Origin of the sequence: Mesorhizobium sp. M1365 (genome assembly GCF_040317865.1) — a bacterium.
Taxonomy (GTDB): domain Bacteria; phylum Pseudomonadota; class Alphaproteobacteria; order Rhizobiales; family Rhizobiaceae; genus Mesorhizobium.
The window spans coordinates 112,816-169,231 of the sequence record NZ_JAMYLG010000004.1 but is presented as its reverse complement, the minus strand read 5'-3'; the positions used below and the strand labels follow the sequence as shown (position 1 = coordinate 169,231).

At 62.8% G+C, this 56,416-nt stretch carries 54 protein-coding genes and 1 pseudogene (2 of these 55 running past the window's edge); 18 read left to right on the top strand and 37 right to left on the bottom strand.

Going from position 1 to position 56,416, the window contains the following annotated elements:
• The 6 genes in view from NKH04_RS06925 to NKH04_RS06900 are tightly spaced (at most 32 nt apart) and all read right to left on the bottom strand, a layout consistent with a single transcriptional unit that may run on beyond the window.
• Window positions 1-758, bottom strand: partial view of an acetamidase/formamidase family protein gene (locus NKH04_RS06925; protein ID WP_353044125.1) — the 5' portion only. The gene continues 187 nt to the left of window position 1, outside the view; the window shows 758 of its 945 coding nt (coding positions 1-758); its start codon is at window positions 756-758; the stop codon falls past the left edge of the window.
• The gene (locus NKH04_RS06920; RefSeq protein ID WP_353044124.1) at window positions 748-2,391 is read right to left on the bottom strand and encodes an ABC transporter substrate-binding protein; all 1,644 of its coding nucleotides are present in this window, start codon (window positions 2,389-2,391) and stop codon (window positions 748-750) included. Before NKH04_RS06920 ends, NKH04_RS06925 begins: the two co-directional genes overlap by 11 nt.
• A gap of 32 nt (window positions 2,392-2,423) precedes the next feature.
• A complete protein-coding gene (locus NKH04_RS06915) occupies window positions 2,424-3,344 on the bottom strand; it encodes an ABC transporter permease (RefSeq protein ID WP_353044123.1) in 921 nt (306 codons plus the stop codon).
• On the bottom strand, window positions 3,341-4,207 hold the full coding sequence (locus tag NKH04_RS06910; protein WP_353017517.1) for an ABC transporter permease: 867 nt from the start codon (window positions 4,205-4,207) through the stop codon (window positions 3,341-3,343). The genes NKH04_RS06915 and NKH04_RS06910 overlap by 4 nt, the downstream gene beginning before the upstream one ends.
• Before the next feature lie 19 nt (window positions 4,208-4,226).
• Entirely contained in the window at window positions 4,227-4,829 is a 603-nt protein-coding gene (locus NKH04_RS06905) for an ANTAR domain-containing response regulator (RefSeq protein WP_352455770.1), read from the bottom strand.
• On the bottom strand, window positions 4,826-5,953 hold the full coding sequence (locus NKH04_RS06900; protein ID WP_353044122.1) for a transporter substrate-binding protein: 1,128 nt from the start codon (window positions 5,951-5,953) through the stop codon (window positions 4,826-4,828). The genes NKH04_RS06905 and NKH04_RS06900 overlap by 4 nt, the downstream gene beginning before the upstream one ends.
• A gap of 509 nt (window positions 5,954-6,462) precedes the next feature.
• Between NKH04_RS06900 and NKH04_RS06895 the strand changes: the two genes are divergently transcribed.
• From NKH04_RS06895 to NKH04_RS06885, 3 genes and pseudogenes are all read left to right on the top strand, one after another.
• Entirely contained in the window at window positions 6,463-7,578 is a 1,116-nt protein-coding gene (locus tag NKH04_RS06895; protein WP_352470632.1) for a hypothetical protein, read from the top strand.
• 378 nt (window positions 7,579-7,956) lie between these two features.
• Window positions 7,957-9,051, top strand: a complete 1,095-nt coding sequence (locus NKH04_RS06890; protein WP_353044121.1) for a branched-chain amino acid ABC transporter substrate-binding protein — start codon at window positions 7,957-7,959, stop codon at window positions 9,049-9,051.
• An 81-nt stretch (window positions 9,052-9,132) separates the two neighbouring features.
• Window positions 9,133-11,597, top strand: a pseudogene (locus NKH04_RS06885) (adenylate/guanylate cyclase domain-containing protein).
• 280 nt (window positions 11,598-11,877) lie between these two features.
• On the opposite strand, the gene nadE reads toward NKH04_RS06885, so the two are convergent.
• From nadE to NKH04_RS06845, 8 genes are all read right to left on the bottom strand, one after another.
• The gene (gene nadE, locus NKH04_RS06880; protein ID WP_353044120.1) at window positions 11,878-12,885 is read right to left on the bottom strand and encodes an NAD(+) synthase; all 1,008 of its coding nucleotides are present in this window, start codon (window positions 12,883-12,885) and stop codon (window positions 11,878-11,880) included.
• On the bottom strand, window positions 12,882-14,444 hold the full coding sequence (locus tag NKH04_RS06875) for a class I adenylate-forming enzyme family protein (RefSeq protein WP_353044119.1): 1,563 nt from the start codon (window positions 14,442-14,444) through the stop codon (window positions 12,882-12,884). The genes nadE and NKH04_RS06875 overlap by 4 nt, the downstream gene beginning before the upstream one ends.
• Window positions 14,445-14,466: 22 nt before the next feature.
• On the bottom strand, window positions 14,467-14,730 hold the full coding sequence (locus NKH04_RS06870; RefSeq protein WP_352470706.1) for an acyl carrier protein: 264 nt from the start codon (window positions 14,728-14,730) through the stop codon (window positions 14,467-14,469).
• Window positions 14,731-14,749: 19 nt separating this feature from the next.
• Window positions 14,750-16,687, bottom strand: a complete 1,938-nt coding sequence (asnB, locus tag NKH04_RS06865) for an asparagine synthase (glutamine-hydrolyzing) (protein WP_353044118.1) — start codon at window positions 16,685-16,687, stop codon at window positions 14,750-14,752.
• Between the two features lie 184 nt (window positions 16,688-16,871).
• On the bottom strand, window positions 16,872-17,843 hold the full coding sequence (locus tag NKH04_RS06860) for an NAD-dependent epimerase/dehydratase family protein (RefSeq protein WP_353044117.1): 972 nt from the start codon (window positions 17,841-17,843) through the stop codon (window positions 16,872-16,874).
• Between the two features lie 109 nt (window positions 17,844-17,952).
• Window positions 17,953-21,411 (bottom strand): chromosome segregation protein SMC, encoded by a 3,459-nt coding sequence (gene smc / locus NKH04_RS06855; RefSeq protein ID WP_353044116.1) that lies wholly within the window; start codon window positions 21,409-21,411, stop codon window positions 17,953-17,955.
• A gap of 117 nt (window positions 21,412-21,528) precedes the next feature.
• Window positions 21,529-22,254: a DsbA family protein gene (locus tag NKH04_RS06850; protein ID WP_023674158.1), complete on the bottom strand. Its 726-nt coding sequence runs from the start codon at window positions 22,252-22,254 to the stop codon at window positions 21,529-21,531.
• 129 nt (window positions 22,255-22,383) lie between these two features.
• Window positions 22,384-22,884 carry a DUF721 domain-containing protein gene (locus NKH04_RS06845; protein WP_353044115.1) on the bottom strand — a complete coding sequence of 167 codons (501 nt, stop codon included), beginning with the start codon at window positions 22,882-22,884 and terminating at the stop codon, window positions 22,384-22,386.
• A 49-nt stretch (window positions 22,885-22,933) separates the two neighbouring features.
• Here NKH04_RS06845 and mutY point away from each other — a divergent pair, with 49 nt between their 5' ends.
• Window positions 22,934-24,046 carry an A/G-specific adenine glycosylase gene (mutY, locus tag NKH04_RS06840; protein ID WP_353044114.1) on the top strand — a complete coding sequence of 371 codons (1,113 nt, stop codon included), beginning with the start codon at window positions 22,934-22,936 and terminating at the stop codon, window positions 24,044-24,046.
• Between the two features lie 11 nt (window positions 24,047-24,057).
• The gene (locus NKH04_RS06835; protein ID WP_352470642.1) at window positions 24,058-24,669 is read left to right on the top strand and encodes an HAD family hydrolase; all 612 of its coding nucleotides are present in this window, start codon (window positions 24,058-24,060) and stop codon (window positions 24,667-24,669) included.
• A 65-nt stretch (window positions 24,670-24,734) separates the two neighbouring features.
• Here the strand turns inward: NKH04_RS06835 and NKH04_RS06830 are convergent, their stop codons facing one another.
• Complete coding sequence (locus NKH04_RS06830; RefSeq protein ID WP_352470643.1) at window positions 24,735-25,868, bottom strand: site-specific DNA-methyltransferase; 1,134 nt, start codon at window positions 25,866-25,868, stop codon at window positions 24,735-24,737.
• Between the two features lie 180 nt (window positions 25,869-26,048).
• Here NKH04_RS06830 and NKH04_RS06825 point away from each other — a divergent pair, with 180 nt between their 5' ends.
• The gene (locus NKH04_RS06825) at window positions 26,049-26,738 is read left to right on the top strand and encodes an HAD family hydrolase (protein WP_254818468.1); all 690 of its coding nucleotides are present in this window, start codon (window positions 26,049-26,051) and stop codon (window positions 26,736-26,738) included.
• Between the two features lie 38 nt (window positions 26,739-26,776).
• Here NKH04_RS06825 and NKH04_RS06820 read toward each other — a convergent pair whose 3' ends face one another.
• Entirely contained in the window at window positions 26,777-27,475 is a 699-nt protein-coding gene (locus NKH04_RS06820) for a hypothetical protein (RefSeq protein ID WP_353044113.1), read from the bottom strand.
• A gap of 128 nt (window positions 27,476-27,603) precedes the next feature.
• Here NKH04_RS06820 and thrC point away from each other — a divergent pair, with 128 nt between their 5' ends.
• From thrC to NKH04_RS06800, 4 genes are read left to right on the top strand one after another with little or no spacing between them, the layout of a single operon-like run.
• Window positions 27,604-29,001 (top strand): threonine synthase, encoded by a 1,398-nt coding sequence (gene thrC / locus NKH04_RS06815; protein WP_352540097.1) that lies wholly within the window; start codon window positions 27,604-27,606, stop codon window positions 28,999-29,001.
• Between the two features lie 14 nt (window positions 29,002-29,015).
• Window positions 29,016-30,308 (top strand): M16 family metallopeptidase, encoded by a 1,293-nt coding sequence (locus tag NKH04_RS06810; protein WP_352470646.1) that lies wholly within the window; start codon window positions 29,016-29,018, stop codon window positions 30,306-30,308.
• Between the two features lie 15 nt (window positions 30,309-30,323).
• Window positions 30,324-30,920 carry a GNAT family N-acetyltransferase gene (locus tag NKH04_RS06805; RefSeq protein ID WP_023716936.1) on the top strand — a complete coding sequence of 199 codons (597 nt, stop codon included), beginning with the start codon at window positions 30,324-30,326 and terminating at the stop codon, window positions 30,918-30,920.
• A gap of 2 nt (window positions 30,921-30,922) precedes the next feature.
• Window positions 30,923-33,811, top strand: a complete 2,889-nt coding sequence (locus tag NKH04_RS06800) for an EAL domain-containing protein (protein WP_353044112.1) — start codon at window positions 30,923-30,925, stop codon at window positions 33,809-33,811.
• 23 nt (window positions 33,812-33,834) lie between these two features.
• On the opposite strand, the gene NKH04_RS06795 is transcribed toward NKH04_RS06800, so the two are convergent.
• Window positions 33,835-34,443: a YqgE/AlgH family protein gene (locus tag NKH04_RS06795; RefSeq protein WP_031211061.1), complete on the bottom strand. Its 609-nt coding sequence runs from the start codon at window positions 34,441-34,443 to the stop codon at window positions 33,835-33,837.
• Between the two features lie 147 nt (window positions 34,444-34,590).
• Here NKH04_RS06795 and NKH04_RS06790 point away from each other — a divergent pair, with 147 nt between their 5' ends.
• From NKH04_RS06790 to NKH04_RS06780, 3 genes are all read left to right on the top strand, one after another.
• Window positions 34,591-35,397 (top strand): protein-disulfide reductase DsbD domain-containing protein, encoded by an 807-nt coding sequence (locus NKH04_RS06790; protein WP_352456894.1) that lies wholly within the window; start codon window positions 34,591-34,593, stop codon window positions 35,395-35,397.
• Between the two features lie 82 nt (window positions 35,398-35,479).
• A complete protein-coding gene (locus NKH04_RS06785) occupies window positions 35,480-35,980 on the top strand; it encodes a peroxiredoxin (RefSeq protein ID WP_352470649.1) in 501 nt (166 codons plus the stop codon).
• Window positions 35,981-36,128: 148 nt separating this feature from the next.
• Window positions 36,129-36,608 carry a DUF2938 domain-containing protein gene (locus tag NKH04_RS06780; protein ID WP_353044111.1) on the top strand — a complete coding sequence of 160 codons (480 nt, stop codon included), beginning with the start codon at window positions 36,129-36,131 and terminating at the stop codon, window positions 36,606-36,608.
• A gap of 18 nt (window positions 36,609-36,626) precedes the next feature.
• Here the strand turns inward: NKH04_RS06780 and rnhA are convergent, their stop codons facing one another.
• The 11 genes from rnhA to coxB all read right to left on the bottom strand — a co-directional run bounded on the left by rnhA (window position 36,627) and on the right by coxB (window position 45,740).
• On the bottom strand, window positions 36,627-37,166 hold the full coding sequence (rnhA, locus tag NKH04_RS06775) for a ribonuclease HI (RefSeq protein ID WP_352501954.1): 540 nt from the start codon (window positions 37,164-37,166) through the stop codon (window positions 36,627-36,629).
• On the bottom strand, window positions 37,163-38,125 hold the full coding sequence (locus tag NKH04_RS06770) for a homoserine kinase (RefSeq protein ID WP_352456890.1): 963 nt from the start codon (window positions 38,123-38,125) through the stop codon (window positions 37,163-37,165). Before NKH04_RS06770 ends, rnhA begins: the two co-directional genes overlap by 4 nt.
• 5 nt (window positions 38,126-38,130) lie before the next feature.
• Window positions 38,131-39,135 (bottom strand): 4-hydroxy-3-methylbut-2-enyl diphosphate reductase, encoded by a 1,005-nt coding sequence (gene ispH, locus NKH04_RS06765; RefSeq protein ID WP_254818458.1) that lies wholly within the window; start codon window positions 39,133-39,135, stop codon window positions 38,131-38,133.
• 107 nt (window positions 39,136-39,242) lie between these two features.
• Complete coding sequence (locus NKH04_RS06760; protein ID WP_353044110.1) at window positions 39,243-39,998, bottom strand: SURF1 family protein; 756 nt, start codon at window positions 39,996-39,998, stop codon at window positions 39,243-39,245.
• Window positions 39,995-40,381: a DUF983 domain-containing protein gene (locus tag NKH04_RS06755; RefSeq protein ID WP_352449882.1), complete on the bottom strand. Its 387-nt coding sequence runs from the start codon at window positions 40,379-40,381 to the stop codon at window positions 39,995-39,997. Before NKH04_RS06755 ends, NKH04_RS06760 begins: the two co-directional genes overlap by 4 nt.
• A gap of 82 nt (window positions 40,382-40,463) precedes the next feature.
• Entirely contained in the window at window positions 40,464-41,345 is an 882-nt protein-coding gene (locus NKH04_RS06750) for a cytochrome c oxidase subunit 3 (protein ID WP_353044109.1), read from the bottom strand.
• Between the two features lies 1 nt (window position 41,346).
• Entirely contained in the window at window positions 41,347-41,979 is a 633-nt protein-coding gene (locus tag NKH04_RS06745; protein ID WP_352593359.1) for a cytochrome c oxidase assembly protein, read from the bottom strand.
• 7 nt (window positions 41,980-41,986) lie between these two features.
• A complete protein-coding gene (locus NKH04_RS06740; protein ID WP_023674135.1) occupies window positions 41,987-42,154 on the bottom strand; it encodes a cytochrome c oxidase system small membrane protein in 168 nt (55 codons plus the stop codon).
• Window positions 42,151-43,095: a heme o synthase gene (locus NKH04_RS06735; RefSeq protein ID WP_352470654.1), complete on the bottom strand. Its 945-nt coding sequence runs from the start codon at window positions 43,093-43,095 to the stop codon at window positions 42,151-42,153. Before NKH04_RS06735 ends, NKH04_RS06740 begins: the two co-directional genes overlap by 4 nt.
• Window positions 43,096-43,170: 75 nt before the next feature.
• A complete protein-coding gene (ctaD, locus tag NKH04_RS06730) occupies window positions 43,171-44,823 on the bottom strand; it encodes a cytochrome c oxidase subunit I (protein WP_352470655.1) in 1,653 nt (550 codons plus the stop codon).
• 38 nt (window positions 44,824-44,861) lie between these two features.
• Complete coding sequence (gene coxB / locus NKH04_RS06725; protein WP_031211057.1) at window positions 44,862-45,740, bottom strand: cytochrome c oxidase subunit II; 879 nt, start codon at window positions 45,738-45,740, stop codon at window positions 44,862-44,864.
• Between the two features lie 371 nt (window positions 45,741-46,111).
• Between coxB and NKH04_RS06720 the strand changes: the two genes are divergently transcribed.
• The 4 genes from NKH04_RS06720 to NKH04_RS06705 all read left to right on the top strand — a co-directional run bounded on the left by NKH04_RS06720 (window position 46,112) and on the right by NKH04_RS06705 (window position 48,979).
• Complete coding sequence (locus NKH04_RS06720) at window positions 46,112-46,636, top strand: invasion associated locus B family protein (protein WP_352449887.1); 525 nt, start codon at window positions 46,112-46,114, stop codon at window positions 46,634-46,636.
• Window positions 46,637-46,763: 127 nt separating this feature from the next.
• The gene (gene tldD, locus NKH04_RS06715) at window positions 46,764-48,176 is read left to right on the top strand and encodes a metalloprotease TldD (protein WP_352501957.1); all 1,413 of its coding nucleotides are present in this window, start codon (window positions 46,764-46,766) and stop codon (window positions 48,174-48,176) included.
• 151 nt (window positions 48,177-48,327) lie between these two features.
• On the top strand, window positions 48,328-48,603 hold the full coding sequence (locus tag NKH04_RS06710) for an AbrB/MazE/SpoVT family DNA-binding domain-containing protein (protein ID WP_352449889.1): 276 nt from the start codon (window positions 48,328-48,330) through the stop codon (window positions 48,601-48,603).
• Window positions 48,590-48,979 carry a type II toxin-antitoxin system VapC family toxin gene (locus NKH04_RS06705; RefSeq protein ID WP_353044108.1) on the top strand — a complete coding sequence of 130 codons (390 nt, stop codon included), beginning with the start codon at window positions 48,590-48,592 and terminating at the stop codon, window positions 48,977-48,979. Before NKH04_RS06710 ends, NKH04_RS06705 begins: the two co-directional genes overlap by 14 nt.
• A gap of 54 nt (window positions 48,980-49,033) precedes the next feature.
• Here NKH04_RS06705 and NKH04_RS06700 read toward each other — a convergent pair whose 3' ends face one another.
• The 3 genes from NKH04_RS06700 to NKH04_RS06690 form a co-directional block, all read right to left on the bottom strand.
• Entirely contained in the window at window positions 49,034-49,405 is a 372-nt protein-coding gene (locus NKH04_RS06700; RefSeq protein WP_353044107.1) for an antitoxin Xre/MbcA/ParS toxin-binding domain-containing protein, read from the bottom strand.
• 75 nt (window positions 49,406-49,480) lie between these two features.
• Window positions 49,481-50,722 carry a class I SAM-dependent RNA methyltransferase gene (locus tag NKH04_RS06695; RefSeq protein ID WP_353044106.1) on the bottom strand — a complete coding sequence of 414 codons (1,242 nt, stop codon included), beginning with the start codon at window positions 50,720-50,722 and terminating at the stop codon, window positions 49,481-49,483.
• The gene (locus NKH04_RS06690; protein WP_353044105.1) at window positions 50,719-51,498 is read right to left on the bottom strand and encodes a TlyA family RNA methyltransferase; all 780 of its coding nucleotides are present in this window, start codon (window positions 51,496-51,498) and stop codon (window positions 50,719-50,721) included. Before NKH04_RS06690 ends, NKH04_RS06695 begins: the two co-directional genes overlap by 4 nt.
• A 162-nt stretch (window positions 51,499-51,660) precedes the next feature.
• On the opposite strand from NKH04_RS06690, the gene NKH04_RS06685 reads away from it, so the two are divergent.
• Complete coding sequence (locus NKH04_RS06685; protein ID WP_352449893.1) at window positions 51,661-52,062, top strand: GFA family protein; 402 nt, start codon at window positions 51,661-51,663, stop codon at window positions 52,060-52,062.
• Window positions 52,063-52,089: 27 nt separating this feature from the next.
• On the opposite strand, the gene NKH04_RS06680 is transcribed toward NKH04_RS06685, so the two are convergent.
• The 6 genes from NKH04_RS06680 to NKH04_RS06655 all read right to left on the bottom strand — a co-directional run.
• Window positions 52,090-52,383 (bottom strand): hypothetical protein, encoded by a 294-nt coding sequence (locus NKH04_RS06680; RefSeq protein ID WP_353044104.1) that lies wholly within the window; start codon window positions 52,381-52,383, stop codon window positions 52,090-52,092.
• Window positions 52,384-52,594: 211 nt separating this feature from the next.
• Window positions 52,595-54,508 (bottom strand): 1-deoxy-D-xylulose-5-phosphate synthase, encoded by a 1,914-nt coding sequence (gene dxs, locus NKH04_RS06675; RefSeq protein WP_023674120.1) that lies wholly within the window; start codon window positions 54,506-54,508, stop codon window positions 52,595-52,597.
• 81 nt (window positions 54,509-54,589) lie between these two features.
• The gene (locus NKH04_RS06670) at window positions 54,590-55,510 is read right to left on the bottom strand and encodes a pirin family protein (RefSeq protein ID WP_352743590.1); all 921 of its coding nucleotides are present in this window, start codon (window positions 55,508-55,510) and stop codon (window positions 54,590-54,592) included.
• A 9-nt stretch (window positions 55,511-55,519) separates the two neighbouring features.
• Window positions 55,520-55,786: a DUF2277 domain-containing protein gene (locus NKH04_RS06665; protein ID WP_023716908.1), complete on the bottom strand. Its 267-nt coding sequence runs from the start codon at window positions 55,784-55,786 to the stop codon at window positions 55,520-55,522.
• Between the two features lie 109 nt (window positions 55,787-55,895).
• Window positions 55,896-56,147 carry an exodeoxyribonuclease VII small subunit gene (locus tag NKH04_RS06660; RefSeq protein ID WP_031211056.1) on the bottom strand — a complete coding sequence of 84 codons (252 nt, stop codon included), beginning with the start codon at window positions 56,145-56,147 and terminating at the stop codon, window positions 55,896-55,898.
• Window positions 56,148-56,150: 3 nt separating this feature from the next.
• Window positions 56,151-56,416 carry the final stretch of a histone deacetylase family protein gene (locus NKH04_RS06655; RefSeq protein ID WP_023674116.1) on the bottom strand. Its footprint extends 661 nt past the window's final position, so the window shows 266 of its 927 coding nt (coding positions 662-927); the start codon falls outside the window, past its right edge; its stop codon occupies window positions 56,151-56,153.

The following is a 56,416-nucleotide window of genomic DNA, read 5'->3' as shown; positions in this document are numbered from 1 at the left end:
GGCCCGATACCGGTTGTCACCTCGTAGCCCTTGGTGTCGAGATGCCGCGACACCGGACCGGGCGTTGTGAAACGCGGCGTCCGCAGCCGGGCATCCTTGACCAGATCGAGCGTCAGCACGGCGTTCATGGGGCTCTCGATCGCCGTGCCGCAGACCTCGCCATCGCCTTGCGCGGCGTGCGTGTCGCCGACCGAGAACAACGCGCCCGCGACCTCTACGGGCAGGTAGAGCACCGTGCCGGCGGCGAGATCGCGGATATCCAGGTTGCCGCCCACGCGCCGCGGCGGAACCACCGAATGCAGACCCGGCTCAGCCGGGGCATTGCCGATGGTGCCGGCGAAGGGCTTGAGCGGCACCCGGCCGCTCTTGCCGAACAGCGCCGGTTCGAGCGAGGCGGCGTCGTACTTCCAGATATTCAGTGCCGGTTGGGAGAAGTCATTCGCCAGCAGACCGAATCCCGGGATGTTCGCCGTCCAACCGAAGCCTGATGGCTTGAACGCCTCGATGGTGATTTTCAGGGCATCGCCCGGTTCTGCCCCGTCGACATAGATTGGCCCAGTGACCGGGTTCACCTTGGCAAAGTCGAGCAAAGCAACGTCGTCGATGGTGCTCTCCATCGTCAGCTGCCCGCCGGACGAGTCCAAGCACTGGAACTCGATCGTCGCCCCTGGCGCCACCCGTTCGGCCGGGACAAAGGAATTGTCCCAGCCGAAATGATGGTGGCGCCCGTGGATGGTGTAGTCGCAGTTATTGCACATCGGTCACATACACATTGTCGTAGTTGATCGGGATGTGGACCGGGTCGACATAGAGGTTGTCGGCGCCACCCATGCGGGTTGATTTCATGGTGAAACGCTGCTCGTTGAAGACCGGTGCCCAGGGCGCGTCTTCCATGATCTTGCCGTAGATCTCGCTCCACATCTTGGCGCGTTCGCCAGCCCTGGCCGGGTCGACGATGGAGTCGGCTTCGGCCGCCTTGGCGTCGAGCGCCTTGTTGCAATACCACGACCAGTTCCAGCCGCCCGGGACGGCACCAGCACAGCCGAGGATCGGGCCGTAGAAGTTCGACGGATCGGGGAAGTCGGCGATCCAGGCCATGCCGCCGGACCAGATCATCGGCGCACCGGCCTTGTCGCCGCCGGCGGCGATGACGTTGGCCTGCGCGAGCGACTGGATGCTGGCCTTGATGCCGACCGCCGCCAGATCCTGCTGAATGGCCTGCGCGATGCGCGGGTTGGGATCGGTGTTCATGGCAAACAGCTGCGTGTCAAATCCGTCGGGATGCCCGGCCTCGGCAAGCAAGGCCTTAGCCTTGGCCACGTCATAGGGATAGCCCTTGAATTCCTTGTCATAGCCAGGCATCGACGGCGGCAACGGCTGATTGGCCGGCACCGCACGGTTGTTGATCAGCTGGACGATGCGGTCCTTGTTGATCGCCATGTTGACCGCCTGCCGCACCTTCACGTTGTCGAAGGGCGCCATGGTGGTATTCATGGTGATATAGCCGGTGTGTAACTGGCCGCCCTCGACAACACGGGCCTTCTGCTCGGGATCGGCCATCACCTCCTGGAATTTCGCCGGCGGAATGCCGTCGCCGGGGACGTCGATCTCGCCTTTCTGGAGCCGCAGCAGCGCCACGATCGGCTCCTGGCCGATCTCAAAGGTGATCTTGTCGAGATGCGGCAGACCCTTGTGCCAGTAATCCGGGTTGCGCTCGAAGACCACGCGCTGGCCGAGCGTCCATTCGGCGAGCTTGAAGGCGCCCGTTCCGACCGGATGTTTGCCGAAGTCTGCGCCGTATTTTTCGACTTCTTCCTTCGGCACCACATGCGAGAAGTTGATCGCCATGACATGCAGGAAGGTGGCGTCGGGCCGGGTCAGCTCGAACTTGATCGTGTAGGGATCGACGACGGTTATGCCCGCCAGGCTTTCCGCCTTGCCGGCAGCGACGTTGTCATAGCCTTTGATCGAGCCGAAGAAGCCGGCACCCGGGCTCTGTGTCTTTGGATTGGTGACCCGGTCGAGCGAATATTTCACGTCGTCGGCGGTCATCTCGCGGCCATTGTGGAACTTCACTCCGTGGCGCAGCTTGAAGGTGAAGGTCTTGCCGTCGGGCGCAATCTCGTAGCTCTCGGCAAGGTCGGGCCGCAGGTTGGTGGTGCCCGGCTCGTAGTCCATCAGCCCGTCGAACAGGCTCTTGATCATCGACCAGTTCTGCCAGTCATAGCCGATGGCCGGATCGAGCGTGGCGACGTCGTCCTTGTAGGTGATGGTGATCGCGCCGCCCTGCTTGGCATTCGGATCGACGGCGTCTTCGGCACGTACGCTTGTCATGCCAAGCACCAGCGCAAGCGCCGATGCCGCCACGGTCGATATTAGATATTTTCTCATGTCATGTTCCCTTTCTCTGGTTTTCTTGGTTTTCATCTGAGCTTGATGCGTGGATCGATGAACGGTGCGACAGTGTCGGCCAGGAGATTGCCGAGCACGATGGCAAAGGCCGAAACCAGGGTGACCCCCATGATGATCGGAATGTCGATGCGCTGAATGGCCTGCCAGGCTAGCTGGCCGATGCCTGGCCAGCCGAACACGCTTTCGACAACCACGATGCCGCCCATGAAGATGCCGATATCGATGCCGATCATGGCGATGACCGGCAGGATGGCGTTGGGCAGCGCGTGCCGGAGGATAATGGCGCTGCGTGCAAGACCCTTGGCACGCGCGGTACGCACGTAGTCCTGGCGCAGCACGTCGATCATCGACGAGCGCATCATGCGGGCGTACCAGCCGGCGCCGAGAATTCCCATGGTCAGCGACGGTAGCACCAGATGACGCCAGGTGCCGTAACCGCCGATCGGGAACCAGCCGAGCCGCACCGCGAACACATAAAGCAGCAGCAGGCCGACGACGAATTGCGGCGCCGAGACGCCAACGAAGGAGGCGACCATCAGCGACTGGTCGGTGGCGGTGCCACGCTTGACGGCGGCGATGAGGCCCATCGTCAGCCCGATCACGACTTCGCAGGCAATGGCGCCGACCATCAGCAGCAGGCTTGCCGGCAGCCGCGAGACGATAAGCTCCGTGACCTCCGAGCGCTGAACGTAGGAGCGCCCCAGATCGCCGCTGAGAAGGCTGGTCAGATAGTGCCAATACTGGACGACGAAGGGCTGGTCGAGGCCGAGCTGCCGGCGGATGTTTTCGACCGTCTCGGGTGTGGCGCTGCGGCCGGCGATCTGGCGGACGGGATCGGCGGGCAGCAGGTAGAGCAGCGCAAAGGTGATCAGAGAGACGCCGAGCAAGATGAGCACCGACTGGACAACGCGGCGGCCGAGATAGGCGATCATGCCCGCCCCCTTTGCGTCGGATCGAGGATGTCGCGCAGTGCGTCACCGATCAGGTTGAAGGCCAGCGCCAGTGCCAGGATCGCCGCACCGGGAAAGAAGACCAGCCAGGGCGCGGCCTGGAAATAGGTCTGGTTCTCGAAGATGATGTTGCCCCATGACGCGGTCGGCGGTTGCACGCCGATGCCGAGATAGCTGAGCGTCGCTTCGAGCAGCACCGTGGTCGAAATACCGAGCGTGCCCCAGACGATGATCGTCGGCAAAAGATGTGGCAGGATATGGCGGAACAGGATGCGTGGGGCGCTTGCGCCGATGGTGCGCTCGGCATCGATGAACTCGCGTTCGGAGAGCGAACTTGTCTCGGTGTAGATGACGCGGGCGGTCTGCACCCAGTTCACCAATGCGATCACCATGGCGACGATCCACAGGCTCGGCTGGAGCACCGCCGCCAGGCAGATGGCGAGCAGCAGCGCCGGGAAAGCCATCATCAAATCGGTGAAGCGCATAAGCGCGCTGCCGATCCAGCCGCGGAAATAGCCGGCGGTGATGCCGACCAGCGTGCCGATCAGAAGCGCCACGCCATTGGCGACGATGCCGATGATCAGCGACGTGCGCGCGCCGAATAGGAGACGGGTCAGCAGGTCGCGGCCAAGCAGGTCGGTGCCTAGCCAGAATTGGCCCCCCGGCGGCAGTGGCGCGCCTTCAAGCGTGAGCCCGTCGAACATCTGCTCGTTCGGATCGTAGCCTGTCAGCCACGGTGCAAGAATGGCGCCGGCCAAGACAACGGCAATAATCCCGAGGCCGAGCAAAGCGAGAGGCCGTTTTAGCAGACGTCGCCAGACGCCGGCGCGAGGCTTGGCTGGCATACGCCCGGCGGCCGAAAGCTCAGGCGCGATCGGATTGGTCATCGTCGCCTTCTTCTTGTGTCATCGCCACGATCCTGCGCGCGGCTTCCTCGACACTGATTTGCCAGCTCATCGCCAGCGAGCGGAGCTGCGCATAGGCACGGCCGTCCTCGGCGCCCTTCGACAAGACCTCTACCGCGCGTACGATGGTCTGGCGCTCCGCGACCCGCTGACGAAGCGAGGCAATCTCGCTGGCCAGAAGCTTGCGCGCCTCGAAACTCTGCCTTGCGATCAAAAGTGCGCTGTAAACGCCGGCATTGCCGACCGGTTTCAGCAACTGCGCATCGGCCTTGTGCGACAATGCCCATTCGACGCGCCCCGGCGCCTCGGAGCCGATCAGTGCTATCAGCGGCATCGGCGCCTCGCCCGGCTTCCACGGAAATTGCTCGTCAAAGCCGAGATCGACGTCGAAGAAGACGAAGTCCGCCGCCAAGGCTTCGGCCGGCAGTTCCGGCCAGAAGCCAATCGCCTCAAGGCCGATGGCCGACAATTGCCTTGTGATCGCCTGCACGGTCGGATGTGGACGATGCAGGACAAAAGCCCTGGCTCCTCCAAGATTCGGGATACGCGCCATCTTGCTCACGACACCACCCGCAGGCGTGGCCGCCCGAACGTCTCCGTCCGGTCATAGCGGGAAAGGTAGGGATCCGGTGCCACGCCCTTCGTCAGCGTGACCGTTTTGAACGATGTTCCATCGATACGTCCGATTAGCACCGGCAAGGTAGCATGCTGGGTTTGCGGGTCGATGGCGATGTCGCCCAGTGGCGTTCGAAATGATGTTTCGGAAAAGACCTTGGGAAGGTCCGTCCATTGTGCACCGGGGTTAAGGGTGAGGATCTCGGCGAGCATGCGCACCGAGGCATAAGCCGCCGCCTCGAAGGATGAGGCCGGCATGACGGGAGGCACTGGAACCGCACCGCGATCCGCCCCCGAGATGTCGTGAAAATAGGGCCCAACGGAAAGGTGGCCATCGCCTGCCCCGTTGAGCGCCGGCAATTCGCATTCCGTGAGATTGCAGGACAGGATCGGGCAACGCTCCGGCCTGAAATGCGGGTCGCGCCGGCCAAGCTCCGCATAGGCAGCGATGAAGGCATAAGAAGAAGGGCCGATGAGATTGTTCAGAATGAAATCAGGTCTCGTCGCCTGTATCTCCGCGATCAGCCGCGCAACATCGACCTCGCCGAGCGGCAGATAGCGTTCGCCCAGCACCTTGCCGCCAGCGTCCGCAATCAGGTCGCGCGCCACGCGGTTGGTCTCCCAGCCCCAGATGTAGTTGGAACCGAGCAGGAAGCCGTCGGCGCCGAAACGAGGCACGACATAGGCAAGCAGCGGTACGAGATGCTGATTGGGGCAGGCGTGTGTGTAGACGACATGCTCGTTGGCTTCGAAGCCCTCGTACGGGCAGACGTACCACAGCGTGCCGCCTGCCCTTTCCAGGATTGGAATGACCTCCTTGCGGCTCCACGAGGTGACGCAGCCAATGATGTGACGCGCGCCGCTGTTGGCGAGAATGTCCGCGCAGCCGCTTGCATAGCGATCGATGTTGCCCTGCGGGTCGCGCTCGATCGGGATGAATTCGAATGGGGTAGCGAGATCGGCGTTGACGTCGGCGATGGCGTTCATCGCACCCGCACGGCAGGATTCGGACACCAGCCGGTAGTTGCCGGACCGCGAATAGAGAATGCCGATCTCGATATGCCGTTTCAAGCAATGCCTCAAAAATGACAATGCCCCGCAGCCACCGCCGCAGGGCGAGGCATACGAGGCATTCTTGCCGCCCGGCGGTCGGAGCCGGTATTTGTCCTCACCGTATTACGCCCGCGCTCCCAGTCAAGAGCCGCCACGCGAAACTTTGGTTCGGCGCGCAGCACGCAACTCATGCCGCTGGTCGTGTAGAGTCCGCCAGGAACCAAAATTGCTGATGTCCAGGTATGGGGCCGGACAAAACCCGGTTCGCTACCATTCAAAGCAACGACTTTAATATCGGTTTACCTGAATCTGCTAGCAGCAATGACGCCGGTTTTCGTCGGTCAAGCAAAGGGTTCCACCTTGCCGCAGCAATTCAGCACTCCGTTCGGTCACCGGGGCGATGCCAACTGGCCGAGGTTGCACGGCTTCATGGGCGTCGAGTTGGAACGCGCGCCCGATGTTCTCGTGCCTCGCGTCGCCTTGGCCCGGAAGCTCGGTGGATGGGACTTTGGTGGCGGGAGCCGGGCTTGAGCGTCATTCGCGCCTTGCAAGGCGCCGACCTCCCGGCAGTTGCGAACATGTTTCAGCGCGTGCTGTTGAAGGAGAGGACCGAAGCGCCGGCCTCTCTCGTGGAATACATGCAACGGTTTTATCTGGATGCGCCCGGTTGCGCAGACAACCTCCGGTCGCTTGTCCATGTCAACGACGCCGGTCGCGTCTCCGGATTTGTCGGCGTCCACGTCCTGCCGATGACGTTCAACGGCCGGCAACTACGCGCGGCCATCTGTAGCTCGCTCATGGTCGAGGACCATGAGCACGATCCGCTGGCCGGCGCCCGCTTGCTGAAAGCTTACCTGGATGGTCCGCAGGACATCTCCTTCAGCGAGACGGCCAACGATATTTCCGTGAAATTGTGGACCCGGCTGCGCGGCGTGGTCCTGCCGCAATACAGCCTTGACTGGGTCCGTGTGATGCGCCCCGCGGCCTTCATGCTCAGCCTTTCCGCCAATCGCATGGCGCTTGCGCGAATGCTCAATCCGCTGGCGCGTGCAGTCGACCGATTTTACTGCAGAAGGATGACGTCCAGCGAACGACGTTGGTCGGGTGTGGCGGTGGACGGGGCAGGCCACGGAGCATTTCGTACATCCGAAATCGACAGCCATGCATTTGCCAGGCTCATCGAACCGTTTACCGCTCAATTCGCCCTGCGGCCTGACTGGACGGAAGATCAACTCGACCACATCCTGACAGATGCGGCACAAAAGCCGGATCTGGGGGAGCTTGTCTACGTTTGTGTGACGTCGCCAGTCGGCACCAACGTCGGCGCTTTCGCCTACTACGCACGGAAGTATGAAATTGGTCGCGTGCTGCAGATCTTCGCCCTCCCCGGCCAGGCGGGCCCGGTGATTGACTGCCTGATCGATCACGCCGCCGCGCGCGGCGTCAGCGGCCTGCGCGGACGTATTCAACCTGCACTTCTGGAGGCGATGCTTGGACGACGCATTGCTTTCCTGACCGTTGCCTCAACGGTGGTACATTCACGCGATCCAGAGCTTTTGGACGCGATGAAGAACTCGCAAGTCTTCCTGAACGGCCTTGCGGGCGAGCAGTGGAGCCGGCTTATCGGGAGCCGCTTCAGCTAGAGCGGGATGCGTTCAAGTTGAAGCGGGCATCCCGCTCTAACTATTTATTTTAGGCGCGTTTCCACTTGGCTGCAGAATGCTTGGGTCAAAACCCAATCACTCTGAACGACCGAGTTCGACCCTTTGCCGTCATCCAGTTGGGAGCGTCGCATGACGCTCCGTGACCCAATCACGACGCTCACTCCGGTCAGTGGTAACGTCCGGATTTGGCGCGCGATTCCGACCTCAGCGAACGAAGTTATGACACGCCATTCCAGTGTATGCTTGCTTCGCCAAATTGGGTGTGCGCTGCAATAGCAGCCCGAGACAGTCGCGCTTGCCGAAGGGGCTGTCGGCTTTGACGGGATTGGCGTAAGCTACAGTTAAGGGGGTGCACACATGCACCGCATCATCGCCATACTGATCTTGGTTCTCGCGGCCGTGTTCAGCTCCGCACGGGCGGAGGTGCTGATCGGTGTCTCGGCTGCGATGACGGGACGGCTCGCCTGGATCGGCGAGCAGGGACAGCGCGGCGCGGAGATGGCAGTGGCCGACGTCAACACGGCGGGCGGCGTGCTCGGCCAGAAGGTGAGGCTCATCTCGGTCGACGACTTCTGCGATCCCGAGCAAGCTGTGGCGGCCGCCAAAAAGCTGGTGGCTGACGGGGTCGTGCTCGTCGTCGGGCATTATTGCTCCGGGGCCTCGATCCCCGCATCAAAAGTGTACGAGGAGGCGGGCGTCGTTGAGATATCCCCAGGCTCGACCAATCCGCAGCTGACCGAACAGGGCCGTGCCAATGTCTTTCGCACCATTGGCCGCGACGACGCGCAAGGTTTCATCGCTGGCAACTACCTTGCCGATCGCTGGGGCAACAAGAAGATTGCGATCCTCCACGACAACTCGACCTATGGGAAGGGTCTCGCCGACGAGACCAGGAAGCAGCTGCACAAGCGGGGCGTGACTGAGGCCGTTTACGACGCATACATTCCCGGGAAGGACGACTATTCGGCCGAGGTCGCTACGTTGCAGACCGCCGGCGTCTCCGCCTTATATGTGGGTGGGTATCATGCCGAGGTTGCGCCGATTGCTCGCGCTGCACACGACAGTGGCTACACGGTTCAGCTCATATCCGGAGATGCTTTGGCGACCGAGGAATTTGCCCTGATCGCCGGCCCCGCGGCGGAGGGGACCCTCTTCACGTTCCCGGCGGACGCGAGGCGAAGCCCCGAAGCGGCCGCGGTCGTTGAGCAGTTCCGTGCGGAGAATTTCGAACCCGCGGGCTACACGCTGTTGAGCTACTGCGCGGTCCAGGTTTGGGCCCAGGCGGTCTCGAAGGCAGGTTCGCTGGAGCCGAAGGCCGTCATTGCGGCACTGCACGAACAGGAATTCGACACCGTGATCGGCCGGGTCGATTTCGACGACAAGGGCGACCTCACCAAGCAGAGCTGGGTTTGGTACGTCTGGCGCGGCGGAGAGTACGTGCCGGTTGAATAGGGTTCGCTGATCGCCGGCGTGCCGGCTGAGATGTCTAGTCTGATGCAGACCAGTGTGGCCGGACTGTTCCGACTCGCCGAGATGCTTGAACGCCTCGGCATACGCGGCCGGCTGTTGCTCGCCTTTTTCGGGATCAGCGCCCTTGCGGTGCTGGCAACGGCTGCGGCGCTTTATGCCTTCCTCCAGGTTGGCGACGTCGTGGACCGAATTACCACGGATCGAGTGCCGTCGGCGCTCGCCTCCCTCCAGCTGTCGCGCCAGGCCGAACGGGTCGCTGCTGCCGCGCCATCGGTGCTGGCAGCGACAAGCAGGGCTCAGCACAGCGAGGTCTCGGCTGCCGTCGCGCTCGAGATGTCCCGCCTCGAGGCCCTGCGCACGGACCTCCGGGATGCCACGTTGGGCACAGTGCCTTTGGCCGAGATTGAGGAAGCCGCGATTGTTCTGAGGCGCAACCTGAAGGAGCTCGACTCTCTTGTTGTCGCCCGGCTCGACGTGGTGGCCCGCAAGGAGGAGCTCCTGAACCGCCTCGCCGCGACGACAACCGGAAGCCAGCGCCTTGTCGCCACCGGCATCCTAGTGATGGATTCCAGGCTGCCGCAATGGCGGGCGGTCGCGGCCGACACGTCGCTGTCGCCCGATCGACGCGCAGCGGCGATGGCCGACCTGGTCCAGGCGATTGCGGCCTACATCCCCCAGCAGAAGGCGCAGCTGGAGATCTCGGCAGTCAACGACGCTCTGGTGAAGGTCGCGAACGCGGACGCCGGGCGACCTGGCGTTGATCCTTTTTCCGCTACGCCGTTCGCTCACTGCTCTTGAAAAGGTTTCCACGGAGATCGACGAAAAGCTGCGGACCCGCTTTCGGCAGCGTGTCGACGAGTTCAAGGGCTTGACCGACGGCGAGGACAGCATCCCCAAGGCGCGGGAGGACGAGTTTGCTGTCCTGGCACAGGGCGAAAGGCTTCTGGCCGAGAACAATCGACTGTCGCGCAATCTCACCGCTGGCGTCGATCGCCTGGTCGCCACGGCAGACCAGGAGATCGCTGCGTCCGGTCGCGAAGCCGCGCTCGTCCAGCGCTACGGCACCGCGGTTGTGCTCGGCTCCGCCTTCCTCAGCCTCCTGAGTTCGGTTCTGGTTGTCTGGCTCTATGTCGACCGCAGCCTCCTCGCCCGACTGGGTCGTGAGCCAGGGCATGCTCGCGATTGCGGGGGGCAACCTTCGTGCGCCGCTGCCAGCCGCGGGCAGCGACGAAATCGGGCGCATGGCCGAAGCGCTGAGACTTTTCCGGGATACTGCCGTCGAGGTCGAGGAAAAGAACCTGCGCGACGTTGCGGAAGCTCGTCAGCGGCTCATCGATGCCATCGAAAGCATCTCCGAAGGATTCGCTCTGTACGACGGGGAGGACCGGCTCGTCCTCAGCAACAGCCGCTACCGCGAATTGCTCTACACCGGTCTTGAGACCGAACTGACGCCCGGCACGACATTCGAGCAAATCATTCGCCGATCCGCTGAGCGCGGCTACATCAGGGACGCCGAGGGGCGGGTCGAGGAGTGGGTCGCCGAGCGCCTCTCGCGGCACCGCAACCCTGGCGAACCTTGGGTGCAGCGGCGAGGCGACGGGCGATGGGTCATGATCAGCGAGCGGCGGATCAGCGCCGGCGGCACGGTCGCCGTCTATTCGGACATCACTGAGCTGAAGCAAAGGGAGGAGAACCTCGCTGAGAAATCCGTGGTTCTGGAGGCGCTTTCCAGCAAGCTGGCGAAGTATCTGGCGCCCCAAGTGTATCGCTCGATATTCACCGGCCGCCAGGAGGTCAGGATCGCCAGCCAGCGGAAGAAACTGACAATATGCTTCTCCGATATCGCGGGCTTTACCGAGACCACTGACAAAATGGAATCCGAGGATCTCACCCAACTCCTCAATCACTATCTGACGGAAATGTCGAAAATTGCTTCGGATCACGGCGCTACGATCGACAAATATGTCGGCGACGCGATCCTGATGTTTTTCGGCGATCCCGAGACTCGCGGCGTCAAGGAGGACGCGCTGGCTTGCGCGCAGATGGCACTTGCAATGCAAAAGCGGATTAGCGAGCTTGCCGAAGTCTGGCGGGACATGGGGATCGAAACACCGCTGCGCTGTCGCATCGGCATCCATACCGACTACTGCACCGTCGGTAACTTCGGCAGCGAGGACCGGATGGACTACACGATAATCGGCGGCGCCGTGAATCTCGCCTCGCGCCTGGAGCAGGAGGCGCCGCCGGGGACAATCCTCATTTCCTACGAGACGTTTGCGCAAGTGAAGGACGCAATCGACTGTGAAGAACTGGGGCAAGTCCAGGTCAAGGGGATCGCCTATCCCGTCGCCACCTACCGCGTCATCGATCTGAAGGCCAATTTGGCGGCCGCTCGTCGTGCTGTTCGAACCGAGCTGCCGCACTTCAGGTTGGAACTTGAACCTGAGCTGATGTCCCCTGACGAGCGTGGCGATGCCGCCAATGCACTTCGAGACGCGCTGGATCGGCTTCGTCACAAGCCTGGGTAGTAGGGCTTGGTCCACAACGACCCCTCCCAATGGACACAAGGAGTGGGATGTGGGACGCCGCTCATTGGCGCTGTCGATGCGAAGGCCGCAGAACGGTCGCGGTCAGTCTTCGAACTCGGGCGGAACGTCCGCATCGGAGCCGAGACTTAACATTCACGGCATCACTGGCATGGGTCCGGATATGGCGCAACGTGCTCGTTCTCGCAGATGAGACGAACGGCAACTTCCCGCCCATCTCGGCCATGACGGCGGCCTGGGACGTGGCCGGTCTCGAAGCAGGTCAGGTACCGAGTTCTTCGACTTCCTCGACGAGTTGCGGACGCATGTGCAGATAACGCGTCGCCTTGCGTTTGGCGATGATATCGGCCCAGACGTGTTCCACTTGTGAGGCGGCCAACCCCGCCGCCTGCCCCACCACCTCAGCCGCCACGCCGTTGTTGAGACCGTAAAGGCAAAGATCCATACGGTCATAGGGAAGCGAGAAGTAGAACTCCTCCTGGGTCTGCGCCAGCGAGTAGGTATCGGTGGTCGGAGGCCGGTTGCGGATTTCTTCCGGAATACCGAGATGGGCCGCAAGCGCATAGACCTGTGTTTTATAGAGGTGGGCAATCGGCTTGACGTCCGCGGCGCCGTCACCGTTCTTCACGAAGAAACCCTGATCGTATTCCAGCCGGTTCGGGGTTCCAAGAACGGCGAAGTTCAGGCGATCCGCATGATAGTATTCAATCTGCTTGCGGGTGCGCTGCTTCATATTGGTAGCGGCGACGACGCCGAGATAGACAGGCAGCGGCATTCTCAGTTTCGTCTGCTTGCCCTCCGGGTCTTGCACCACCAGGGACGAGATATTGTAGCCCCCGCCCTCAAGGGCGTTCGCGATCACGATCTTCGAAGCCCAGCCTTCGCCGTATTCCGGGACCAATTCGCGGATGAAGGCGTCGCGACGCCTGTAGCAGCCCATTGCGCGCAGGATCGGCCCGATATCCTCCGTCACAGACTCGACACCGAAAGTTTCGGCGACGAGGCGGCCGAGCCGCAGACTTTCAGGATCGGAATCGCTTTCCGGCATGAACAGGCAAAGCACATTCTTGGGGCCGACGGCTCGTGCCGCCAACGCGACCGACACGCTCGAATCGATCCCGCCCGAAAGACCGAGCACAAGGCCCCGCTTGCGAAGCCCGCGCAACTGCTGGCGCAAGGCCGTTACGATACGGTCCGTTTCGGTGATCAGGTCGATTGCCAAAGCCTGCGCCAGAAAGGTCCGCGCATCCTCGGTCGGGCGAACATTCATTGCGCGGCCTCCATGGTTTCTGCCGCAAGCCGACGGCTGACCTTGCCGGTATCGGTCTTCGGCAGCTCGCGGCGGAACTCGACGACCTTGGGGACCATGAAGTCCTCAAGGTGGCGTGCACAGTGACGTATGATATCCTTTTCGGTAAGCGCCGGGTCGGACCGTACTATAACTGCGCCGATCGCATGCCCGAGCACGGGATCCGGCACACCGACAACCACCGCTTCCGCGATGCCCGGATGAGCGTGAAGCACGGCTTCCACTTCCTTGGGCGCCACCTTCTCTCCCCGCGACTTTATGATGTCGTCCTTGCGGCCGACGAAATAAAGAAAGCCTTCCTCATCGGCCCTGAACAGATCGCCGGTGTAGAGAACCTTCTCCCAAGGGTTCGGACCCCGGCGCAGGGCTCGTGCCGTCGCAGCTTCGTTTCGCCAATAACCCTGCATGACGTGCGGCCCGCGAATGACCAGCTCACCCGCTACGCCCGGCGGCACCCGTTGCCCCTCGTCGTCGACGACAAAGGCTTCGGTGTTCGGAATGGCTATTCCGACCGAGCCCGGCCGGCGCTCGAGCTCCTCGGGCGGCAGATAGGTGCAGCGCTTGCATTCCGTCAGGCCATACATCGAATAGAGCCTGACACCGGGGAAAAGGAACCGAAGGCGTTCTATGTGAGGCGGCGGCAAGGCAGCCGCCGTGTTGGAAATATAGCGAAGGCTGGGCAGGAAGCCCGGCGCCAGGTCCCTCATCTGCAGGATCATCGCTGCCATCGTGGGCACGAGCGGAAGCCCGGTGACGCCTTCCTGGCGGATGCGTTCAAAGACCGCCTGGGGAAAAGCGAAGGACTTCTCGAGCACGAGCGTGGCGCCGAGCCTGACGGCCATCAGCAATTGATAGAGGCCGTAGTCGAAAGCGAGGGGCAGAACATTCAAGATGATGTCGTCGGGCGAGTTGCGCAGGTAGTTGGTGATGGAGTCGGCCGCCGCGTCGCAATTGCGGTGCGTCATCATCACACCCTTGGGCCGGCCGGTCGAGCCCGAGGTGTAGATCAACATCGCAAGATCGACGTCAACGCCGCGATGGTCAATCTCCCTGACTTGGACCGTCAAGCACTCCGCCAGGGATGTGGCCCCTGCCGGGCATTGGCTATCGGCAGCAACGGTGGAAGCCACGAAGATGCCGGTCTTGCCGGAGGACGTCTCGCCGCAGGATCCGGACGCCTCGGCGACCACGGGCATCAGTCTTGCTTGCGTGAGGATCGCGGCGGCATCGCAATCGGCGATGATGTAGGCTAGCTTTTCGGCCTTGGTGGATGCGTTGATCGGACTGAAAGTCGCGCCTGCTTTAAGAACTGCGAAAATCGAAACCGCAGCCTCCCAGCAATTGTCCATGAAGATCAGCACCCGGTCGTCGCGCCTGACGCCATTCAAAAAAAGGGCGGCGGCCAAGCGGCTCGAGAGATCGTCCAGCTCTTTGTAGCACAGCCTTTTGTGCTCGGTGATCAATACCGTTTTGGCTGGATGGGCAGCGGCCTTCGCCGTCAGAAAATGTTCGATCCGCACGGACGCTCCTCACCGATGGCGCCTATGCTGCCAGCGCTTCTGCTTTTGCCTTAACGAAGGCTGAGATACGGTCAATCGAATCCAGATTGGCCGGTACGATGTCGGCATCGACCATCGCTATGCCAAAATCATCCTCTATGAATGCCACTAGCTCCAACACGGCCGTCGAGTCGATGATGCCGTTCTCGATCAGTGATGCGGTGTCTGCAAGCTCGTAGGACGTGTCGCCGAACAGGAAGTTGTCGACGATAAAGGTTTTGACCTTGTCCTTGATTGCTACCATGATTTTTCATTCCCTCGATTTTTCAGGCCGCTCGTGCTTCACCGACCTTTTCGCCGGTGAAAATCTTCTGCCACAGTTGCGCCGACAAAATGCCGACGAAAGCCGCATTGTCGCGGAATCCGGACGCTGGCTGCAAGCGGCATTTCTCGTGCAGGTTCGCCACCGCCTTGGCGTTGAATAGTCCTCCGGATGCGATACTCGCCTCGCTCAGCGAGTCGCGTACGTAGTCCAATTCTCCGGCTCCCACGAAGGAGCGGGCTTCCGGAGCCCGGTAAGGCTGTTTGGTGCGCTCGCGGATGGCCGCCGGAAGCAGGTGTCTGGCAACTTTGCGCAATATGTGTTTTTCCACCAGTCCCTTCAGCTTCATCTCCGGCGGAAGTCTTGCCGCAAACTCCACCAAGCGATGGTCAAGGAAGGGGAACCGCCCTTCGATACCGTGCGCCATGGCCATGCGATCGCCCTGGCTGGAGAGAATGTAGCCCGGCAGGAGGAAGCGGGTTTCTAGATATTGCGCCTGATGCAGCGGATGCCACCGGGAAAACGCCCCAGGCAACCGGCTGGCCAGGTCCTCGGCTGCGTCATACCCCTTCAATGTCGCGCGCAGGTCACCGGAAAAGAACATCTTCGCCGCTGATGTGGTCTTGAAACGCGGCCGATGCGAGAACAGCGGATCGTCCAGCGCAGCGCTGCCGGTTCCGAAGAACGCAGCCAGGTACTCCACGGACTGCTGTTGCAGGCCCGGCAGATAGGGATAAAGCTTGCGGAACAGTTGTGGCCTTATGCGCGATGCCGGCTGTCGCGCGCAGAAACGGCGAACCCGCGCTTCCTTGAAGACATCATAGCCGGCAAAGACCTCGTCGGCGCCTTCGCCTGTCAGCACTACTTTCAAACCGGCCTGGCGAACGAGGCCGGACAGTTGATAGAGGGGGGCTGGGGCCGTGCGGATGATCGGCCGCTCGGTAAAGCGGATGACTTCGGGAAACACACCGGCGATATCGCCGGCACGACACGCAATGGTTCGATGGCGCGTGCCAAGTGCTGACGCCATTTCGGTCTGGAAGGCGCTTTCGTCATGCTCGGCGCTGTCGAACGTCACGGAAAATGTCTGCAGCTTAAGAGGAGTCATGCCGGCCGCGAGTGCCGAAACGAGGGATGAATCGAGCCCGCCCGAAAGGTAAGAACCGACCGGCACGTCGGCGCGCATGCGAAGCCTCACCGCGTCGGTCAACAGGGCCTGCAGTTCCTCGGCCGCGTCGTCCTCATTGGTGATCTTCGATTGCCTATCCGGATACGGGTAGTCTAGGTGCCAATATGGTTTGACCGTGACTTGCCCCTGTGTCGCGATCATCACGCTTGCCGGCTCCAGCTCGTGGATGTTGCGGAAAGCCGTGCGTGGAGCGATCGGCGCCCACAGCGTAAAGATCTGGTCGAGTGCAATCGGATCGATTTCGGCCGAGACGCCGGGTACCGTCAGCAGGGCCTTTATCTCCGACGCAAAGTAGAGCACCCCGTCCTTGCTGGTGTAGAACAGCGGCCGAACACCCATGCGGTCTCTTGCAAGCACCATCCGCCGCCGCCGGTTATCCCAAATCGCGAAGGCGAAATCACCGTTCAGGAGCGACAGGCAGTCTTCGCCCATCTCTTCATACAGCTGCAGGAGAACTTCGGTATCGCTCGACGTGCGGAAGCGTCGGCCCTTGGCCAGCAGCCCTTCGCGCAATTCCACGTAGTTGAATATCTCGCCGTTGAACGCAATCGTCAAATTGCCGGTTTCGTCGGACATCGGCTGCTGGCCATCACCAATTCCAATCACCGACAGCCGCGCATGCCCAAGTCCAGCCTCGGGCGCTACGAATTTCCCTTGTTCATCCGGCCCGCGATGGGCGATCGCAGACGTCATGCGCGCAAGCAAAGCTTCCGCATCCCGGACTGAACCGAAATAGCCCCCGAATCCGCACATCCACACAGCTCATACTGAACAGCAAGCCACGAAACATAGCGGTCATAAGCGCCTCAAAGGTTAATCGGATACGTTTCAGCGAGCATGTGGTTAACAGGATGTTAGGACAAAATGATGCTTTTGCGGACCGACTTGCGCCCCACTTCAGATGTCAGCTTGAAGGCATCACGGCGAGCGGTGCAAATCACTGCTTCGAGTACGAGCGGTACCAGTCGACAAACTTCATCAGCCCGTCCTCTATCGAAACGCTAGGCCTGAAGCCGAAATCCCGCTCCAGCGCGGTCATGTCGGCGTAAGTCTTCTCGACGTCGCTCGCCTGCATCGGCTCGTTGTGGCGGATTGCCTTGACCTTGAGCAGCCTTTCCAGAATGTCGATGAAGTCGCCCAGACGCACCGGCCGGTTGTTGCCGACATTGTAGAGCCTGTTCGGCGGAACGTCAGCCGCCGGCGGCTTGTCGAGCACGGCGACAACCGCCTTCACAACATCGTCTATGTAGGTGAAATCGCGCCACATTTCGCCATTGTTGAAGACCCGGATCGGCTTGCCCTTGAGCATCGCCTGGGTGAACATCCAATAGGCCATGTCGGGACGGCCCCAGGGACCGTAGACCGTGAAAAACCGCAGGCCGGTCTGCGGTATGCCGAACAGATGGGCGTAGGTGTGGCTCATCAACTCATCGGTTTTCTTGGTGGCGGCGTAAAGCGAAACGGGCTTGTCGACCTGATCGGCTTCGCTGAACGGCACGCTGCGGTTGCCGCCATACACCGAGCTCGACGAGGCATAGACCAGATGCTCGAATGCCGGTTCGGCGCGACAGAATTCGAGCACTTCGAGGTGGCCCATGACATTGGAGCGGATATAGAGCCGCGGATTGTCGAGTGAGTGGCGCACGCCCGCCTGCGCGGCAAGGTGCACGATCCTAACGATGCCTTGCCCGGCCAAAGCGGCTGCAAGCGCGCCCTGTTCGGCAATATCGATCTGGTGGAACGAAAAATCCTTATGGGGCAGAAGGCCGGCAAGCCGCCCCTTTTTGAGCGCCAGGTCGTAATAGTCGTTCATGTTGTCGACGCCGACGACCGCTTCTCCCCGGTCGAGCAGATGGTGGCAAACGTGGCTGCCAATGAACCCCGCGGCTCCGGTGACAAGTATAGGCAACAAGCTTCTCCACGCACATAGCCGGGCCGGCATCTGGAGCGGCAGATCCGGCCCATTTTGTCGTGCTATAGTCGAAAGCCGAGGTGGAGACCACCATTAAGCTGATGCGTCAGCTTGCCTCGCGCATGGCTTCGGCCGCCTGCAGGTCAACCGACACCAGTTGGCTGACGCCTTGCTCGGCCATGGTCACCCCAAACAGCCGGTCCATGCGCGCCATGGTGATCGGGTTGTGTGTGATGATGACGAAGCGCGTTTCGGTGGTTGAGGCCATTTCGTCCATCAGATTGCAGAAACGCTCGACATTGTGGTCATCGAGCGGCGCGTCGACTTCGTCGAGCACGCAGATCGGCGCCGGGTTGGTCAGGAACACGGCGAAGATCAGCGACATCGCCGTCAACGCCTGCTCGCCGCCGGACAGCAGCGTCATCGTCTGCGGCTTCTTGCCGGGCGGACGCGCCAGGATCTCGAGCCCCGCTTCGAGCGGATCGTCGGACTCGATCAGTTGCAGCTCGGCGGTGCCGCCGCCGAACAGATGCGAAAACAGCCGTTGAAAATGGCCGTTAACCACCTCGAAGGCGGCGAGCAGCCGCTCGCGGCCTTCGCGGTTCAGGCTATGGATCGCCTGCCGCAGCTTGCGGATCGCCTCGATGATGTCGTCGCGCTCGGAGACGATGGTCTCCAGCCGGTCCGACAGTTCCTTCTGCTCCTCCTCGGCGCGCAGATTGACGGCACCGAGCCGTTCGCGTTCGACCTTCAGCCGGTCGAGCTGACGCTCGATCTCGGCCATTTCGGGCATCGGGCTGTCGGGTTCGAGGCCGGTGTGGCGGATCACCAGATGCGGCGGCGTGTTCAGCGTTTCCTGGATGCGCGCCTCGACTTCCAGCCGACGCTCGTCGGCGGCGGTCAGCCGCTCTTCGGCGCGAACGCGGGATTCGCGCGCCTCGGCCAGCGACTGGATGGCAGCAGTCGCAGCCTTGTCCAGCTCGGACTGGCGGTTCTCCGCTTCCTGCAAGCGGTCGCCCGCTGCCTTGCGCAGGCTTTCGGCCTCGGCGAGTTGCGACAGCAGGGCGCGCCGCTTGGCGTCGATCTCGTCGGGGGCGTCGGCCAGTTGCTCGCGCTCGGCCTCGGCCTCCGCCTTGCGTTCGCCGAGCGCCGCGATCTGTGTCGAGGCGTTTTCGGCGCGCTCCATCCAGTTGCGCCGTTCCGCGCCGATGGCATCGAGCCGACGCGCACGTGCCTCGGCTTCCCGCCTCAGGCCCTCGTGAACGGCACGCGCATCGGCAAGGGCGGCGCGGTCGCGGGCGACATTGGCCGCCGACTGCTCGAGCTGCAACTGCAGGTCGCCGAGATCGGGCGCGTATTGCAGCAGCATTTCCGCCTCGACGAATGCCGCCGCCGTTTCCTCATGGCTGTCGACAATGCGTGCGCGCGCCTCGTCAAGTGCGGCACGCCGGCTCGACAGCTCGCCGCCGGCTTTTTCGGCCTCGGCCAGCGTGTTGCGGGCAGCGTCGAGCCCGTGCTGGGCGTCGCGCCCGGCCTGTCGGGCGTTGCGTTCGGCCTCGCTCGCCTGGGCACGCGCCTGTTCGGCCTGGGCAAGGGCTTGTTCAGCTTCGCGCAGGGTGCGCGTGGCATGGACTGCTTCGGCATCGAGTTCGGCCAGCCGGTTTTTCTGCGCCAGCCGCTGCGCGGCGGCGGTCGGGGCATCGGCGCTGGCGGTGAAGCCGTCCCAACGCCAGAGCGCGCCTTCGCGGCTGACCAGCCGTTGACCGGGAGCAAGCAGCGTCTGCAGCCGTCTTCCGTCGGCGGCTTCGACAATGCCGATCTGGGCCAGCCTGCGGGCCAGCTGTGCCGGCGCACGCACAACGCTGGCGAGGCTCCTTATGCCTTCGGGCAATGCGGCGTCGGCAGGCTGGATTTCGCTCTGGCCCCAATGCACCGGCGCACTGCGGTCGAGCGGCACGTCGAGATCTTCGCCAAGCGCGGCACCCAGCGCCGTCTCGTAGCCACGCTCGACGCTGATCTGCTCCAGCACCGAGGGAAATAGATCGCCGCTGGCGGCGTTGAGGATCTTGGCCAGCGTGCGGGCCTCGGTTTCGATCCGCGCCAGCTCGGCCTTTGTGTCCTGAACCGGTGGGCGGGCAGCACTTTCGTCTGCACGCGCCTCGGCGACCGCCTGTTCGGCGGCAATGGCGGCTGCCTCGGCCTTTTCGAGCAGCGCCAGCGCCTGATCGACCAGTAGCCGCTTCTCGGCGGGATCGGGCAGGCCGGCGACCCTGGAGACGATCTCCGACAGTTCGCGGTCGACATCGGCAAGCTGGCGGGCAAAGCGGTCGCGGCGCTCAGCGGTGTCGCGCAGCGTCCGTTCGATCTGGTTGCGCGAGGCGGCAGCCTCCGCCCGTTCGGCGGTCAGCGCGGCGAGCCTGGCCTCGCTCGAGGCAAGCGTCGATGCCGTCTGCTCGAAAGCCGCGCGGGTGCTGGCCTCGCGCTCGGCGGCGCCGGCGTTTTCGGCATTGAGCGCGGCTTCTTCGGCGGCGAGGCGTTCGAGGATATCCGCATTATCGCGGACCATGCGCTCCTCGCGGGCAAGGTCGCCATCGAGCTGTTGCAGTCGGCGGTCGAGCTCTGCCTGGCGGGCGCGGATGCGGCCCGCCTCTTCCTCGATCTGCGCCTTGGCGATCGACAGACGCTGGAAGGCGGCGGCGGCAGCGGCTTCCGCATCGCGCAAGTCCGGCAGCCGGTGGGCGTTGATACCTTGTTCCCTGGCGGCAGCCATCTGGGCGGCGGCACGGTCGCCGACCAGCGCGGTGGCAATCGCCAGCGCCGAACGCGCTTCGCCTTCCTGCGTCTTGGCCAGCGTCCAGCGCAGATGCAGCAGCGTCGCTTCGGCCTTGCGGATGTCGGCCGACAGGTTCTTGAAGCGCGAGGCCTGGCGGGCCTGGCGTTTCAGGCTTTCGATCTGGCTTTCCAGCTCGCCGACGACGTCGTCCAGCCTTTCGAGGTTCTGTTCCGCCGCCTTCAGCCGCAGCTCGGCTTCGTGGCGGCGCGTATGCAGGCCGGAAATTCCGGCCGCCTCTTCCAGCAGCGCGCGGCGCGCCTGCGGCTTTGCCTGGATCAGCTCGCCGATGCGGCCCTGGCCGACCATCGAGGGCGAGCGGGCGCCGGTCGACTGGTCGGCGAACAGCAGCTGAACGTCCTTGGCGCGAGCCTCCTTGCCGTTGATGCGGTAGAGCGAGCCGGCCTCGCGCTCGATGCGGCGCGAGACCTGCAACTCATCGGCGTCGTTGAAGGCGGACGGCGCGGTGCGGTCGCTATTGTCGAGGAACAGCGTGACTTCGGCGGTGTTGCGGGCCGGACGCGTTCCCGAGCCGGAAAAGATGACGTCGTCCATGCCGGACGCACGCATGTTCTTGTAGGAGCTTTCGCCCATAACCCAGCGCAGCGCCTCGACCAGGTTCGACTTGCCGCAGCCGTTCGGCCCGACTATGCCGGTCAGGCCGCGTTCGATGACGAATTCGCCGGGTTCGACGAAGGATTTGAAGCCGAGCAGGCGAAGGCGCGAGAACTTCATTCGCGCCGGCCCATAGCCAAGTTTCGCAACGCTGTTCCGCGGTTTTGCAAGGAGACCCCGCGGCAAGACAAAGAAGTGCGCACGCCGAAGCGACGCCGCTTCGGCGCTGCCGAAACGTCAGAGCAGAGGGTCGATGATGGCCGACATTTCCGCAATCGACATCGCCCCTTTGTAGGTCTTTCCGTTGATGAAAAAGGTCGGTGTGGAATCGACCTTGAATTCGTCGGCGCCACGCTTCTGGACGGATCTCACATCGTCCAGAAGTTTCTGGTCCGTCAAGCAGGCCTCGAAGGACTCCTGTGTAAAACCGGCAAGCTTGGCGATTTGCAGCAGTGCGTCCTTGGTATTGTTCACACCAACCCAGTTCGCCTGCTGCCTGAACAGCACGTCGACCATCGGGAAATAGTTGTCCTTGGAGCAGCGCGCCAGCATGAAACCGGCCTCGGCGCTGGGATCGAACGGAAACTCGCGCAGTATGTAACGGGCCTTGCCGGTATCGATATATTTCGTCTTCAGCTCCGGAAAAGTGGTCTCGGCGAAATGCGCGCAATGCGGGCAGGTCATCGATGCATATTCGACGATAGTGACCTTTGCATCGTCCTTGCCGAGCTGCATGTCGGGCAATGCGCCGGGCTTCAGCAGTGCCGCCATATCGACCGTGCCCTGAGCCTCCGGCGCCGCCGCGGCGGCCGGAGCGGCCGGCTTCGCAGGTTCCGGAGCCGCAGGCTTCACATCCTGCGCCTCGGCTTTCTCGCCCGAGTCGCTGCAGGCGGCAAGCAGCGCCACCGCTGGTATTGCGGCCAGCGAAGTCAAAAGGTTTCTGCGGGACAAGGAACGGATCATACGAATCACCTGGCAATAGTTGGATTTTGCAATGCAAAGTCTACAAAAAGCGAGAGTTGGCGCGAATTAAGGCATTACCGCCCCTATTCCAATCGCCAAATCCGGGCATACCATCACGATAGCGCGAGATCACGGTTTCTTTTGACCGAGAATGGTGGCGCCAAGCCGCTCTAGCGAGGCGCGCAGCCCGCCGTCCTCGATCAAACCAACGGTGCCCGACAGCTTCGCTTTCTCGGCCGCAGTCAATGGCCGCAAACTGGGTTTCGGCTTGTCCTTGCCCGCCATTACCGGCTTCTGCACGATCCTGATCCGACCGATCGCATTGAAACCGAGGAAGGCATTGACCCGGTTGATGATCTCGGCGGTCTCGTGCTGCAGATGCAGTGCCGCTACACCCTCGCAGGCAATCACCAGCACCGCCGGTTCGAAAGGATCGTCCTCATGCATGCGGCGCGGCCACTGGATCTTTTCCGGGCGCGAGCGGCCGGCAAGCCGCGGCCCGGCAATTTCTTCCCATGACTGGACCAGTCCGATCGACATACCGGCCCGCTTGCGCAGCACCGGGTCGAGGATCTCGGTTGCGAGATCGCTCACCGGAACGGGATTGCCGAAGGGCCTTTTCCCTGCCATGTGCGTTCTCCAGCTTCAGCACCAATGGATTAGGGCCGACCCTCGATCAATGGCACTGCACGACCAGACCCGCAAGGCCGTATCCGGAGACAATGTCGAGATCGCCTCCCGGCTGCTTGGCTGGTACGACGCGCATCACCGCGACCTGCCCTGGCGCGTTTCGCCGCGCGCGCTGGCGGGCGGGGCGCGGCCCGATCCCTACCTGGTCTGGCTTTCCGAGGTGATGCTGCAGCAAACCACGGTCGAGGCGGTAAAATCCTATTTCCGGGCGTTCGCAGAGAAATGGCCAACGATCCAGGCGCTGGCGGCGGCACCGACCGAAGACGTCATGAAGGCCTGGGCCGGGCTCGGCTATTACTCCCGCGCCCGTAACCTCAAAGCCTGTGCCGATCTCGTCGCGCGGCAAGGCGGCCGCTTTCCGGACAGCGAGTCCGGCTTGAAGGAACTGCCCGGCATCGGCGCCTATACGGCGGCGGCGATCGCAGCGATCGCCTTCGACCGACCAGCCGCGGTCGTCGACGGCAATGTCGAACGGGTCGTCTCACGGCTGTTTTCGATCGCCACGCCGCTGGGCGAAGCCAAGGGCGAGATACGCGGCCAGGTCGAACGCATGGTTCCCCCGACAAGGCCCGGCGACTTCGCGCAGGCGATGATGGACCTGGGCGCGACGATCTGCACGCCGCGCCAGCCCCGCTGCATGCTGTGCCCCGTTCGCGAGGGCTGCAGCGCCACGATCTCGGGCGACCCCGAACGCTTTCCGGTCCGCCTGCCCAAGGCCGAAAGACCCTTACGCCGCGGTGCCGCCTTCGTTGCCGTCAGGCGCGACGGCGCCATCCTTCTGCGCAAGCGCGCGGACAAAGGCCTGCTCGGCGGCATGACTGAGGTGCCGACGACCGGCTGGACGGCGCGCATAGACGGCGCCACCACGGAAGCGGCAGCCCCCTTCCCCGGCAACTGGCGGCAGGCCGGACGCATCGGCCATGTCTTCACCCATTTTGCGCTTGAACTCGACGTGTTCAAGGCGGACACCGACAGTGCCGCCCCGGTCGGGCATTTCTGGTCGCTGGCCCATGAAATTTCCGGGGAAGCGCTGCCGAGCGTCATGAAAAAGGTAATCGAAGCGGCGATACCGGGCGCGACGAAAAAGCAGCGGCCGCGTTGAAAGAGAGAAGAATGACTGAAATCCGCCACATCGTTTTCGATATCGGCAAAGTGCTGATCCACTATGATCCGGACCTGCCCTTCAGTCGCTTGATCCCCGATCCCGACGAACGGAAATGGTTCTTCGACAATGTCTGCACGCATGATTGGAACATCGAGCAGGATCGCGGCCGCAGTTGGGAAGAGGCCGAAGCGCTGGCGATCGCGCAATATCCCGAGCACGCCGAAAATATCCGCAATTTCCGCCGGCACTGGCACGAGATGGTGCCTCACGCCTATGAGGACAGCGTCGCCATCATGATCGGCCTAATCGACAGCGGCCATGACGTGACGATGCTCACCAATTTCGCTGCAGATACGCTCGCCGAGGCCCGCGAGCGCTTCGATTTCCTCAATCGGCCGCGCGGCGTCACCGTTTCCGGCGACATCCGCCAGATCAAGCCGGATCGCGCCATCTATGACCACCACGTCGCCGCGTTCAGCCTCGAGCCGTCAGCGACGCTGTTCATCGACGACAGCCAGAAGAACGTCGACGGCGCCAAGGCGGCGGGCTGGCAGTCGGTGCTGTTCACCGATGCAAAGACGCTCAGGGCGGACCTTGAGAGTCTTGGGATCAAAGTGTGATTTGAATCGGTTCCAGGAGTTGGTTGAGCCTTCGCATTAACCGATCTGCCGCAACTCGGAAGCCGTCAGGCGCCCGCCCGCTCCATGCCTAGCCGAGCAATGCGGCGAAGCTCGTCGATCGGGGTCAGGCCGCCGCTGCGCTCATAATGCCAGAAGGTCCATCCGTTGCAGGCGTCCAGCCCCTGCACCTCGGCGCCGATCTTGTGGATCGACCCGGCACTGTCGCCGATGGCCAGCGTGCCGTCGGCGCGCACTTTTGCCGCCCAGCGCTTCTTGGCGTCGTAGAGCGTGGCGCCTGGCGCCACCAGGCCATTGTCGAGAAGGGTGACGAAGGCGACGCGCGGCTCGGCGCGCTTGCCGGTCAGTACCGTCAAATTGGCGCCTTCCAGCGGCCGGACCGCATCGATACGTTCCATGGCGGCATCGATATAGGTTTGTTCGCGCTCGATGCCGACGAAGTGGCGGCCAAGCCGCTTGGCCACAGCCCCGGTGGTGCCTGAACCGAAGAACGGGTCGAGCACGATGTCGCCCGGCCTGGTCGATGCCGTCATGACGCGGGCAAGCAACGCTTCCGGCTTCTGCGTCGGATGCAATTTGTCACCATTGTCGTTCTTCAGGCGCTCGCCGCCGGTGCAGATCGGAAACAGCCAGTCCGAGCGCATCTGGACGTCGTCGTTCGACGCCTTCAGCGCCTCGTAGTTGAATGTGTAACCCTTGCCCTTCTGGTCGCGCGATGCCCAGATCATCGTCTCATGCGCGTTCTGGAAACGGCGGCCACGGAAATTCGGCATTGGATTGGTCTTGCGCCAGACGACGTCGTTGAGGATCCAGAAGCCCAGGTCCTGCATCTTGGCGCCGACCCTGAAAATATTGTGGTAGGAGCCGATAACCCAGATCGTGCCGTTGGGCTTCAACACACGGCGCGCCGCCAGCAGCCAGGCGCGGGTGAAGGCGTCGTAGGCCTCAAAACTGTCGAACTGGTCCCAATGGTCGTCGACGGCATCGACCTTGGATTGATCGGGCCGGTGCAGATCGCCATCGAGCTGCAAATTATAGGGCGGATCGGCGAAGATCACGTCGATCGACTTTTCCGGCAGCCGTTCGAGCGCGGCGACGCAGTCGCCCTTCAGGATCGTATCCAGCCACTCGGATTGCTGGGGAACATCGGAAAGCTCGTCGAGAAGACGCACGGCAGACATTGTGACACCCAAGGCACGCGTTACTGTTTACTGTCCGTTATGGTTACCGATCAGCGTAAATATTCAGTGAAGCAGCCCGCCGAATTTGCGAAGCCCGGCCTGTTGGTGTATGCCGCGCCGCCTGAGCCGTTTGGACCAAAAAGCCCTCGGCATTCCCTTCATCCCGCTTTCCGGATCACCATGCCCCAGCCAGACCTTGTCATCTTCGATTGCGACGGCGTGCTCGTCGATTCCGAAATCATCGCCGCGCGGATCGATGCCGAGCTGTTGACCTCGGCCGGCTACGAGATATCGGCCGAGGAGATTTCCGAGGTCTATGCCGGGTTGACTTTCAAGGACATCATGATGCGGGTCGAGGAAAAGTCCCGGATCCCGTTCCAGGCCTCGCTGATCGACAAGGAGGAACAGCTGGTCGATCGTAGGCTGCGCAGCGACGTGCGTGCCATCGACGGGGCGCACGAGGCTGTCGCCGCGGTAGCAGTGCCGCGCTGCGTCTGTTCGAATTCGCGCTCGGAGCGGATCGAATTCATGCTGGAGAAGGTGCAGCTTTTGCCGTTCTTTGCCGGCCGTATCTTTTCCTCGCTGGAAACTCCGACCGGGAAAACCAAGCCGGCGCCGGACGTGTTTCGGTTCGCCGCGGAAAAGCTCAAGGCCGATCCTGCGAACACCTTTGTCATCGAGGATTCGGTGCATGGCGTCACCGGCGCCAAGACGGCGGGAATGCGCGTCATCGGCTTCACCGGCGCGGCGCACAGCTATCCCGGCCACGCCGATGCGCTGACCGAGGCCGGCGCGGAAACGGTCATCCGCCGCTGGGCGGAGCTGAAAAGCGTGATCGCCGCGCTGTCGGAATGGTCGGCGGACGCCTGAGAGGCCGCCTCCAACCGCCGTGGCACGAATGCAGCGGCTTAGTTGGTCGCGGCGGCTTTCTTCTTCCTCGGCTTGTCTGTCCCTACTTTCGGAGCGCCCTCGTCATACCCGGCATATGCCTGGTAGTCCTTCGCCGTCGGCTCCGGAACGACGACGTTGGAATCGGTGAAGACGAACTGCGTGGCACTCGAAGGATCGGTAACCTGGACCTGATAGGAGTGAAGCTGCGAATAGAGAACTTCGGTGCCGTGCATCACCGCGATGCGGATCGGCATGGTGATGGTCCCGGGGGTGAACATCGGGCCAGGCACGACCTTGCCGGCGACGGCTATCTTCATCGACAAGGAGCCGTTGGCGCGGCTGCAGTCGCGGGTCACATCGGTGATCGAAGCCTGATAGATGATCTTGGCGGAATCGTCCGGCTGATCGACGCCTGCCGCGTCCGCTGCCGGCTGGGCGGCTTCCTCGGCGGCAACATCGGGTTTTTTCTTCGGCTTCGGACCGCTCTTGGCGTAGGTATTGAAGAAGGCGGTGCCGTCACGCAACGTCACTTTCGGGCAATAGGCCTGCAACTGGCTGGAAAGCACCTTTGGATCGGGTGGCGGTGGCGGCATCGCATCCTTTTTGCCGAAGCCGAGAATTCCATTGTCGCTCGATTGGCAACCTGCGGCGGCAAGCATAAAGCCGGTGAGCGCCACACCCGCGACAAAACGACCGTTGAATGAATGAAACGCCATGAACTGCACTTCCCTCTCGCAAAGCCGGTGACGTATATCAACCGCGCGGCAAAAATGCGACTGATCCAGCGCAGAAATCCACCACCTCGCGGCGGGCGAAAATTCCCGGCAGCAATGGAAACGTGACGATGCAATATGTGAGTACCCGCGGGGAAGCGCCCGCGCTTGGATTTTCCGACGCGGTGCTGGCCGGACTGGCGCGCGACGGCGGGCTCTACCTGCCGAGCGCCTGGCCGCATTTTTCCGCAGCCGAGATCCGCGCCATGCGCGGCCTTGCCTATCCCGATCTTGCCATCCGCGTGCTGTCGCCGTTCCTCGGCGGCGAGATCGCGGCGCCGGTGTTCGAACGGCTGGTGCGCGAAGCCTATGCAACCTTCCGCCATGAGGCCGTCTGCCCGCTGGTGCAGACCGGGCCGAACAGCTTCGTGCTCGAGCTCTTCCACGGCCCGACGCTCGCTTTCAAGGACGTGGCGATGCAGCTTCTTGCACGGCTGATGGACCATGTGCTGGCCGAGCGTGACCAGCGCGCCACCATTGTCGGCGCCACCTCCGGCGACACCGGAGGGGCCGCCATCGATGCCTTTGCCGGGCGCAACCGCACCGACATCTTCGTGCTTTTCCCGCACGGCCGCGTCTCGCCGGTACAGCAGCGGCAGATGACGACCTCGACCGCCGCAAACGTCCATGCGTTGGCGATCGAAGGCAATTTCGACGACTGCCAGAGCCTGGTAAAGGACATGTTCAACGACCACGGTTTTCGTGACCGGGTATCGCTGTCCGGCGTCAACTCGATCAACTGGGCCCGCATCATGGCCCAGATCGTCTATTATTTCTCCTCCGCGCTGTCGCTCGGCGCGCCCGACAGGCCGGTTTCCTTCACCGTGCCGACCGGCAATTTCGGCGACATCTTCGCCGGCTATGCCGCCAAGAAGATGGGGCTGCCGATCGAACGGCTGATCATCGCCACCAACGACAACGATATTCTGGCGCGCACGCTGGCGACTGGCGAATACCGCATGAAGGGGGTCTTTTCGACCACGTCCCCCTCGATGGACATCCAGGTGTCTTCGAACTTCGAACGCTTGCTGTTCGAAGCGTCCGGCCGCGATGCCTCGGCCGTGCGGCGCTACATGAACGGGCTCAAGCAGTCCGGCGCCTTCACCATCGAGGCCGGCGAAATCGCCAAGATCCGCTCCGAATTCGACGCCGGCCGCGCCACCATGGACGAGGTCGCCGCCACCATCCGCACCACACTTGCGGCGAGCGGCTATCTGCTCGACCCGCATACCGCCGCGGCCGTGCATGTGGCCGCCGGCAAGGCTGCGGGTGAGGTGCCGATGGTGGTGCTGGGCACTGCGCACCCGGCAAAGTTTCCCGCCGCCGTCGAAGCCGCCAGCGGCGTGTCGCCTGCCCTGCCTGCATGGCTAGGCGGGTTGATGAGCGCCGAGGAAAAATACACGGTACTTCCATCCGACCTGAAAATGGTGGAAGATTATCTCGGCCGCCACACGCGGGCGGCGCGTTAGGGAGTAATTGCCATATGGGTGTTGAGGTAAGCCGTCTGTCGAACGGCCTGACAGTCGCCACCGAAACCCTTCCAAGCCTCGAATCTGTTGCCCTTGGCGCCTGGGTCAAGTCGGGCGCACGCAACGAGCGTGACGAAGAGCACGGAATGGCGCACTTGCTCGAGCACATGGCTTTCAAGGGCACCAGTCGGCGAAGCGCCTTCGAGATCGCCTCGGAGATCGAGGACGTCGGCGGCGAGATCAATGCAGCCACCAGCGTCGAGACGACCTCCTATTATGCAAGGGTTCTGAGCGACGACGTGCCGCTGGCCGTCGATATCCTTTCCGACATCCTGCAGGAATCCGAATTCGATCCGCAGGAGTTGGAACGAGAGCAGCATGTGATTCTGCAGGAGATCGGCGCCGCGCACGATACGCCCGACGACGTCGTTTTCGATCACTTTACCGAGACCGCCTTCCGCCACCAGACTATCGGCCGCTCGATTCTTGGCACGCCGGAAACCGTCAAATCCTTCACTTCGAAGCAGTTGCACGACTTCATCGAACGACAGTACGGCGCCGAGAACATGGTGATGGTGGCGGCCGGCGATATCAAGCACGACGATTTCGTGCGGGAGGTCGAAAAGCGTCTCGGCAGCTTCCGCGGCAAGGCCGACGGCACCATCCCGCAATATGCGCAGTATGTCGGCGGCGATTTTCGCGAGGACCGCGACCTGATGGACGCGCAGATCGTGCTGGGTTTCGAGGGCCGCGCCTATCACGTCCGCGATTTCTACGCCTCCCAGGTCCTGTCGATGATCCTGGGCGGCGGCATGTCGTCGCGGCTTTTCCAGGAAGTCCGCGAGAAACGCGGCCTGTGCTATTCGGTCTACGCCTTCCATTGGGGTTTTTCCGACACGGGCGTCTTCGGGGTCCATGCGGCGACCGGACAAAGCGATATTGCCGAGCTGGTGCCTGTGATCATCGACGAGCTGCAAAAGGCCGGTGAAAACATCCTGCAGGAGGAGCTCGACCGGGCGCGTGCGCAGTACCGCGCCGGGCTGATCATGTCGGCCGAGAGCCCGGCCAGCCGCGCCTCGCAGATCGCCAGGCAGTTGCTTCTGTTCGGCAGGCCGATCGCCAAGGAAGAGTTGATGGAGCGGCTGTCGGCGCTGACGGTCGAGCGGCTGACGGACCTGTCGTCGCGGCTTTTTTCGACCAAGCCGACGCTTACAGCCGTCGGGCCGGTGGGTACGCTCGCGCCCTATGAAGCGATCCTCGATTCGCTTTCGGGCACGCAGACCACTGCCCGCAAGCTCGCCGTCTAAGCCTACCCGAGCCTCGTGTTCGCGCTCCCTTTCTTTCGCCGCGACCTGCCGGCACTGAAGGGCGACCTCGTCACGCTGCGCGTGCCGCTGACCAACGACTATCGCGAGTGGTCGGTGCTGCGCGGCGAAAGCCGCGCCTTCCTTGAGCCGTGGGAGCCGCGATGGACCCCTGACGAACTCGACCGCACGGCGTGGCGGCATCGTATCGGGCGCTACCGCGAGGACTACGCGCAGGGGACGGCGATCGCCTTCTTCATCTTCGAGAAAAGCAGCGGCAAGCTGGCCGGCGGTATCACCCTCGGCAATATCCGCCACGGGGTCGCCCAAAGCGGCCATATCGGCTACTGGATCGGCGAGCGCTTCAGCGGACGCGGCCTGATGACCGATGCCGTCAAAGTGGTGACGCGTTTCGCCTTCGAAACGCTGCGATTGCACCGGATCGAAGCTGCCTGTATCCCCGATAACGCCCGGTCGATCCGCGTGCTTGAAAAAGCCGGATTCCGGCGCGAAGGACTGCTACGATCCTATCTCAGGATCAACGGCATCTGGCAGGACCATTACCTATACGCCCGAATCGCGGACGATCCGCCGGGCGTTGGAACAAAGGGCTGATTTTGACGAATTTTCTGCGCAAGGGGTCGCTGCTTGCCTTTATGCTGGCGGCAATCGTCACGCTCTGCGCGGCGTCCTCGGCCTTTGCCGTAGAACCGATCAAGATCGCCCGCGACGACGTTGCGCTCGATCTTTCGGGGGCCGTCTTGATCTACCGGAACCAGGGCGAGAATTTTCAGGTGTCGACCGCGCCAGGCCCCGACGGCATCGTGCGGCGCATCGAGGTCGAGGCAAATGATGCGCGCTCGAGCGGTGACTGGGCGGTGTTCGCGCTGGCCAATACCACCGACCAGCAGCTCGACAGGCTGATTGTCGCACCGCATTTCCGGCTGGTAAATTCCGGCCTGTTCTGGCCGGATCTCGGCTCGACCCGTATCGCCGCGATCACGCCCAGCGAAGGCTTTGCGCTCGACCGCCAGACCAGCCCCGACGCCGACGTGTTCCGGGTGACGTTGAACCCCGGAACGGTGATTACCTTCATCGCCGAGCTCGCCTCGCCCAAGCTGCCGCAGGTCTATCTGTGGGATCCTGAATCCTACAAGGACTCGGTCAATTCCTACACGCTGTTTCGTGGCATCGTCATCGGCATTGCCGGCCTGCTGGCGCTGTTCCTGACCATCCTTTTCGTCGTCAAGGGGACCTCGATGTTCCCGGCAACGGCGGCCCTAGCGTGGGCGGTGCTTGCCTATATCTGCGTCGATTTCGGCTTTCTCAACAAGATCATAGAGATCTCACCGGGCAATGAGCAGATGTGGCGCGCCGGAACGGAGGTGGCGCTCGCGGCGACCTTCGTGGTGTTCCTGTTTGCCTATCTCAACCTCAACCGGTGGCACGGCCATTTCAGCTACGGCGCGCTGGTCTGGATTCTCGGGCTGGTGCTGATCGCCGGTGTCGCCATCATCGATCCGGCGGTTGCCGCCGGCATTGCCAGGCTGTCCTTCGCCGCCACGGCGCTGACCGGGCTCGGCCTGATCATCTTCCTCGGTATCCGCGGTTACGACCGCGCCATCATGCTGGTGCCCAGTTGGGTGATGGTTCTGCTGTGGCTATGCGGATCCTGGATGGCAATCACCGGCATGCTGGACAACGATATCGCTCAGCCGGCGCTGGGCGGTGGGCTGATCCTCATCATCCTGCTGATCGGCTTCACCGTGATGCAGCACGCTTTTGCCGGCGGCGCGCTGCATCAGGGCCTGTTCTCCGACCTTGAGCGGCAGGCGCTGGCCGTTGCCGGATCGGGCGATACTGTGTGGGACTGGGACGTGCTGCGCGACCGCGTCGTCACTCGTCCCGACGTCAGCATTCAGCTCGGTCTTGCCCCCAACAGCCTCGGCGGCCCTGCCCGCAACTGGCTGCCGGTGCTGCATGGCGACGACCGCGACACGTTTCGCACGACACTCGACGTGGTGCTCGAGCACCGGCGCGGCCGGGTGTCGCAAAACTTCCGCCTGCGCGGCGCCGACGGGCACTATCACTGGTTTTCGTTGCGCGCCCGGCCGGTGATCGGCTCGGACGGCGAGGTCATCCGCTGCGTCGGCACCATGGTCGACGTGACGGAGCAGAAGAAGTCCGAGGAACGGCTGCTGCATGACGCCGTGCACGACAATCTGACCGGCCTGCCCAACCGCGAGCTGTTCATGAACCGGCTGGAGGCGATCATTTCGATCGCCCGCACCGAAGAGAAGGTGCGCCCGACCGTCTTCGTCATCGACATCGACCGGTTCAAGCAGGTCAATGACGGGCTCGGCATCTCGGCCGGCGATACCATCCTTTTGACCATCGCGCGACGGCTGCACCGACTGCTCAAGCCGAAGGATTCGCTGTCGCGCTTTGCCGGCGACCAGTTCGCGCTGATGCTTTTGTCGGAGCAGGATCCGGCTCGCATCGCGGGCATTGCCGATGCCATCAAGCACGCCATCAACAACCCGATCACCTTCGCCAAGCGCGAGATCGTGCTGACCGCCTCGATCGGGCTGATCACCTGGACCGCCACGCAGACCTCAGCCGAGGACATGGTCAAGGATGCCGAGCTTGCCATGCATCAGGCCAAGCGCTTCGGCGGCGACCGGATCGAGCCATTCCGTCCCGCCTTCCGCACCGTCGGCACCGACCGGCTGCAGTTCGAGTCCGATCTGCGCCGCGCCATCGAACGACGCGAATTCACGCTTGCCTACCAGCCGATCGTGCGGCTGGAGGACGGCAGCGTCGCAGGCTTCGAAGCGCTGCTGCGCTGGGACCATCCGCGTCGCGGCATGATCCCGCCGGCGGATTTCATTCCGGTCGCCGAAAACTGCGGCCTGATCGTGCAGCTTGGGCTGTTCGCCATGCAACAGGCTGCCGAAGACCTGGCGGGATGGCAAAAGCAGATCGGCGATGCGCCGCTGTCGGTCTCGGTCAATCTGTCCAGCCGTCAGCTCATCCGCCGCGACCTGGTCAGCGACGTCCGCTCGGTGATCGCGCGAGCCAACCTGAAACCGCGCTGCTTCCGGCTCGAACTCACCGAATCGCTGGTGATGGACAATCCCGAGCAGACCGCCCATGTGCTGACCAAGCTGAAGCAGCTTGGCATCGGCCTGTCGCTGGATGATTTCGGCACCGGCTATTCATCGCTGGCCTATCTGACGCGCTTTCCGTTCGACACCATCAAAATCGACAAGAGCTTCGTCGACGACGCGACGCCGAAACGTGCGGTGCTGCTCAAATCCATGGTCAATATGGCGCATGAACTCGGCCTGTCGGTTGTCGCCGAAGGCATTTCGGACGAGAGCGATGCGCTGGAATTGCGGCAGATGGGCTGCGAGTACGTGCAGAGCTTCATGTTCGGCGCGCCGATGCCGGGCGACCAGGTGCTGAAGACGCTGAAGGAACAGTATCCGTTGACCCAAGCGTGACAAGTTTCAGGACGTAATGAGGTTCAGGCGTGACCGGCAGCCAGGCTGAGATGCGCGAGATCAATGCCGATTGAGGCGAGGATCCGGTCATATTTGCGATCGATGTCGGCGTCGAACAGAAGCTCGGCACTTGCCGGGCAAGTCAGCCAGCCATTCTCGACGATCTCGTTTTCAAGCTGGCCCGCACCCCAGCCGGCATAGCCGAGCGCCATCAGAGCCCGCCGGGGTCCGCGGCCGGAGGAGATGGCGCGCAATATGTCGACGGTCGCGGTCAGACAGACATCGTCGGACACGGCGAGCGAGGATTCCACCCGGTAGTCGCCCGAATGCAGAACGAACCCGCGGCTACGATCCACCGGTCCGCCATTGCGCACGACGAAGTCGCGCGCCGGTGGCGGCAGGCGAATTGCCTCCAGCTCGTTCATGATGCCGAGTTGCACGAGCAGGTCCGGAAACAGCATCTGCTGCGTCTGGTTGATGATCAGCCCCATCGCGCCTTCGTCGCTGTGCGCGCAAATGTAGATGACAGAGCGCGTGAAGCGGTCATCCTTCATGCCGGGCATGGCAATCAGGAACTGATCGTCGAGAAAGCCGGGTCCTGCGGCCGTCCTTTTATGGCGCAACAAATCCATGGCCACAGCGTAACGCGTTTCCGGGGCGTCGAAAAGATGGGCGGCGCCCGATTTGATCAGGCTCGTAAATCGAAGGTCACGCAAATATGATGCCGGCGGCGTCATGAAATCATTGTGCGGCCATCAACAGACGATCAAATCATTGCCATGCAAAGCTTGAAAATCCTGCTGCTTGGCGTAGCCATTGGATCGGCGACCGGCCTCCCCGCCTCAGCCTCCTCATCGGCCTGGTACAACAGCGAAGGCGGCAGGGTGCGGCTGGTGACGAGCGGCAAGGCCGATGAGGCCGGGCGTCTCCAGGGCGTCCTCGACATTGCGCTGAAGCCCGGCTGGAAGACCTATTGGCGCGATCCGGGCGATGCGGGCGTGCCGCCACAGATCGACGTCTCGGCCAGCACCAACATTGCCGACGCGACGCTTTCGTTTCCGCCGCCGCAGCGCCACGACGACGGCTACGGCAAATGGGCCGGCTACGACCACCCCGTTTCGTTGCCGGTGACGTTCACCCTTGCCGCGCCCGGCCAGCCGGCCGTCATCGATGCGGACATTTTCCTCGGCATCTGCGAAACCATCTGCATCCCGGTGCAGACAAGGCTGACCGTCGATCCCGGCGCCGATCCGGACAACGCCGAGGACGCGGCACTGGTCAAGGCAGGCCTTGCCACCCTGCCCGCCACGGCAACGCCCGATTTCGGCATAAACGTACTGCCGGGCGACCACGAAACGCTGATTGTCGAAGCGAGCTTTCCGGGCAGCCCCGAGGGCGCCGACTTCTTCGTTGCCGGCGAACGCGACTACATGTTCGGTGCCCCGGCACGCAGCGAAAAGGATGGCAAGCTGATCTTTACTGTGCCGATCCTCGACAGGCCGTCGACAACGCCAACCGATGGCGGCCTGCACTACACACTGACAAGTGCCGCAGGCGCGGTCGAAGGCCTGTTGCCATTCCCGTGATGCCAACGTCTGGACGGTTGCCGGGCGCGCCTTAATTCGCTATCGCAAGGACACTCCCTTCCATTTCCAAGCGAGGACCATCATGACGATCTCCGTTGGCGACAAACTGCCCGATGCGACCTTCAAGACAATGACCGCCGACGGTGCAAAGCCGATAACGACGGGCGAGCTATTCTCAGGAAAGAAGGTCGTGCTGTTTGGCGTTCCAGGCGCCTTCACGCCGACCTGCAGCAACAATCATCTGCCCGGCTACCTGGACAATTACGACGCCATCCTGGCGCGCGGCGTCGACACTATCGCCGTTGTCTCGGTCAACGATGTTCACGTTATGGGGGCCTGGGCCCGCTTCAGCGGCGGTGAAGGCAAAATCCTTTATCTTGCCGATGGCAATGGCGATTTCGCCAAATCCGTCGGCCTCGACGCCGACCTCTCCAGCGGCGGCATGGGGCTACGCTCGAAGCGTTTTTCGATGATCGTCGATGACGGCAAGGTCACCGCACTCAATGTCGAGACAAAGCCCGGCGTCGACGAATCCGGTGCGGCTCACATTCTCGGACAGCTTTCCGTCCTGGCGACAGCCTAGGCCAGGCACGGCAAAGGGTGCCTTCGAGCGCTCAACGTCCAAAGGACGCTGACTTTTGCATCGGCGCATGATCCTTCCGAAAGCCGACCCGGTTTTTCGGGACCATGCGTCGGCCCTTCGGGACTGCTTGCTTCTGGGGACCTCGATTATGTCTGACATCGTCTGGCGCAGCGTCGCGATCGGCATCGGCGCAACCGCGCTTATGGATGTCTGGGCGATTTTCCTGAACAAGGCGTTTGCTCAGCCGCGGCCGAACTGGGGGCTGGTCGGCCGCTGGGTCTGGCATCTCAGGGAAGGCAAGGTCTTCCATGACGACATTGGCGAGGCCTCGCCCTACCCGCATGAATCAGTACTTGGCTGGGCCTTTCATTATGCTGTCGGCATCGTCTACGGCGTCATACTGGTCGTGCTGGCCGGAACGGCCTGGCTCACCGCGCCGACCTTCCTGCCGGCTTTTATGCTCGGCATCGTCACCGTCGGCGCCGGGTGGTTTCTGCTGGCGCCCGGCATGGGCGCCGGCTGGGCCGCTTCGAAGCGGCCCAATCCGATGCAGGTCCGCGTCCTCAATCTTGTGTCGCATACGGTGTTTGCCATCGGACTGTTCGGCACCGCCCTTCTGATCCGCTGACACGCCAGTTCAACCGGATCAATAACTCTGGGTCGAGCGCCGAACCTTCTTGGCCGCCGATTGCCTGGACTGGGTGCCTTCCTCCGGCGGCACGGACGCGAGCACGGGTTTCGCCGACTTCGTCTTGAATGGCGCCATGCCGAGCCGCGCCAATTCGTCGGCGCGCTCGTTCTCGGGATGGCCGGCATGGCCCTTGACCCAATGCCAGGTGACCTGGTGGCGGTTGCGCGCAGCGTCGAGCTGCTGCCACAGCTCGGCATTCTTCACCGGCTGCCTGGCGGCGGTCTTCCAGCCGTTGCGCTTCCAGCCGTCGATCCAGCCGAAAATACCGTCCTTGACGTAGTTGCTGTCGGTATAAAGATCGACGACGCAAGGCTCCTTGAGCGCATTGAGCGCCGAGATGGCCGCCAACAACTCCATGCGGTTGTTAGTGGTCAGAGCCTCGCCACCATGGAGCTCCTTGATTGCGCCGTTGAAGCGCAGGATTGCGCCCCAGCCGCCAGGCCCGGGATTGCCCGAACAGGCACCATCGGTGAAGATTTCAACGCGCTTGGTCATGTCAGTCCATATTCGGAAGGAGAGTTGATCGCCCGGTGGAAGCGCATCCGGCGGATATACTCGGTCGGGTCGCGTTTCATCACCAGGCCGCCGTCCGGGACCGTCAGCCAGTCGTAGAGCCGGGTCAGCATGAAGCGCAGCGCCGAACCGCGCGCCAGCATCGGCAGCGCAGCTTTCTCGTCACTGCTCAACGGCCGCACGCTTTGGTAGCCGGCAAGCAGCGCCGTGCCCTTGGTCAGATTGAAGGAAAAATCCTTCTCGAAGCACCAGGCGTTCAGGCACGTGGCAACGTCATAGGCATAGAGGTCGTTGCAGGCGAAATAGAAGTCGATCAGCCCGGACAGTTTCTCGCCGAGGAAAAACACATTGTCCGGGAAAAGATCAGCATGGATGATGCCTTGCGGCAGACCGTTCGGCCAGTTCCGCTCGAAATCGGCGAAATCGGCATCGACCTCGGCCGCCAGTCCCGGCTCGACCTCGTCGGCGCGGGCGCGGGCGGCATTCCACAGCTTGCGCCAGCCATCGATGGCAAGGGCGTTGGGGCGGGTCATCGGAAAATCCGCGCCGGCGAGATGCAGTGCCGCCAGCGCCTTGCCGACCTCGCCGCAATGTGCAGCCGTCGGCCGCCGCAGCGACAGGCCTTCGAGAAAGGTGATGATGACCGCCGGCCGGCCGGCAAGTGTTCCGATCACACCGCCATCATGTGCGGTGACCGGGAGCGGGCACGAAATGCCCTTTCTGGCGAGGTGGGCCATGAGGCCGAGAAAGAACGGCAGGTCAGCCTTGTCGACGCGCTTCTCGTAAAGCGTCAGGATGTAGGAGCCGCTGCTGGTGTGCAGCAGAAAATTCGAGTTTTCGGTGCCTTCGGCGATGCCCTTGTAGGACAAGAGGTCGCCGACCGGATAGTTCCTGAGGAATGCGCCGAGCTCGCCCTCGTTGACGTCGGTGTAAACCGCCATCGTTGCTACGCGGCCCCGTTGACGAAGGCCATGTCGGCAGCCGTCAGTTCGACATCGCGCAACACCCGCATCACCGGAAAGTCCTCCGTCTCCGTCGCCGTCACGGCCAGCTCGATGGTCACGTCGAAGCGCTGCCTGAACGCATCGACGATCTCGTCGACGATGATCTCCGGCGCCGAGGCGCCCGCCGACAGGCCGAGCGTCGAAATGCCGGCAATCTCATTCCACGGAATTTCGGAGGCGCGCTGCACGAGAAGCGACATCGAGGCGCCGGCGCGCTCGGCCACTTCGACCAGGCGCCGCGAGTTGGACGAGTTAGGTGCGCCGACAACCAGGAAGAGATCGGCGCCGGCCGCTGTTTCCTTGACCGCTTCCTGGCGATTGGTGGTGGCATAACAGATCGATTCCGCCGCCGGCGCGTGCAGCTCGGGAAAACGCTGCTGCAGGGCGCGGATGATACCGGCGGTATCCTCGACCGACAGCGTCGTCTGGGTGACGAAGCCGAGCGCTTGTGGGTCTGCGGGCACGAAGCTTGCGGCGTCGGCCTCGGTCTCGATCAGAGTTACCGCGCCGTCCGGCAACTGGCCCATTGTGCCGATCACCTCCGGATGCCCGGCATGGCCGATCAAGAGCACGTGGCGGCCAAGCCGCTGATGGCGCATCGCCTGCTTGTGGACTTTCGAGACCAGCGGGCAAGTCGCGTCGAGATAGAACAGGTTGCGGGACTGGGCGTCGGCCGGCACCGATTTCGGCACGCCATGCGCCGAAAAGACGACCGGGCTCTGGCGATGCTCGGGCGGGATCTCGGAGAGCTCCTCGATGAACACCGCGCCAAGGCTTTGCAGCCCTTCGACGACGTAGCGGTTGTGCACGATCTCGTGGCGGACATAGACCGGCGCGCCGTATTTCTTCAGCGCCAGCACGACGATCTGGATGGCACGGTCAACGCCCGCACAGAAACCGCGGGGCTGGCAGAGCCGGATGGTCAGCGGCGGCTTTGTGTGAAGCATGATTGCATCTTACGCTGATTGTGGGCCGGTTGATCGGACTATGACTTCTGAGCTCAAGGCGCGAAATGAGGTGCGCGGCCCTGCCCTGTCAAGGGTAGTGGCGGCGATCATTGGTCTTTCGCCGGGCGGCGGAGCCAGGAGATCAGGACGCCGGCAAGGGCGGCGGCAAGGCCGTACCAGGTTATCGCATATTGCAGATGGCTGTTCGGCAGGTCGATGACGGTGACACCGCCAACCGGCAGCCCGCCGGGGTTGGGCGTGGCGTTCGCATCGATGAAGATCGGCACCAGCGCCGCACCTGTCGGCAGGCCGGCGCTCGAGGCCATCGCGTCACGGTCCTTCCAGTAGAAGATGTTCTTCTGCGGGTCATTGTCGGGAAGCATCATCGAGGGCTTGGCCGGCAGCGGGTTGCGGGCGAGCCCCGTCACCGTCACTTTGCCCGTTACCTGCCGCTGCGGCCGCTTGGCTGGATCCTTGAAATCGTAGGGCACGAAGCCGCGGTTGATCAGCACGAAACGGCCATCGTCGAGCTGCAGCGGCGTGAAAACGTCGAAACCGGACTGGCCTTCCCAGGTGGCGAGGAAATGCCGCTCGTCTTGATGCAGGAAAGTGCCGGTCACTATCACCGGCGTGTAGTCCACGTCGCCGGCGGCAGCAAACCGCTTTTCGACCTCGGCCAATGGCACGGGCGCCGAATGCGTGCGCTGGTCGATCGTCTGGAGAAGGCCCTCTTTCCAGTGCAGGCGCTGAACCTGCCAGGTGCCGAGCGCCAGCAGGATCAAAAACACGACGATACCCAGGCCGAGCGCCAATGCGCGCTTGGGCCGCGACCGGCCGGCCACCGAACCTGATGCCTCGCTCATTCGCCGCGGTCCAGCCGGCCCTCGGCCGCCTTGTTGCGGTATTGCAGCGTCAGCAGCACGCCCTTGATCAGCCGGAGCGCCGCCAGGCAAAGCACCAGCGTCAGCGGAATCCACAGCAGCAGATGCAGCCAAAGCGGTGGATTGAGCGTCACCTCCATCCACAACGCCAGGCCGACGACGATGAAGCCGATGATCAGGATAACGAACACCGCCGGCCCGTCACCAGCATCGGCGAAAGAATAATCGAGGCCGCAATTGCTGCAGCGATTGCCGACCGTGAGGAACCCGGAGAACAGCTTGCCCTCGCCACAGCGGGGGCAGCGGCCATGCAAGCCGGCCGAGATCGGATCGATTGGTGGCCAGATCGCCTTGTCGTCGCTCATGGGATCATCCTAGGAGCATTTGCCGCAAAAGATAAGGCGGCCACGTCGCCGCAGCCGCCTTGTCGATTTCCTCAGTTCGATCTCAGTGCGGTTCGATCATCGCGCCGTTCGATGCCCAGACGTAGATCGAGGCAAACAGGAACAGCCACACCACGTCCACGAAGTGCCAGTACCAGGCGGCGGCCTCGAAGCCGAAATGCTGCTTGGGCGTGAAATCGCCCTTTATGGCGCGGACCAGGCAGACCAACAGGAAGATCGTGCCGATGATGACGTGGAAACCATGGAAGCCGGTCGCCATGAAGAAGGTGGCGCCGTAGATCGAATCCCTGAAGCCGAACGGCGCGTGCATGTACTCGTAGGCCTGCACCATCGTGAACAGCATGCCGAGGCCGACGGTCAGCACCAAGCCATTGATCAGGCCCTTGCGGTCGCCGTGGATGAGCGAGTGGTGCGCCCAGGTCACCGTGGTACCCGACAGAAGCAGGATGACGGTGTTGTAGAGCGGCAGATGGAAAGGGTCGAGAACTTCGAGGCCCTTGGGTGGCCAGACGCCGCCGGTGAAGGCAGTACGGGCGTATTGATGGACCTCGCCCGGAAACAGGCTGGCGTCGAAGAAGGCCCAGAACCAGGCGACGAAGAACATCACCTCGGAGGCGATGAACATGATCATGCCGTAGCGCAGATGCAGCGACACGACACGGGTGTGGTGTCCCTCATGCGCCTCCTTGATCGTATCCGACCACCAGGCGAACATCGTGTAGATGACGATCAGCAGGCCGATGAAGAACAGCCATGGATTGGCGACATTGAAACCGAAGATCGGGAAATCGCCGCCCTTGAGGTATTGCATGTAACAGACGCCGCCGAACGCGGTCACCAGCGCCCCGACGGAGCCCAGGAACGGCCACGGGCTCGGGTCGACGAGGTGGTAGTCATGTTGTGGTTTTGCGTGTGCGTCTGCCATATCAACCCCCGAGGCTTGCTTCGGTATCTGAAATCTTGTTGCGGCGGCCGTCGGCCGGCACCGATGATGCGACCGGCTTGGTCTTGTCGACCGGGAACATCGTGTAGGACAGGGTAATCGTCGTCAGATCCTTCAATTCCGGCGCGTTGACGATGTCGGGATCGACATAGAAGACGACCGGCATGTCCAGTGTCTCGCCCGGCTTCAGCGTCGTGTCGGTGAAGCAGAAACACTCGACCTTGTTGAAGTAAGGTCCGGCCAGTTCCGGCTGCACGTTGAAGGTGGCGCGTCCAGTGATGGGACGGCTGAATTTGTTGGTCGCGCTGAAATGCGCCTCGGCGGTTTCGCCGATCTTGATGGTGATCGAGCGAGCGACCGGCTGGAATTGCCAGGGAACGCCGGCGGTGTTGGCGTCGAAGCGGATGGTGATGTCGCGATCGAGCACCCGATCGGCATATTGCTGGGTCGCCCGTTTGACGGTGCCGCCGTAGCCTGTCGCCTGGCAGAACATCGCGTAGAGCGGCACCGCGGCGTAGGCCATGCCGATCATGCCGCCGAAGAACGCGATGCAGACGCCGGCGACGACGCGGTTCGTATTCTTCTTCTTAGGATCGGTGACTGTTTGCCTGGTCATGTTAAGCTCACATCGAGCCGGGGAAACTGTGACCAAATTTCACGATGGTCGCGACGTAGAATATGACGACCAGCGCCGCCAGCGCGAAACCGATTGCGGCCGAGCGATTGCGGCGGGCCTTCTGCTGACGTTCGGTCAACGTGACCAGTTCAAGCTTCTTTTCGGCCATGCTCATGCTCCACCAATGGTCAGCGCGCGCGCGACGACACAATCGCCAAGGTAGGCGGCGAAGATGGCGAAGAGATAGAGCAGCGAATAGCCGAACAAGGCCTTGGCCGGCTTCATCGCCCGGTCGTCATCGGCCATTTGCAGCACCCTCCACGCATACCAGACGAAGCCGGCGCCGAGCAGCAATGCAACGATGCCATAGACCGGCGTGGTGAACCCGAGAACCCAGGGCAGCACGCCAACCGGCGCGAGGACCAGCGCATAGGCAAAGATCTGGCGTCTGGTCGAGGCCTGGCCGGCGACATTCGGCATCATCGGAATGCCTGCCTTGGCGTAGTCCTCCGACTTGAACAGCGCGAGCGCCCAGAAATGTGGCGGCGTCCACAGGAAGATGACCAGGAACAGCACCAAGCTTTCGAGGCTGACCGATCCGGTTACCGCCGCCCAGCCTATGACCGGCGGAATGGCACCGGCAGCCCCGCCGATGACGATGTTCTGCGGCGTCCAGCGCTTCAGCCACATCGTATAGATGACGGCATAGAAAAAGATGGTGAAGGCCAGAAGCGATGCTGCCAACCAGTTGACCAGCACGCCGAGCGTCATCACCGACAGAACCGACAGCACCAGCCCGAAACTCAATGCCTCGCCTGGCCGGATACGGCCGGCCGGCACGGGACGGCCGGCGGTGCGCGTCATCACCGCATCGATGTCTGCGTCATACCACATGTTGAGCGCACCGGAGGCGCCGGCGCCGATGGCAATAGCTAGGATCGCGATCACCGCCAGCAGCGGATTGATGGTCACCGGAGCGGCGACCATGCCGACAAACGCAGTGAACACCACCAGCGACATGACGCGCGGCTTCAGCAGGGCGAAGAAATCGCCCGCCGTCGCTTCCGACATGCGGAAGCCCGGCTCGTCAATCAGTCTGTCTTCGGCAAGGGCCATGCGTACTTAAGTCCATCATTCCGTTGGCCAAAACCGCCGGTCGGCCGGCGGCTCCGTATTAAAGGAGGCAACCGCCTACTTGATCTTCGGCAACTGTTCCCACTGGTGGAACGGCGGCGGCGAAGGCAGTTGCCATTCCAGCGTGGTCGCACCCTCGCCCCAAGGATTGGCGCCGGCGACCCGCTTCTTCTGGAACGCCTCGAAGACGCCGAACAGGAAGATGACGACGCCGATAGCCGAGATGTACGAGCCGTAGGACGACACCATGTTCCAGCCGGCGAAGGCATCCGGATAGTCGATATAGCGACGCGGCATACCGGAAAGGCCGAGGAAGTGCTGCGGGAAAAAGACCAGGTTGACGCCGACAAAAGTGACCCAGAAGTGGGTGTTCGCGATCACCGGCGAATACATGTAGCCGGTCATTTTCGGGAACCAGTAGTACCAGCCGGCGAAGATCGCGAAGACCGCGCCCAGCGACAGCACGTAGTGGAAGTGCGCGACCACGAAATAGGTGTCGTGCAGCGGGCGGTCGAGGCCGGCATTGGCCAGCTGCACGCCGGTGACGCCGCCAACAGTGAACAGGAAGATGAAGCCGATCGCCCACAGCATCGGGGTCTTGAGCGAAATCGACCCGCCCCACATAGTGGCGATCCACGAGAAGATCTTCACACCCGTCGGCACCGCGATGACCATGGTGGCGAAGACGAAATAGCGCTGGGTGTCGAGCGATAGGCCCGTCGTGTACATGTGGTGGGCCCAGACGATGAAGCCCACCGCGCCGATGGCTACCATCGCATAGGCCATGCCGAGATAGCCGAACACCGGCTTCCTCGAAAAGGTCGAGATGATATGGCTGATGATACCGAAACCCGGCAGGATCAGAATGTAGACCTCCGGATGGCCGAAGAACCAGAACAGGTGCTGGAACAGGATCGGATCGCCGCCACCGTCCGGGGCGAAGAAGGTGGTGCCGAAATTGCGGTCGGTCAACAGCATGGTGATGCCGCCGGCCAGCACCGGAAGCGACAGAAGCAGCAGGAAGGCGGTAATCAGCACAGACCAGGCGAAAAGCGGCATCTTGTGCATGGTCATGCCGGGCGCGCGCATGTTGAAGATGGTGGTGATGAAGTTGATGGCGCCAAGAATCGAGGAGGCGCCGGCGATGTGGATTGACAGGATCGCCAGGTCCATGGCCGGTCCGGGCTGGCCCGATGTCGACAATGGCGGATAAAGCGTCCAGCCGCCGCCGACGCCGTAGGCGCCGGGCGCACTCGGGACGAAGGCCGAGAAAATCAGCAGGATGAAAGCCGGCGGCAGCAGCCAGAACGAGACGTTGTTCATGCGCGGGAAGGCCATATCCGGCGCGCCGATCATGATCGGCACCATCCAGTTGGCAAAGCCGCCGATCAGCGCCGGCATCACCATGAAGAAGATCATGATCAGCGCATGCGCGGTGGTGAAAGCATTGTACATGCTCTTGCCCCCGTCGATGGCGGCGTCGCCATTCATGCCGTAGACCATCTGCGCCAGGCCAGTGAATATCTGGATGCCCGGCTCCTGCAATTCCATGCGCATGACGACCGACAAGGCGCCACCGATGCAGCCCGCCATGATCGCGAAGATCAGATAAAGCGTACCGATGTCCTTGTGGTTGGTCGAATACACCCACCGGACCCAGCCATGATACGGCTTGTGGTCGTGGTCGTCGTGAGCTGCAGCGTGCGCCATGGTCGGCTCCGTTCCCTGAATCTTTTCTGGTCGCGGCATCAATTGCCGGCGGCCGCTACCTTGTTCGTGCCATCGACCTCGGCCATCAGCGCCTTGTTGGCGCCGGGAAGGTCGGTTTTGGCTGCCGCCAGCCACGTCTTGTATTGTGCATCGGAGACGACGCGAATGGCGATCGGCATGAAGGCGTGGTCCTTGCCGCAGAGTTCCGAGCACTGGCCGTAATAGAGGCCTTCCTTGTCGGCCTTGAACCAGACCTCGTTGATGCGGCCCGGCACCGCGTCGGTCTTGATGCCGAAGGACGGCATGGCAAAGGCGTGAATGACGTCGGTCGCCGTCACCAGCACGCGGGTCATGGTGCTGACCGGCACCACCATCTCATTGTCGACGGCGAGCAGGCGCGGATACGCGGCGCGATCTTCCTTGCCGGCAGCAGCCCTGTCGGCATCCTGAAGGATCGCGGAATTAAAGGAAAGCGTGTTGTCGACCTGGTATTCGTAGTCCCAGTTCCACTGATTGCCGGTCGCCTTGACGGTCAGCTTGGCTTCTTCCGGCGGCGTGTATTGCGCGGTCAGCAGTTGGAACGAAGGAATGGCGAGACAGAGCAGGATGACGACGGGACCGACAGTCCAGATGACCTCGATCAGCGTGTTGTGGCTGGTGCGCGACGGCGTCGGGTTGACGCTCGCCCGGAACCGCAAAATGCAGTAGGCAATCAGGAAAAGCACCAAGGCGGTGATCACAATGATGAACGCGAACGAGTAGTTCCCGAACCACTCGATCTGCCGCATAATGTCGGTCGCCGGAGGCTGAAAACTGGTTTCCCAAGGTTGGGGCTGGGCTGCATGAGCGGATGCAGCGGCAAACAACGTGGCGGCGGCACTAGCTACGATTTTGGCGGTTGCCAGGAATTTTCTCATCGCCCTCGTCATCTCCCAGTTCCTCGCGATCGGACCGCAAGAATGTCGAACAATGCCGGGACGGGAATCCCGGACAATTCAAGGCTGGTTCAAACCATACTCTATTTGCCTCCGCAAGAAAGGAGCGCCGGAACCCGTGCGGCATTTTTGCGCGCAAGCGCGGCGCTGGCTTCGTGCGGTGACGGCTCGCCGCGAATCACCATAGCGGCATCCGGGTAGAATGAGCCGCGCGGCGTGCGGAGCCGTCGCAATTAGGGCGAAATTGGCACTGAAAAGCGCATTGTCGCCTGTGTCGGGGCAGATCGCCGGGGTCTCGTCCTTTACTTGGGTTTAGTGCGGCTTAAAGTGCCGTGATTCGCAATGGAGCCGTCATGAACCCTTGGCTTTCGAGAACCTTGGCGAAGGTCATCTTTGTTGCCGCCGCAATAGGCTTGTCCGGCGCCGGCCTGGCCAATGCCGCGCAGCCAAGCGGCACGGTGAAGTCAACGCATGGGGCGTGGTCGATCATCTGCGATACGCCCGCCGGTGCTACGTCCGAACAATGCGTGATGATGCAGAACGTCGTCGCCGAGGACCGCCCGGAAATGGGGCTTTCCGTCGTCGTGCTGCGCACAGCCGACAACAAGGCCGAAATCCTGCGTGTGCTGGCGCCTCTCGGCGTGCTGTTGCCCAACGGCCTCGGCCTCAATGTCGACGGCAAGGATATCGGCCGCGCCTATTTCGTGCGCTGTTTCCAGGACGGCTGCTATGCCGAGGTCATCCTGGAAAAGCCGCTGCTCGACACGCTGAAGACCGGTACGTCCGCCACCTTCATCGTCTTCCAGACGCCGGAAGAGGGCATCGGCATTCCCGTCGACCTCAAGGGTTTCGCCGACGGCTTCGCCGCCCTGCCTTGAGACTGGTCTTGTAGCACGATCCAGTGATGTTGACCGGCCGAGGTCACGGCAAATCTCATTTCAGATTGTCTGTGCGGGCCTTCGCGCCTACATCGTGGGAAACAATCCTCCTGCGAATGGACCTGCCATGAACAGCCTGATCGGCCAATTTGACATTTCCGACGATCGCATCAAGCAAATCGTTGCCGAGACTATTAACGGCGCCGACGACGGCGAACTGTTTCTCGAATATAGCGAAAGCGAATCGCTGATGTTCGACAATGGCAAGCTGAAGACCGCGAATTTCAACACCGACCAGGGTTTCGGCCTGCGCGCCGTCGCCGGCGAAGCCAGCGGCTACGCCCATTCCAGCGATCTCTCCGAAGCCTCGCTGCTGCGCGCCGCCGATGCCGTTTCGACGGTGAAGAGCGGCTATTCCGGCACGCTTGCCGCAGCGCCTGCCCGCACCAACCGCCACCTCTACGGCGACGGAAACCCTATCCCCTCGCCTTCCTTCGAGGCCAAGGCCAAGCTGCTTCAGGAAATCGATGCATGGCTGCGGGCCGAGGATCCGCGCGTCAGGCAGGTGACGGCGTCGCTCGCCGCCTCCTGGCAGCATGTCGAGATCATGCGCGCCGACGGCCAGATGGTGCGCGACATCCGTCCGCTGGTCAGGATCAACGTGTCGGTGGTGGTCGGCGACGGCGACCGCCAGGAGAGCGGCTCCTACGGCATGGGAGGCCGCAAGGATTTTGGTGAATTCCTGATCGAGGACAGCTGGCGGCACGCGGCCAAGGAGGCATTGCGGCAAGCGCTGGTCAATCTCGAAGCGGTTCCAGCACCTGCCGGCACTTTCGACATCGTGCTGTCGAGCGGCTGGCCGGGCGTCATGTTGCACGAGGCCGTCGGCCACGGGCTGGAAGGCGATTTCAACCGCAAGAAGACGTCGGCCTTCGCCGGCCTGCTTGGCCAGCAGGTGGCGGCGAAAGGCGTCACCGTCGTTGATGACGGCACCCTGCCCGAGCGGCGTGGCTCGCTTACCGTCGACGATGAGGGCACGCCATCGGCCCATAACGTGCTGATCGACGATGGCAAGCTGGTCGGCTACATGCAGGACCGCCAGAACGCCCGGCTGATGGGCATGAAAGCCACCGGCAACGGGCGACGCCAAGGTTACGCGCACGAGCCTATGCCGCGCATGACCAACACCTACATGACAGCAGGCGACATGGAGCCGGACGAGATCATCGCCTCGGTCAAGAACGGCATCTATGCCGTGTCGTTCGGCGGCGGCCAGGTCGACATCACTTCGGGCAAGTTCGTGTTCGGCTGCACCGAAGCCTACATGATCGAGAACGGCAAGGTGACGCAACCGATCAAGGGCGCCATGCTGATCGGCAACGGGCCGGATGCCATGCATCGTGTGGCGATGATCGGCAACGACATGAAGCTCGACACCGGCATCGGCATGTGTGGCAAGGCCGGACAGGGCGTGCCGGTCGGCGTCGGCCAGCCGCATCTCAGGATGAACCAGATGACAGTCGGCGGCACCAGGGTTTGATGGAGTTGACGCCGAATTATCGCCGCTCCGGAACAACCAATCCCCGCCGCCCACTGCCTTGTCATCGCTTTAAGTAGGAGTAGCTTGCGCCTTGAATTTGCGGAGAGCTTCGACTATCTTACATTCGTCTTACACCTAAGGACGTGCCGAGATGGCTGCCGCAAAGAAGCTCGTAACTACGGTCTCGACCAAGGGACAGGTCATCCTGCCCAGCGCGATCCGGAAACGGAGGGAATGGCATGCCGGCACACGCCTTCTGGTCGAGGACACCCCGGAGGGCGTGCTACTGAAGCCTGCGCCAGTCTTCGCCGAGACACGGCCAGAAGACGTGTTTGGATCGCTGCGCTATAGTGGCAGGCCGAAGACGTTGGAGGAAATGGACGCGGGCGTGCTCGCCGAAGCGCGGCGGCGCCATGCTCGCAATTGATACCAACCTGATCGTCCGCTACCTGACGGGCGATCACCCGTCGCAGTCTTCCCGCGCCCGGGCGCTGATCGATAGCCAGCCGGTCTTTATCGCCGTCACGGTGATGCTGGAAGTCGAATGGGTGTTGCGCAGCGCCTACGGTTTTGCGCCGCTTGAAATCGCCCGTACGCTACGGGCGTTTAGCGGGCTTCCCACGGTAGAGGTGGAAGACGGGGCGGTCGTGTCGTCCGCGCTCGACCTCTCGGAACAGGGGTTGGATTTCGCTGATGCGCTGCATCTGGGCAAGTCCGCTCACTGCGCTGGCTTCGCGACTTTTGACCGCAAGTTCGTCAGGGCCGCGAAGGCGGCCGGATACGAACGCGTGCAAGAAGCATAGCAGCTCACAGCGGCCCAGCGCGGCACAAAAGCGCGCCACAGGGTCAGCCTGGTTTCAGGCATAGATGCCGGAGCGGACTGCCTCCAGATAGGCAAGCACCTTGTCCGTCTTGCCTTCGCGAACCAGATCGTAGGCGGTCTTTCCGGCCCAACCGGGGATCGGCTGATGCTTGAACCAGATCGCCGCACGATGTTCATCACCGGCCATCTCGCCGGCCATCGCCAGGATACGGACGATGGGACTCAATGCGGCGTCGACCTTGCGCGCACCGGACTTGGCGGCAAGCGTGTTGCGCGCGAGACCGGTCAGCCCCGCCAGTTCTGTCATATTGACCCTTAGCAGTTCAGCGACCCGCCTTGGCGAGAGAAACGGCGCCCGCTGCTCGCCGAAGCACGATGCCGAAATTTCGAAGGCTGCGGTGCTCATGGCAATTCCCTAGCACAGTCTGAACGACGTGCGCTAAAAATGTGCTTTTTTGGTGCGCGTTTCAGGCCCTGGCTGCTAGCGCCTTCGTCTCGGCTTCTCCAACAGCGCCACGGCCTCGACATGCGGCGACCACAGGAACTGGTCGATCGGCGTCACGCTCTTCAGGGTATAGCCGCCGTCCATGAGGATGCGTAGGTCCCGCGCCAGCGTTACCGGATTGCAAGACACCGCGGCGACGAGCGGCACGTCGGAGCGCGCGATCTGCTTCGACTGGTCCTCGGCGCCGGCGCGAGGCGGGTCGAAGACAACGCCGTCAAAGGCATTCAACTCCTTGAATGTGAGCGGCCTCCGGAACAGGTCGCGACGTTCGCCGGTCACCCGCTTCAGGCCGCTGGCGAAACGGAATGCCCGGTCGAGCGCCGCGAGTGCCGCCGCATCGCCTTCCGCCGCGTGAACCTCCGATCTTGCGGCCAGGCGCAGCGCGAAGCTGCCGCAGCCGGCGAAGAGATCGGCGACCTTTTTGGCGCGCGCGAAATGCTGGCCGACAATGTTGGCCATCGCCTGTTCGGCAGCCTCGGTCGCCTGCAGGAAAGCGCCCGGAGGCACTGCGACGGCGACGCCACCAAACAGGACGACCGGTTTGTTTGGTTCGATAATGACCTCGCCGTCGACCGACAGCCTGGCTAGCCCCTCGGCGATGACGAAGTTGGAAGCGACGCGGCGCTGGTTCTCGCCGAGCTTGCCGGAATCGTGAACCGCGACATCGAGGCCGGAACCGGTCACCGTCACCGCCATGTGGAACGATTTGGTCGTGGTGCAGATCAGTCCGGCAAGCATCCTCAAACGGTCGAGCGCAGCGACGATCTGCGGCGCCGAGATCGGGCATTCCTCGATCGAGATGATCTCGGATGACAGCGCGCGAACGAAGCCGAACTGCATTCCCGCCTCGCTCCGCCGGGCGGTGAAGACGACGCGGCGGCGCGTGTGCGGCGCGCACGGCACCAGCGCCCCGACATCGCAAGCGATGCCCTTGCTCTTCAGCGCAAGCACGACCTTTTCGCGCTTCCACCGGTGATAGGCTTCAGTCTCGAGATGCTGGACGGCGCAGCCGCCGCATGCGCCGAAATGCCGGCACGGCGGATCGACCCGCAACCGCGAAGCCTCAACGACCGACATCAAGGTGGCGCGATCTTTCTCCCGCGCGGCGGTGACGACCTCTCCCGGCAGCGCGAACGGAATGAAAACCTCGCCGGTTTCCGTCTCGGCGATGCCGTCGCCCTGCGAGCCCAACCTTGCGATCGTGAAACGGGTGCTCATCGCTTCTGGGTCTCGACGTCCTTGATGCCGCCGAGCAGGAACTCGCGGTTGCCGTCGCCGCCCTCTATCGGTGACAGATGAAGCCCCAGCGAGCGCCAGCCGGGAATGGCATCGAGCCAGTCCTGCATCAGGCCGGCAATGCGCGCCGCATCATAGGGGTCCTTAAGCAGGCCGCCCTTGCCGATCGCCTCGCGGCCGGCCTCGAATTGCGGCTTGACCAGAAACACAGCTTTTGCGCCGTTCCTGGCCAAGGCAAGCGCCGGCGGCAGCGCCAGTTTCAGCGATATGAAGCTGACATCCGAGACGATGAAATCCGGCACACGGCCGCCGAGATCGGCGGCCGATAGTTCGCGCGCATTCAGGCCTTCAATGACCGTCACGCGCGGATCGCCGGCGATGTCGGAGTGCATCTGGCCGTGCCCGACATCGATCGCCGTGACATGCGCCGCGCCGCGTTCGAGCAGCACCTGCGTGAAGCCGCCGGTCGAGGCGCCGACATCGAGCGCTTCGCTGCCGGTGGGGTCGAGGGCGAAATGGTCGAGAGCAGCCTTCAGCTTCAGTGCGGCGCGCGACACGTAACCCTGCGCCGGATCGTCAACGACAATGTTGCACTCAGGCAGAACGGCCTGGCCCGGCTTGAGGGCGACGATGCCATCGACCGTCACGGTGCCGCGCTCGACCGCGTCGCGGGCACGCGAGCGGCTGGCAAACAGACCGCGCTGGACGAGTAATTCGTCGAGCCGCTGGCGTATGCTGGCTGGCGGAAGGGAAGTCATCGGCCTTCATGGCGAAAGCCAACGATGATGGCAAGGAATTTGGCGATCAGACAAGGCGGGTGAGCGCATCAAGCCGCTGCGCTGTTTGTCGAGCCTCGCACGAGACCCGACGCAATGCTAAGAAAGAGATGCCGTTTAGCCGTCGAAACGTGGAGGAGGAACATGCTGACGGGAACCTGCCACTGCGGCGCAGCCCACTGGACCCTGGAGGGCGATCCCGGTTCGATCACTGCCTGCAATTGCACACTTTGCCGTCGCTACGGCACGCTCTGGGCTTATGACCATGTCGACGAACGCATCCGCCTTGCCGGGCCCGTAAGCGCCTATCGGCGCGTCGGAAAGGCTCATCCTTCGCTTGAGATTCTCTTCTGCCCAACCTGCGCATGCGTCCTGGCCTGGCGCGGTTTGCATCCCGATGCGGCTGGGCGCTACCGCATCGCCGTCAATGTGAGGCTTGCGCCGCCCGAGGCCGTCGCCGATCTCCCGATCGACCATTTCGATGGTCTCGATGCATTCGAGGATTTGCCGAGAGATGGTCGCTGTGTGCGGGACATGTGGTTCTAGTCTCTAGAGTCTCTTCGGGATCATGCTTTAGAATATGGTCCGCGAAACCCGCCGTTCGACGGCCGGCACCAGACCGTCGCTGCTGTCGCCGAACACCTGCGGGCGCGGCCGGTCAACGGAAATTGACGCCTTCGGCAAGGTATCGGGCACGATGACGAATTGCGGCGCCTGCCTGTAGGAGAAGCCGCCGCGGATCTCGCCGATCTTGCCCGCGACGATGCCCATCACCGCCTTTTCGAGTTTGCGATCGTAGCGCGTTTCGGCCCCGGCCGACACGACGAAGATGGCCGCAAGCGCGATGCCGCCCAAAAGCGATCTCATTGGTCTTCTTTCCGCTGCCTGGTTGCCTTCTAGCAGGGCGGCGTTGAAAAACGGCCAAAGGACACGGTAAGCAAATCACCAAACGGCAGCGTAAACAGCATCTTACGACTGTTCGCCGGCAATTTGATTCAAGCAGTTGAGATTTTGATTCAGACTGGCATCTTGCAGCCAAGTTGAATCGCTTCGGCGTCGCCGGAAATGCGTCTAAAAACTAGGCGCGCTGGGCCTGCGCGGTATGTCCCAACGCCACGAACACTGTGCGCACGATACCGGCGCTGTCCAGCCCGGCATCGGCATACATCTTTTCTGGCTTGGCATGGTCGACAAATGTATCGGGCAGCACCAGCGGGCGCACCTTCAAGCCGCTCTCCAGCAGCCCTTCATGGGCCAGGAACTGCAGCACATGGCTGGCGAAGCCGCCGACCGCGCCCTCTTCCACCGTCACCAGTATCTCGTGTGAACGGGCCAGCCGCCGGATCAGGTCCTCGTCGAGCGGCTTGGCAAAACGGGCATCGGCGACCGTGGTCGAAAGCCCGGCCGCGCCAAGCTCCTCGGCCGCGGCCAGGCAATCCTGCAGCCTGGTGCCGAAGGAAAGCAGCGCAACCTTGGTGCCTTCCCTGACGATCCGGCCCTTGCCGATCTCCAATACCGAGCCGCGTTGCGGCATCTCGACACCAACGCCGTTGCCGCGCGGGTAGCGGAAGGCGATCGGGCCGTCATCGTAGCTTGCAGCGGTGCGTACCATGTGGCGCAGCTCGGCCTCATCGGCCGCGGCCATGACGACGAAACCGGGCAGCGTCGCCAGGAAGGTCGTGTCGAAGGCGCCGCAATGGGTGGCACCATCGGCGCCGACGAAGCCGGCGCGATCGATCGGAAAGCGCACCGGCAATTTCTGGATCGCCACGTCGTGGACGACCTGGTCGTAGGCGCGCTGCAGAAAGGTCGAGTAGATCGCAGCGAAAGGCTTGAAGCCTTCCGTGGCAAGGCCGGCGGCGAAGGTCACTGCATGCTGCTCGGCAATGCCGACATCGAAGGTCCTCGCCGGAAACGCCTCGCCGAACAGGTCAAGCCCGGTGCCGTTCGGCATGGCGGCGGTGATGGCGACGATGCGGTCGTCCTCTCGGGCCTCCTGGATCAGGCTTTCGGCAAACACCTTGGTGTAGCTCGGCGCATTGGCGGGCGCCTTGGCCTGGGCGCCGGTGATGACGTCGAATTTGTTGACGCCATGATATTTGTCGGCCGCTGCCTCGGCCGGGGCGTAGCCCTTGCCCTTCTGGGTCACGACGTGGATCAGCACCGGGCCGTCGGCATTGTCGCGGACGTTCTTCAGCACCGGGATCAGGTGCTCGAGGTTGTGACCGTCGATCGGGCCGATGTGGTAGAACCCCATTTCCTCGAACAACGTGCCGCCGGTGACGTAACCGCGCGCATGCTCGACCGCTCGCTTGATGGCGCGATCGGCGCGCTCGCCGAGATACGACGTCAGCTTCTTGCCGAAATCGCGCAAGCCCAGATAGGTCTTGCCCGACGCCAGACGGGCCAGATAGGCGCTCATTGCGCCGGTCGGCGGAGCGATCGACATATCGTTGTCGTTCAAGATGACGATCAGCCGGGCATCGAGTGCGCCGGCATTGTTCATCGCCTCATAGGCCATGCCGGCCGACATGGCGCCGTCGCCGATGACGGCAATGACATTGTTGCGGCCATCGGACAGATCGCGCGCCATCGCCATGCCGAGGCCGGCTGAAATCGAGGTCGAGGAGTGGGCTGCGCCGAACGGATCGTATTCGCTCTCGACGCGACGGGTGAAGCCGGACAGGCCGCCCTCCTGGCGCAGCGTGCGGATGCGGTCGCGGCGGCCGGTCAGGATCTTGTGCGGATAGGCCTGGTGGCCGACGTCCCAGATCAGCCGGTCGTCCGGCGTGTTGAAGACGTAGTGCAGCGCGACGGTCAACTCGACCACGCCAAGGCCGGCGCCGAGATGGCCGCCGGTGTGGGAAACGACGTCGATCAGTTCGGCGCGAAGCTCTGACGCCAGTTGCGGCAGGTCGCCTTCGGCAAGCGTGCGCAAATCGGCTGGGACGCGGACCTTGTCGAGAAGCGGCGTATCGGGCTTTGCGTTCACTGTTTGCGAGCCTGGTCAGATTTTCTGTTCATCGTGAAATATGCCGCTGGCCGGCGAATGTAAATGTGGCGGTAACGCGCATCAGCTTTCGGGCAGCGGGATGAACTCTTGCTCGTCTCCAGGAACGATATCGAAGCGGCCTGTCTTCCATTCTTCTTTCGCCTGCTCGATGCGTTCCTTTGAGGACGATACGAAATTCCACCAGATATAGCGTTTCGAACCGAGCGAGGCGCCGCCAAACAGCATGAAATGGGCGCCGCGTTCCGATGAGACAACGATTTCGTCGCCGGGCCGGAAGACCAGCAGCCGCTCGGCCGGGAAGCGGTCACCGGATATCGAAACCTCGCCTTCCAGCGTATAGATGGCGCGCTCCTCGGCATCGGCCGGGATTTTCACGCCGGCACCCGGCGCCAGCCTGAGATCGGCATAAAGCGTGTCCGAAGCGGTGGCGACCGGGGAGCGCAGTCCGGAAAACGCACCGATGATCACACGGCCGCTGACCCCCTCGGCCTCGACTTCGGGCAGGCGCAGGGCTGCGGTGTTCTCGAAGACCGGCGCGACCTCCTCCTTGCCGTCCGGCAGCGCCAGCCATGTCTGCAGCCCGGAAACCGACATCGGCGCGCCGCGCAGTTCTTCCGGCGTCCGCTCCGAATGGACGATGCCACGGCCGGCGGTCATCAAATTCACATCGCCGGGCTGAATTACCATCTCGGTGCCGAGCGAATCGCGGTGCCTGATCTTGCCGTCGAACAGGTAAGTCACCGTAGACAGGCCGATATGTGGGTGCGGACGCACGTCGAGCGCCTGGCCCGCTCGCAGAACGGCTGGACCCATGCGGTCGAAGAAGATGAAAGGTCCGACCAGCCGGCGCCTGGCCGTCGGCAAGGCGCGGCGAACCTGAAATCCGCCAATATCCTTGGCATTCGGAATGACCATCAGCTCGATCTGATCGCTGGCGAAGGCATCGCCCATCTGCGGATCGTTTCCGGGAAAGAAGCTCACGCGGTCCCCTCAGGCGAAGCGAAGTGCGGATTTGGCCTTCGCCTTGGCCGCCACCTCTTCGCGATTGCGCGGATGCTGCGTCGTCTCGAGGCTGTCGAGCAATTCGCGCGCCGAGGCGGCGATGGCCTCGACGGCATGGTCGAACGCATGCTGGTTCTGTTTCGACGGCCGCGTCGTTCCGCTCAGCTTGCGGACAAACTGAAGTGCGGCATCGCGGACCTCGTCATTGGTTGCCGGCGGATCGAAATTGAACAGGGTTTTGATGTTTCTGCACATCCTTCGCAATCTCCTCTCGTCCTGGAGCCGTTTCAAACGGGATGAGTTTTATCCTCAATCGTGATGATGTCCAAAGCCGGTAAGCAAAATTGTCGTTCGACGCCGCGCCTCAATCCGCGTCCAACGGCTCTGTCCCCACCGGCTTGCCGTCACGCGACAGCCTGATTTTCTCGACCTTGTCCTCGGCCGCCTTCAGCAGCCGGTCGCAATGCGCCTTCAGCGCCTCGCCGCGCTCGTAGATGCGGATCGACTGGTCGAGCGGAACGTCGCCGCGCTCCAGATCGTCGACGATCCTCTCCAGCGCCTCGAGCGCCTGCTCGAAGCTCATCGCCTTGACATCCTCGTTGGTCTCACCAGCCATCGTCTATCCCTTCATCAGCCGCCCGACATGGGCGGCGACTGAAAATGCCAATCCCTGCAGATCGTAGCCGCCCTCGAGCACGCTGACGAGCCGGTTGCGGCTACGGCGCCCGGCTCGTTCGAGCAACTGGCCGGTCGCCCAGTCGAAATCATCCTCAGTCAGGTTGATCTCGGCCAGCGGATCGCGGTGGTGGGCATCGAAACCGGCGGAGATGATGATGAGGTCGGGCGCAAAATTGTCGAGCGCCGGCAGGATGCGTGACAGAAAGG

Bases quoted from the DNA above. Each gene is read 5' to 3' on its own strand.
- NKH04_RS06890 (WP_353044121.1), top strand. From the start codon at position 7,957: ATGCACCGCATCATCGCCATACTGATCTTGGTTCTCGCGGCCGTGTTC.
- NKH04_RS06795 (WP_031211061.1), bottom strand. From the start codon at position 34,443: ATGGATTTGTTGCGCCATAAAAGGACGGCCGCAGGACCCGGCTTTCTC.
- NKH04_RS06810 (WP_352470646.1), top strand. From the start codon at position 29,016: ATGGGTGTTGAGGTAAGCCGTCTGTCGAACGGCCTGACAGTCGCCACC.
- NKH04_RS06780 (WP_353044111.1), top strand. From the start codon at position 36,129: ATGTCTGACATCGTCTGGCGCAGCGTCGCGATCGGCATCGGCGCAACC.
- NKH04_RS06750 (WP_353044109.1), bottom strand. From the start codon at position 41,345: ATGGCAGACGCACACGCAAAACCACAACATGACTACCACCTCGTCGAC.
- NKH04_RS06785 (WP_352470649.1), top strand. From the start codon at position 35,480: ATGACGATCTCCGTTGGCGACAAACTGCCCGATGCGACCTTCAAGACA.
- NKH04_RS06685 (WP_352449893.1), top strand. From the start codon at position 51,661: ATGCTGACGGGAACCTGCCACTGCGGCGCAGCCCACTGGACCCTGGAG.
- NKH04_RS06755 (WP_352449882.1), bottom strand. From the start codon at position 40,381: ATGAGCGACGACAAGGCGATCTGGCCACCAATCGATCCGATCTCGGCC.
- rnhA (WP_352501954.1), bottom strand. From the start codon at position 37,166: ATGACCAAGCGCGTTGAAATCTTCACCGATGGTGCCTGTTCGGGCAAT.
- tldD (WP_352501957.1), top strand. From the start codon at position 46,764: ATGAACAGCCTGATCGGCCAATTTGACATTTCCGACGATCGCATCAAG.
- NKH04_RS06680 (WP_353044104.1), bottom strand. From the start codon at position 52,383: ATGAGATCGCTTTTGGGCGGCATCGCGCTTGCGGCCATCTTCGTCGTG.
- NKH04_RS06745 (WP_352593359.1), bottom strand. From the start codon at position 41,979: ATGACCAGGCAAACAGTCACCGATCCTAAGAAGAAGAATACGAACCGC.
- coxB (WP_031211057.1), bottom strand. From the start codon at position 45,740: ATGAGAAAATTCCTGGCAACCGCCAAAATCGTAGCTAGTGCCGCCGCC.
- NKH04_RS06735 (WP_352470654.1), bottom strand. From the start codon at position 43,095: ATGGCCCTTGCCGAAGACAGACTGATTGACGAGCCGGGCTTCCGCATG.
- NKH04_RS06835 (WP_352470642.1), top strand. From the start codon at position 24,058: ATGACTGAAATCCGCCACATCGTTTTCGATATCGGCAAAGTGCTGATC.
- NKH04_RS06720 (WP_352449887.1), top strand. From the start codon at position 46,112: ATGAACCCTTGGCTTTCGAGAACCTTGGCGAAGGTCATCTTTGTTGCC.
- NKH04_RS06705 (WP_353044108.1), top strand. From the start codon at position 48,590: ATGCTCGCAATTGATACCAACCTGATCGTCCGCTACCTGACGGGCGAT.
- ctaD (WP_352470655.1), bottom strand. From the start codon at position 44,823: ATGGCGCACGCTGCAGCTCACGACGACCACGACCACAAGCCGTATCAT.
- NKH04_RS06710 (WP_352449889.1), top strand. From the start codon at position 48,328: ATGGCTGCCGCAAAGAAGCTCGTAACTACGGTCTCGACCAAGGGACAG.
- asnB (WP_353044118.1), bottom strand. From the start codon at position 16,687: ATGTGCGGATTCGGGGGCTATTTCGGTTCAGTCCGGGATGCGGAAGCT.
- NKH04_RS06850 (WP_023674158.1), bottom strand. From the start codon at position 22,254: ATGATCCGTTCCTTGTCCCGCAGAAACCTTTTGACTTCGCTGGCCGCA.
- NKH04_RS06915 (WP_353044123.1), bottom strand. From the start codon at position 3,344: ATGATCGCCTATCTCGGCCGCCGCGTTGTCCAGTCGGTGCTCATCTTG.
- mutY (WP_353044114.1), top strand. From the start codon at position 22,934: ATGGCACTGCACGACCAGACCCGCAAGGCCGTATCCGGAGACAATGTC.
- NKH04_RS06700 (WP_353044107.1), bottom strand. From the start codon at position 49,405: ATGAGCACCGCAGCCTTCGAAATTTCGGCATCGTGCTTCGGCGAGCAG.
- NKH04_RS06660 (WP_031211056.1), bottom strand. From the start codon at position 56,147: ATGGCTGGTGAGACCAACGAGGATGTCAAGGCGATGAGCTTCGAGCAG.
- NKH04_RS06760 (WP_353044110.1), bottom strand. From the start codon at position 39,998: ATGAGCGAGGCATCAGGTTCGGTGGCCGGCCGGTCGCGGCCCAAGCGC.
- NKH04_RS06910 (WP_353017517.1), bottom strand. From the start codon at position 4,207: ATGCCAGCCAAGCCTCGCGCCGGCGTCTGGCGACGTCTGCTAAAACGG.
- ispH (WP_254818458.1), bottom strand. From the start codon at position 39,135: ATGCTTCACACAAAGCCGCCGCTGACCATCCGGCTCTGCCAGCCCCGC.
- NKH04_RS06665 (WP_023716908.1), bottom strand. From the start codon at position 55,786: ATGTGCAGAAACATCAAAACCCTGTTCAATTTCGATCCGCCGGCAACC.
- NKH04_RS06830 (WP_352470643.1), bottom strand. From the start codon at position 25,868: ATGTCTGCCGTGCGTCTTCTCGACGAGCTTTCCGATGTTCCCCAGCAA.
- NKH04_RS06790 (WP_352456894.1), top strand. From the start codon at position 34,591: ATGCAAAGCTTGAAAATCCTGCTGCTTGGCGTAGCCATTGGATCGGCG.
- smc (WP_353044116.1), bottom strand. From the start codon at position 21,411: ATGAAGTTCTCGCGCCTTCGCCTGCTCGGCTTCAAATCCTTCGTCGAA.
- NKH04_RS06845 (WP_353044115.1), bottom strand. From the start codon at position 22,884: ATGGCAGGGAAAAGGCCCTTCGGCAATCCCGTTCCGGTGAGCGATCTC.
- NKH04_RS06740 (WP_023674135.1), bottom strand. From the start codon at position 42,154: ATGAGCATGGCCGAAAAGAAGCTTGAACTGGTCACGTTGACCGAACGT.
- thrC (WP_352540097.1), top strand. From the start codon at position 27,604: ATGCAATATGTGAGTACCCGCGGGGAAGCGCCCGCGCTTGGATTTTCC.
- NKH04_RS06695 (WP_353044106.1), bottom strand. From the start codon at position 50,722: ATGAGCACCCGTTTCACGATCGCAAGGTTGGGCTCGCAGGGCGACGGC.
- NKH04_RS06825 (WP_254818468.1), top strand. From the start codon at position 26,049: ATGCCCCAGCCAGACCTTGTCATCTTCGATTGCGACGGCGTGCTCGTC.
- NKH04_RS06770 (WP_352456890.1), bottom strand. From the start codon at position 38,125: ATGGCGGTTTACACCGACGTCAACGAGGGCGAGCTCGGCGCATTCCTC.
- NKH04_RS06690 (WP_353044105.1), bottom strand. From the start codon at position 51,498: ATGACTTCCCTTCCGCCAGCCAGCATACGCCAGCGGCTCGACGAATTA.
- nadE (WP_353044120.1), bottom strand. From the start codon at position 12,885: ATGAATGTTCGCCCGACCGAGGATGCGCGGACCTTTCTGGCGCAGGCT.
- NKH04_RS06920 (WP_353044124.1), bottom strand. From the start codon at position 2,391: ATGAGAAAATATCTAATATCGACCGTGGCGGCATCGGCGCTTGCGCTG.
- NKH04_RS06820 (WP_353044113.1), bottom strand. From the start codon at position 27,475: ATGGCGTTTCATTCATTCAACGGTCGTTTTGTCGCGGGTGTGGCGCTC.